Origin of the sequence: Sphingomonas parva (ex Maeng et al. 2020) (assembly GCF_004564275.1) — a bacterium.
GTDB classification, from domain to species: domain Bacteria; phylum Pseudomonadota; class Alphaproteobacteria; order Sphingomonadales; family Sphingomonadaceae; genus Allosphingosinicella; species Allosphingosinicella parva.
In genome coordinates this window covers 1-57,671 of the sequence record NZ_SPDV01000010.1, presented here as the reverse complement: position 1 = coordinate 57,671, position 57,671 = coordinate 1, and the positions used below count along the sequence as shown (strand labels likewise).

38 protein-coding genes and 1 tRNA gene (1 of these 39 running past the window's edge) are annotated in these 57,671 nt (G+C 68.9%); 25 read left to right on the top strand and 14 right to left on the bottom strand.

Features of this window, described 5'->3' with window-relative positions; translation table 11 throughout:
• The 3 genes in view from E2493_RS06910 to E2493_RS06900 are tightly spaced (each overlapping or abutting the next) and all read left to right on the top strand, a layout consistent with a single transcriptional unit that may run on beyond the window.
• A protein-coding gene (locus E2493_RS06910; RefSeq protein ID WP_135085081.1) for a tryptophan halogenase family protein crosses the window boundary here: on the top strand, positions 1-1,271 show its 3' portion. The gene continues 268 nt to the left of window position 1, outside the view; only the last 1,271 of its 1,539 coding nucleotides appear in the window; its start codon lies off the left edge, out of view; its stop codon occupies positions 1,269-1,271.
• A complete protein-coding gene (locus E2493_RS06905; RefSeq protein ID WP_135085079.1) occupies positions 1,268-2,764 on the top strand; it encodes a tryptophan 7-halogenase in 1,497 nt (498 codons plus the stop codon). Before E2493_RS06910 ends, E2493_RS06905 begins: the two co-directional genes overlap by 4 nt.
• Positions 2,761-4,281, top strand: a complete 1,521-nt coding sequence (locus tag E2493_RS06900; RefSeq protein ID WP_135085077.1) for a tryptophan halogenase family protein — start codon at positions 2,761-2,763, stop codon at positions 4,279-4,281. The genes E2493_RS06905 and E2493_RS06900 overlap by 4 nt, the downstream gene beginning before the upstream one ends.
• On the opposite strand, the gene E2493_RS06895 is transcribed toward E2493_RS06900, so the two are convergent.
• The gene (locus E2493_RS06895; protein ID WP_135085075.1) at positions 4,278-5,813 is read right to left on the bottom strand and encodes a tryptophan halogenase family protein; all 1,536 of its coding nucleotides are present in this window, start codon (positions 5,811-5,813) and stop codon (positions 4,278-4,280) included. The two genes, E2493_RS06900 and E2493_RS06895, sit on opposite strands and share 4 nt — an antisense overlap.
• Before the next feature lie 153 nt (positions 5,814-5,966).
• Here E2493_RS06895 and E2493_RS06890 point away from each other — a divergent pair, with 153 nt between their 5' ends.
• Complete coding sequence (locus E2493_RS06890; RefSeq protein WP_135085073.1) at positions 5,967-6,410, top strand: hypothetical protein; 444 nt, start codon at positions 5,967-5,969, stop codon at positions 6,408-6,410.
• Positions 6,411-6,469: 59 nt separating this feature from the next.
• On the opposite strand, the gene E2493_RS06885 is transcribed toward E2493_RS06890, so the two are convergent.
• The 4 genes from E2493_RS06885 to E2493_RS06870 form a co-directional block, all read right to left on the bottom strand.
• The gene (locus E2493_RS06885) at positions 6,470-7,525 is read right to left on the bottom strand and encodes a cupin-like domain-containing protein (RefSeq protein WP_135085071.1); all 1,056 of its coding nucleotides are present in this window, start codon (positions 7,523-7,525) and stop codon (positions 6,470-6,472) included.
• A gap of 68 nt (positions 7,526-7,593) precedes the next feature.
• Entirely contained in the window at positions 7,594-8,745 is a 1,152-nt protein-coding gene (locus E2493_RS06880; protein WP_135085069.1) for an acyltransferase family protein, read from the bottom strand.
• A 17-nt stretch (positions 8,746-8,762) separates the two neighbouring features.
• On the bottom strand, positions 8,763-9,503 hold the full coding sequence (locus E2493_RS06875) for a GntR family transcriptional regulator (protein ID WP_135085067.1): 741 nt from the start codon (positions 9,501-9,503) through the stop codon (positions 8,763-8,765).
• Positions 9,490-10,512 carry a glycosyl hydrolase family 18 protein gene (locus E2493_RS06870; protein WP_225421193.1) on the bottom strand — a complete coding sequence of 341 codons (1,023 nt, stop codon included), beginning with the start codon at positions 10,510-10,512 and terminating at the stop codon, positions 9,490-9,492. Before E2493_RS06870 ends, E2493_RS06875 begins: the two co-directional genes overlap by 14 nt.
• A 249-nt stretch (positions 10,513-10,761) precedes the next feature.
• Between E2493_RS06870 and E2493_RS06865 the strand changes: the two genes are divergently transcribed.
• Positions 10,762-13,335: a family 20 glycosylhydrolase gene (locus E2493_RS06865; protein ID WP_225421192.1), complete on the top strand. Its 2,574-nt coding sequence runs from the start codon at positions 10,762-10,764 to the stop codon at positions 13,333-13,335.
• Between the two features lie 38 nt (positions 13,336-13,373).
• Here E2493_RS06865 and nagE read toward each other — a convergent pair whose 3' ends face one another.
• From nagE to E2493_RS06850, 3 genes are all read right to left on the bottom strand, one after another.
• Complete coding sequence (gene nagE, locus E2493_RS06860) at positions 13,374-15,071, bottom strand: N-acetylglucosamine-specific PTS transporter subunit IIBC (RefSeq protein WP_225421191.1); 1,698 nt, start codon at positions 15,069-15,071, stop codon at positions 13,374-13,376.
• Positions 15,068-17,626 carry a phosphoenolpyruvate--protein phosphotransferase gene (gene ptsP / locus E2493_RS06855; protein WP_135085064.1) on the bottom strand — a complete coding sequence of 853 codons (2,559 nt, stop codon included), beginning with the start codon at positions 17,624-17,626 and terminating at the stop codon, positions 15,068-15,070. The genes nagE and ptsP overlap by 4 nt, the downstream gene beginning before the upstream one ends.
• A 120-nt stretch (positions 17,627-17,746) precedes the next feature.
• Positions 17,747-19,909, bottom strand: coding sequence for an alpha-glucuronidase family glycosyl hydrolase (locus tag E2493_RS06850; RefSeq protein ID WP_135085062.1), 2,163 nt, complete (start codon positions 19,907-19,909; stop codon positions 17,747-17,749).
• 154 nt (positions 19,910-20,063) lie between these two features.
• On the opposite strand from E2493_RS06850, the gene E2493_RS06845 reads away from it, so the two are divergent.
• From E2493_RS06845 to E2493_RS06780, 14 genes are all read left to right on the top strand, one after another.
• The gene (locus E2493_RS06845) at positions 20,064-22,439 is read left to right on the top strand and encodes a glycoside hydrolase family 3 N-terminal domain-containing protein (protein WP_404828299.1); all 2,376 of its coding nucleotides are present in this window, start codon (positions 20,064-20,066) and stop codon (positions 22,437-22,439) included.
• A 5-nt stretch (positions 22,440-22,444) separates the two neighbouring features.
• Positions 22,445-23,644 carry an endo-1,4-beta-xylanase gene (locus E2493_RS06840; protein WP_225421190.1) on the top strand — a complete coding sequence of 400 codons (1,200 nt, stop codon included), beginning with the start codon at positions 22,445-22,447 and terminating at the stop codon, positions 23,642-23,644.
• Between the two features lie 66 nt (positions 23,645-23,710).
• Complete coding sequence (locus E2493_RS06835; RefSeq protein ID WP_135085060.1) at positions 23,711-24,100, top strand: hypothetical protein; 390 nt, start codon at positions 23,711-23,713, stop codon at positions 24,098-24,100.
• A gap of 47 nt (positions 24,101-24,147) precedes the next feature.
• A complete protein-coding gene (locus tag E2493_RS06830) occupies positions 24,148-26,697 on the top strand; it encodes a glycoside hydrolase family 9 protein (RefSeq protein WP_135085058.1) in 2,550 nt (849 codons plus the stop codon).
• Complete coding sequence (locus E2493_RS06825) at positions 26,694-27,821, top strand: aldose epimerase family protein (RefSeq protein WP_135085056.1); 1,128 nt, start codon at positions 26,694-26,696, stop codon at positions 27,819-27,821. Before E2493_RS06830 ends, E2493_RS06825 begins: the two co-directional genes overlap by 4 nt.
• A gap of 10 nt (positions 27,822-27,831) precedes the next feature.
• Positions 27,832-28,842 carry a glycoside hydrolase family 5 protein gene (locus E2493_RS06820; protein WP_135085054.1) on the top strand — a complete coding sequence of 337 codons (1,011 nt, stop codon included), beginning with the start codon at positions 27,832-27,834 and terminating at the stop codon, positions 28,840-28,842.
• Between the two features lie 11 nt (positions 28,843-28,853).
• A complete protein-coding gene (mgrA, locus tag E2493_RS06815) occupies positions 28,854-29,900 on the top strand; it encodes an L-glyceraldehyde 3-phosphate reductase (protein WP_135085052.1) in 1,047 nt (348 codons plus the stop codon).
• A gap of 33 nt (positions 29,901-29,933) precedes the next feature.
• Positions 29,934-30,812 carry an ROK family protein gene (locus E2493_RS06810; RefSeq protein WP_135085050.1) on the top strand — a complete coding sequence of 293 codons (879 nt, stop codon included), beginning with the start codon at positions 29,934-29,936 and terminating at the stop codon, positions 30,810-30,812.
• A gap of 128 nt (positions 30,813-30,940) precedes the next feature.
• Positions 30,941-32,296, top strand: a complete 1,356-nt coding sequence (locus E2493_RS06805; RefSeq protein ID WP_135085048.1) for an MFS transporter — start codon at positions 30,941-30,943, stop codon at positions 32,294-32,296.
• A 93-nt stretch (positions 32,297-32,389) separates the two neighbouring features.
• Positions 32,390-33,328, top strand: a complete 939-nt coding sequence (locus E2493_RS06800; protein WP_135085046.1) for an ATP-grasp domain-containing protein — start codon at positions 32,390-32,392, stop codon at positions 33,326-33,328.
• Entirely contained in the window at positions 33,325-34,359 is a 1,035-nt protein-coding gene (locus E2493_RS06795) for an LLM class flavin-dependent oxidoreductase (protein WP_135085044.1), read from the top strand. Before E2493_RS06800 ends, E2493_RS06795 begins: the two co-directional genes overlap by 4 nt.
• A gap of 254 nt (positions 34,360-34,613) precedes the next feature.
• A complete protein-coding gene (gene argH / locus E2493_RS06790; protein ID WP_135085042.1) occupies positions 34,614-35,978 on the top strand; it encodes an argininosuccinate lyase in 1,365 nt (454 codons plus the stop codon).
• A gap of 222 nt (positions 35,979-36,200) precedes the next feature.
• A complete protein-coding gene (recJ, locus tag E2493_RS06785; protein WP_135085212.1) occupies positions 36,201-37,973 on the top strand; it encodes a single-stranded-DNA-specific exonuclease RecJ in 1,773 nt (590 codons plus the stop codon).
• A gap of 82 nt (positions 37,974-38,055) precedes the next feature.
• Positions 38,056-38,131, top strand: a tRNA-Glu gene (locus E2493_RS06780).
• Between the two features lie 137 nt (positions 38,132-38,268).
• Here the strand turns inward: E2493_RS06780 and E2493_RS06775 are convergent.
• Entirely contained in the window at positions 38,269-39,015 is a 747-nt protein-coding gene (locus E2493_RS06775) for an aspartyl/asparaginyl beta-hydroxylase domain-containing protein (protein WP_135085040.1), read from the bottom strand.
• A gap of 94 nt (positions 39,016-39,109) precedes the next feature.
• Positions 39,110-40,204, bottom strand: coding sequence for a hypothetical protein (locus E2493_RS06770; RefSeq protein ID WP_191992974.1), 1,095 nt, complete (start codon positions 40,202-40,204; stop codon positions 39,110-39,112).
• A 306-nt stretch (positions 40,205-40,510) separates the two neighbouring features.
• Here E2493_RS06770 and E2493_RS06765 point away from each other — a divergent pair, with 306 nt between their 5' ends.
• Together E2493_RS06765 and pbpC are read left to right on the top strand one after the other, a co-directional pair.
• Positions 40,511-46,288 (top strand): Ig-like domain-containing alpha-2-macroglobulin family protein, encoded by a 5,778-nt coding sequence (locus E2493_RS06765; protein ID WP_135085038.1) that lies wholly within the window; start codon positions 40,511-40,513, stop codon positions 46,286-46,288.
• Positions 46,285-48,402 (top strand): penicillin-binding protein 1C, encoded by a 2,118-nt coding sequence (gene pbpC / locus E2493_RS06760; RefSeq protein ID WP_225421189.1) that lies wholly within the window; start codon positions 46,285-46,287, stop codon positions 48,400-48,402. The genes E2493_RS06765 and pbpC overlap by 4 nt, the downstream gene beginning before the upstream one ends.
• A 222-nt stretch (positions 48,403-48,624) precedes the next feature.
• Here the strand turns inward: pbpC and ahpF are convergent, their stop codons facing one another.
• The 3 genes from ahpF to E2493_RS06745 all read right to left on the bottom strand — a co-directional run bounded on the left by ahpF (position 48,625) and on the right by E2493_RS06745 (position 51,431).
• Positions 48,625-50,202, bottom strand: coding sequence for an alkyl hydroperoxide reductase subunit F (gene ahpF, locus E2493_RS06755; RefSeq protein WP_135085036.1), 1,578 nt, complete (start codon positions 50,200-50,202; stop codon positions 48,625-48,627).
• A 138-nt stretch (positions 50,203-50,340) separates the two neighbouring features.
• The gene (gene ahpC / locus E2493_RS06750) at positions 50,341-50,904 is read right to left on the bottom strand and encodes an alkyl hydroperoxide reductase subunit C (RefSeq protein ID WP_135085034.1); all 564 of its coding nucleotides are present in this window, start codon (positions 50,902-50,904) and stop codon (positions 50,341-50,343) included.
• Between the two features lie 206 nt (positions 50,905-51,110).
• Positions 51,111-51,431: a UrcA family protein gene (locus tag E2493_RS06745; RefSeq protein ID WP_167737427.1), complete on the bottom strand. Its 321-nt coding sequence runs from the start codon at positions 51,429-51,431 to the stop codon at positions 51,111-51,113.
• 145 nt (positions 51,432-51,576) lie between these two features.
• Here E2493_RS06745 and E2493_RS06740 point away from each other — a divergent pair, with 145 nt between their 5' ends.
• The 4 genes from E2493_RS06740 (at position 51,577) to E2493_RS06725 (ending at position 55,460) form a co-directional block, all read left to right on the top strand.
• Positions 51,577-52,530 carry a LysR family transcriptional regulator gene (locus tag E2493_RS06740; protein ID WP_135085030.1) on the top strand — a complete coding sequence of 318 codons (954 nt, stop codon included), beginning with the start codon at positions 51,577-51,579 and terminating at the stop codon, positions 52,528-52,530.
• Positions 52,531-52,579: 49 nt separating this feature from the next.
• Positions 52,580-53,119 carry a DUF2939 domain-containing protein gene (locus tag E2493_RS06735; RefSeq protein ID WP_135085028.1) on the top strand — a complete coding sequence of 180 codons (540 nt, stop codon included), beginning with the start codon at positions 52,580-52,582 and terminating at the stop codon, positions 53,117-53,119.
• Between the two features lie 170 nt (positions 53,120-53,289).
• Positions 53,290-54,534, top strand: a complete 1,245-nt coding sequence (locus tag E2493_RS06730) for a cytochrome P450 (protein ID WP_135085026.1) — start codon at positions 53,290-53,292, stop codon at positions 54,532-54,534.
• Positions 54,522-55,460 carry a hypothetical protein gene (locus E2493_RS06725; RefSeq protein ID WP_135085024.1) on the top strand — a complete coding sequence of 313 codons (939 nt, stop codon included), beginning with the start codon at positions 54,522-54,524 and terminating at the stop codon, positions 55,458-55,460. The genes E2493_RS06730 and E2493_RS06725 overlap by 13 nt, the downstream gene beginning before the upstream one ends.
• On the opposite strand, the gene E2493_RS06720 is transcribed toward E2493_RS06725, so the two are convergent.
• Positions 55,461-57,512 carry a TonB-dependent receptor gene (locus tag E2493_RS06720; RefSeq protein WP_225421188.1) on the bottom strand — a complete coding sequence of 684 codons (2,052 nt, stop codon included), beginning with the start codon at positions 57,510-57,512 and terminating at the stop codon, positions 55,461-55,463.
• Positions 57,513-57,671: the final 159 nt, after the last annotated feature.

Here is a 57,671-nt window from a genome sequence, read left to right as displayed (position 1 = left end):
GCGGGAAAGGACGGCGATACGTCCACCCCTTCGGTGATCACGGGCGTCCGGCACTCGGCCTGCCCTTCTACCAGCACTGGCTCCGCGCTGTGCAGGGCGGGGCCGACCTCGATATCGGCGATTTCTCCTATGCCGTGGTCGCGAGCCGGCTCAACCGCTTCGATTTTCCCAATGCGGACCCGCAGCGGATCGATTCCACCTACAGCTACGCCTATCATTTCGATGCCTCGACTTATGCCCGGCTGCTGCGCAGGCTCGCCGAGAGCGCGGGCGTCGTCCGAACCGAAGGCAAGGTCCGCGAGGTGAAGCTCGATCCGCTCAATGGCGAAATTGCCGCGCTCGCGCTCGAATCCGGTGAGGATGTCGCCGGCGACTTCTTCGTCGATTGCTCCGGCTTTCGCTCCCTGCTGCTGGGCCAGACGCTCGGCGCGGAGTGGGAGAGTTGGTCGCAATGGCTGCCCTGCGATCGCGCCTTTGCCGTGCCGAGCGCCCGGGCGACCGATTTCAGCCCCTACACCCGGTCCACCTGCCGCGAGGCGGGATGGCAGTGGCGCATCCCGCTGCAGCATCGCACCGGCAATGGCCATGTCTTCGCATCGCAGTTCATCAGCGAGGACGAGGCTGCGGCCACCCTGATGCAGAACCTCCCCGAAGAGGCGCTGGGCGAGCCGCGGATGCTGCGGTTCGAGGCGGGCCGGCGGCTGAAATCCTGGTCTCGTAACTGCGTGGCTCTCGGGCTCGCCAGCGGCTTCCTGGAGCCGCTGGAATCAACCAGCATCTACCTCATCCAGGTCGCGATCATGCACCTGCTGCCGCTCCTGCCGACGACGCCCGTCGATCCGGCCCTGGCTGATGAGTTCAACCGCCGGATCGAGATCGAATACGAGCGAATCCGTGATTTCCTGATCCTCCATTATCACGCCACGGGCCGCGACGATTCCGAGTTGTGGCGCTATTGTCGCGCGATGCCGATCCCGGAGAGCCTGCAGCGCAAGCTCGCGCTGTTCCAGCACAGCGGATATATCGAGCAGTATCGCGACGGCCTGTTCACCTTGCCGAGTTGGGTCGCGGTCTACGCCGGGCAGGGGGTGATCCCGACCGGCCATCATCCGCTCGCGGAGGGGCTCCCGTACGACCGCCTGATCGCCGATCTCGAGCGGCTGCGCGACGAGGTCCGGCAACGGGCGGAGGCGATGCCCGCCCACGAGGATTTCGTCGGGCGCTACGCGCCGGCGCTCGCCCTCGTGCAGGCCAGTGGAGCACACCCATGAGCCGGCGGGTGTCCAGCGTCCTGGTCGTCGGCCGCGACGCCGCGGCGTTCGTCGCCGCGCTTGCGATCTGCCGTTCCCTCGGGCGAACCGGCGTGCGGGTCCAGCTCCTCGAGCTGCCGTCGCTGCTGAAGCCGGTCGACGTCTACGCGGGTCTGCCGGCCCTTCATGGGCTGAACCGGATGCTCGGGCTGGAGGAGGCGGACGTGCTCGCAGCATGCGCCGGCGTCCCGGTGATGGCGCAACGCTTTTCCAACTGGGGGCGAGGGCGGCGTCCGTTCCTGATCGGTTACGACACGCCGGCGACGAGCGGCGGGAATGCCGGCTTCTTCCAATATTGGCTGAAGGCGAAGGGTGAGGGGCTGAGGGTCGAGCTCGAGGATTTCAGCCTTGCGGCGGCCGCCGCCAAGCAGGGACGCGTCCCGTCCGACCATCTGCCCGCAGGACCCGTATCGGCCGCCCCCGGCTACCATCTCGATGCCTCGAGCTACGTCGCCCTGCTGCGTCGCGCCGCTCTTCAGGAAGGGGTGGAGATCGTCTCCGGCACGATCGGCGCAGTCTCGGCGGGCGATCACGGCATCGAGCAGATCGCCTTGAAGGATGGCCGCCGAATGGGCGCCGATCTCTACGTCGACGCGACCGGCGCTGACGCCACCCTGATCGGTGCACTCGGTTCCGATTTCACTTCTTGGGCGGAGTGGCTGCCCTGCGACCGCATCCTCGCCGCATCGGGCAAGAAGCTTTCACCGCTCCCCGCGTTCAGCGAGATTTCCGCCTTCAAGGGCGGCTGGGTCGGGCTCCATCCCTTGCAGGATCGCACCGCATTGGTCGCCTGCTACGCCAGCAGGGACTGCCCGGATGCGGAGACCAGCGAGCTTCTGCCGATCGTCGCGGGCATCGCGCTCGATCAGGACGCCTTCGTCACCCCCTTCCGGACCGGCATACGGCAGCGCCCTTGGGTCGCGAATTGCGTCGCCCTGGGAGACTCGGCGGTGGCGCTCGAGCCTTTGTCCGCAGTGCAGCTTCATCTGATCCATCTCGCCGTTTCGCACCTGATCACGCTCTTCCCCGCCGACGCCGGCAACATGATGGAAGCAGTGGCCTACACGCGGCTGATGCACTCCCACGCCGTCAACCTGCGGGACTTCCAGGCGGCCCATTACAAGCTCAATCGCCGCTACGACGAGCCGTTCTGGGATCGCGTGCGGCAAGCGGCGGGCCCGGAATCGCTGGAAGAAAAGATCCGCCTGTTCGCGGCACGGGGCATGATCCCCTTGCGGGAGGATGAGACCTTCCAGGAAGAAAGCTGGACCGCGCTGCTCGCGGGGCACGGCGTTGCGCCACGCGGCTATGACCCGCGCGTCGATCTGCTCTCGCAGCAGCAGCATATGGAAACGATCCAGCAGCGCCTGCGCGCGATCGGCGATCAGGTTCGGGCGATGCCGACGGTCGAGGCGTCGCTGGCCGGGGTCGCGGCCAGACAGGACAGCGCATGAACGATCCCCGGATCCGCAGCATCGTCATCGTCGGCGGCGGAACGGCCGGCTGGATGACGGCCGCCGCGCTGGCGAAAGTGGTCGGCACGGAGAACGTCTCGATCACGCTGGTGGAATCGGAGGAGATCGGGACGGTCGGCGTCGGCGAGGCGACGATTCCGCCGATCCTGCTGTTCAACAAGATGCTCGGGATCGACGAGGATACGTTCGTCCGCGAGACCAACGCCACGTTCAAGCTCGGCATCGATTTCGTCGACTGGCGGCGGCCGGGACACCGCTACTTCCATCCGTTCGGCCTGCTCGGCGCCGATCTTCCCGATCGTGTCGGCTTCGTCCATTTCTGGCTGCGCTGGGTGCAGGAGGGGGGCAATCCCGATTTCTCCCGGTTCAGCGCCGAGACCGAAGCAGCGCGGGTCGGCCGCTTCGCGCGAACCCCGCCAACCGGCGGCGCGCTGCCCAACATCAATTACGCCTATCAGTTCGATGCGTCGCTCTACGCGGCCTTCCTGCGCCGCTTTGCGGAGGCACGCGGCGTCGAGCGGATCGAGGGGCGCATCGTCGCTGTGCGGCGCGACGCTGAGACCGGGTTCATCGCCGCGGTCACCCTGCAGGACGGGCGCAGCGTCGCCGGCGAGTTCTTCGTCGATTGCTCGGGCTTCAGGAGCCTGTTGCTCGGTGACAGCCTCGAGGTCCCGTTCGAGGACTGGAGCCGTTGGCTGCCCTGTGATCGCGCGGTGGCGGTGCCGTGCGCGCGCACCAATGATCCTACGCCGTTCACCACCGTCACCGGCCGCGAGGCCGGCTGGCAATGGCGCATCCCGCTCCAGCACCGGACGGGCAACGGCTATGTGTTCGCCAGCGCCTTCATCGGCGAGGAGGAGGCCACCGAGAAGCTGCTGTCGCGCCTCGACGGCGCTGCTCAGGCCGAACCGCGCGTCCTCCGCTTCAAGGCCGGGCGCCGCCGCGTGTGCTTCGAGAAGAACTGCCTGGCGGTAGGGCTCGCTGCCGGCTTCCTCGAGCCGCTGGAATCGACCAGCATCCACCTCATCCAGATCGCGGTGAACAAGCTGCTCGACATGTTCCCGAACCGCGATTTCCACCCGGCGATCCTCTCCCGGTTCAACGACGAGACCAACCAGGTCTACGATTCCATCCGCGACTTCCTGATCGCCCACTACAAGCTGACCGAGCGCGATCAGCCGTTCTGGCGTCATTGTCAGGACATCGAGCCGCCGGACAGCCTTGCCACCAAGCTCGATCTGTTTCGCGGCCGCGCCCAGGTGTTCCCGAGCGGCTTCGACACGTTCCACGAGACGAACTGGTTCGCGATCCTCTACGGCCAGGGCTTCGAGCCGGAGAGCTACCATCCGCTCGCCGACAACATGTCCAGCGACGAGCTGCGGGTGACGCTGGCCCAGATCCGCGCGGCGATCCAGAAACGCGTGGACGGGCTGCCGCCGCACCAGGCGTTCCTCGAGGCCGTCGCCTCGAGGCCGGGCGGGGGGGCGCTGATCTAGAGGCTCTGGCGCACCGCCTGCTGCCCGCCCGCAGCCGCGAGCGCCTGGCCGATGACGCTCTCGTGCGTCGGCAGCTGGCCGGCAATCTTGGCATAGCCCTTCCGGAGCTCCGCCATTGCGGCGACGACCTGGTCGTCCGGCAGCGAATCGGCGAGCGGATCGTGGCCGCTCGGCACGATCCCCTGGCCCAGCATTACCGCCACCCAGCTCGGCAGCTCGAACAGCTCGTCGCTGTAGCGGAAGATGCGGCCCTTGTCGGCGAACAGTTCGATCTTGCGGCGCAGGCTGTCCGGCATCTCGACCGCGCGCACGTCACGCCAGAACGGCTCCGGCCGCCGCGTCGCCTGATAATGGAGGATGATGAAGTCGCGTACCGCCTCGTAGCTCTCGCTCATGAAGCGGTTGTATTCGCGCCGCTCGGCCTCCGCGAAGCCGGTGTCGGGGAACAGCGAGAACAGGCGGTGGATGCCGTACTGAATGAGATAGATGCTGGTCGATTCCAGTGGCTCCAGGAACCCGCTGGACAGGCCGATCGCGACCACATTGGCCTCCCAGGATCGCGCCCGGCGGCCGGCCGTGAAGCGCAGCCGGTTGAAGTTGCCGATCTGCGCCGAATCGAGATGCTCCACCAGGATGCGCTCGGCCTCGTCGTCACCCAGATAGGCGCTGGAATAGACATGGCCGTTGCCGGTCCGGTGCTGCAGCGGGATCCGCCACTGCCAGCCGGCCTTGTGCGCGATGGAGCGGGTGAACGGCGTGATCGGCTCTCGGCGCGCGCTCGGCACCGCGATCGCGCGGTCGCACGGCAGCCAGTGGCTCCAGTCCTCGAACGCAACGCCGAGCGTCTGGCCGAGCAGAAGGCTGCGGAAGCCGGAGCAGTCGATGAACAGCTCGCCCTCGATCCGCTGGCCGTCAGCCAGCGTCACCGCCGTAACGTGGCCGCTCTGCGGATCACGGGCCACGTCGACGATGCGGCCCTCGATCCGCTCGATACCTCCCGCTTCGGCATAACGGCGCAGCATTGCGGCGTAGAGGCCGGCATCGAGATGATAAGCGTAGCCGATGTTGGTGAGCGCGGAGCGGCCGCTCTTGTCCGGATGGGCGAAGCGATGCTCCTGCGCCGCGAGCGCAGAAATGGAATAGGCGGTGATCGGGCCGACCGCGGGATTGCTGCGGTGCTTCAGCCAGAGTTGGTGAAAGTCGACTCCGTTGAGGTTGAGGCCGAGCTTGCCGAACGGATGGAAGTAGCGTTCGCCCTCCGCGCCCCAGCCGACGAAGTCGATGCCGAGCTTGTAGGTGCCCTTGGTCTCGCGCAGGAAATCCGCTTCCGGAATGCCGAGCTGCTGGTTGAACTCGATCATCGGCGGGATCGTGCCCTCGCCGACGCCGACCGTGCCGATCTCGGCCGATTCGATCAGGCGGATGCGGCGCTTGCCGCCGCCGGCCAGGAAGCGCGCGGCCGCCGCCGCGGTCATCCATCCGGCAGTGCCCCCGCCGACGATCACGATGTTGCGGATCGGCTCCCCATTCATCCTGCGCTCATTCCCTCTCTGGCATCGGCTCTGTTCGCGGGTGCTAGCGCATTTGGCGCTGCCGCACAGCAACTATGGCGTCGTGCGCCGCACCGTTGCGCGGTGCCGAGCGGAGCGGCTATTCGGTCGGTCGAAAGGTTCAGGGAGGTTCGGGTGAACACCAAGACGAAGACGTTGATTGCCGCTTTTGCCATGCTTTTCGGCGCCGACGCTGCGCTCGCCCAGGCGATGGGCGGCGGCGGGCCGGCACCGGGGAGCGCGGATTCGAAGGCGGTCGCGCGCGGCAATCAGGAAGTGAACGCCGAGTACAACCGTCAGATCGGCGCCAAGGATCGCAAGGGCGGCCGGCGTCGCGGTCCGGTCGCCGCCACGGTTGAGGATCTGGTCGCGGGTACGATCGTGCATGGCAACGCCGGCGTGACGCTCGGCACGATCGACAGCCTCGACGTGACCGGCGTGATCGTCGCCGCGCCCGGCGGCAAGGTGAAGGTCCCGGTGGACGCCTTCGGCAAGGACAAGAACGGCCTGCTGATCCAGATGGGCAAGACCGAGTTCGACGCGGCCGTCGCGGCGGCGAACGCCTCGCCCAACGGCTGATCGCCGGCACCTGGTCGAACGAGGGCAGCGGCCGTGGCCGCTGCCCTTTTCGTGTCGGCTCAGCCGAGCTGGCTGAGCATCTGGCGGAGGAACTGCTTGAGCATCGCCCGCTGCTGCGGGGTGGACTCGCCGAGCAGCCCGCGCGCCGCCGGTGGGATGTGCTCCGCGGGATTGCCGTTCAGCTGAAAGACGTAATGGTCGATCAGCGCGCGCCAGGCCCGACGTTTCGGCTCGGGCAGGTGGCTAATCGTGAGCAGGCCGTGGGCGAGCGCGTGCAAGGGCGATCCCGCGTCGGCCGGCGCATCGCTCCACCAGTAATTGACGAGGATGTTGAGCGGCCCCGTGGCGCGGACATGATGCCACCACAGGCTGGGGATGAACAGGCCGTCACCGGGTCCCATGTCTGCGACGGTCGCGGTGGCGAGCGCGTCACGGATACGCGGGTAGAGCTCGAAATCGGGCCGGGACAGATCGACCAGGCTGGTCGGCCGTCCCGCCACCGTCCGCTCGAGCGGGCCGACATACAGGTTCGCCACCTGCTCGGGCGGGACCAGGACGAACCGGCGGCGTCCGCGGACGACGCAGGCGATGTTGTCCGCCTCGTCATAATGGGCGGAGACGTTGGTATCGTTGCCGATCCAGATCCGCGGCTCGGCGTCCGCCTTGCCGGCGAGAACGGGCATGGCGTTCTGTTCCTCGAAGCCGGGGAGCAGCTGTCGCACCGCGGTCGAGCCCAGATAGATCGCCTGGCGCTGGCCCTTCTCTGCGACGGCGATGAGCGTCTGGAGGAGGAAGGCGAGCTTGGTGTCGACGATGGTGAAGTTGAAGCCATCCATCGTCGGCCGATAAGAGAAGCGACCCTCGGTCGTTTCCGGCGCCATGAACGCTTTGATCGGCATGCCGCTGTCGAAGCGGGCGAGATAGTCTCGAATCGCCGCGGGCGGCTGGAGGCCGGCCTGGACAGCAGGCCAATCGGCGGAGAGCCCGCGCAGCAGGGTCGGCTCGTAGCGCGAGGCGACGTCCCGCGCGAACCCCTCCGCAGTCAGCCCGCGCGCATCGATTTCGCGCACCGGGGGCAGCGTGTCGATGTCGAAGGTCGGATCCGCTTCAGCCATGCCGCCGCTTAGCCGAGGCGCGCGAAAGTGTCGATGCAAACGGCTCTCGTGCGCCTCGGAGGCGGCGCTCAGATCTTCACGAACCAGCGCTTGCGGCGCAGCGCCTCGACGCAGGCCCAGATGAAGGCGATGTAGAGCAGGATCGGAAGCAGCGAGGCCAGACGATCGCCGATCGCGTCCCGGGTCACCTCGAACGGCACGAGCAGGAGGTCCCAGCCGGGCATGTTCCCGGTCAGCATGTGGATGACATAGGCCGCGATCGCGTTGATCCCGAACGGCAGGGTCGCCGCGAGCACCAGCCGCTTGCCCAGACCGTGCTGGTCCGGTCCGTCGAGCCAGAGGTGAAGCGGCGCGAGCACCAGAGCGGTGATGCCGCAGGTGAGCAGGACGAAGCTGCTCGACCAGATGTCTTTCACCACAGGGAAGACGAGACCCCAGGCGAGGCCGGCCGCGACCATGGTTGCGCCCAGCACCGCCAGGCGGACGGCGCTTGCCTTGCCACGGGCGGAAAGCAGATATTCGCCGATGGCGACGCCGATCAGGCCGTGCGCGATCGCCGGAAGCGTGCCGAGCAGGCCCTCGGGATCATAGCCTTCCGGGCCGGTCACGTAATTGTGGTTGCCGGCGCCGAGCAGCAGGCGGTCGAAAGCGCCGACGAAATTGTGGCCGCGAACCCAGAGGTCGGTCGAGAGGCCGTCCGGTTGCGGCAGCAGCGTCAGGGGCCAGTAAAGGATCAGCAGCGCGGCGATGATCGCCAGCCGCACGCGCGGACCGCAGAGCAGGAAGAGGATCGCACAGGCGCCATAGACTAGGCCGATCCTTTGCAGGACGCCGAACAGCCGCCAGCTGGTCGCGGAGAAATCGGAGAAGTACCACAGGTTCGAGAGCACGAAGCCGAGCACGAACAGGCGGATGGTGCGGCCGAGTATGTGCCTTGCCTGATCGGCATCCAGTCCGCGCTCGGCGGCGCTGCGCATCGCCAGCGGGATGGAGACGCCCACCATCATCAGGAAGCCGGGGAAGACGACGTCGGCCAGCGTCAAGCCCTGCCAGTGCGAGTGGAGCAGGGTGGGGAAGACCTCGGCGCGATCGCCGACGCCGGCGGCGGAGTTCACCAGGATCATGCCGATCACCGTCAGTCCGCGCAGCACGTCGAGCGACAGCAGGCGCCCCCCCGAGCCGCGCGCGACCGCGTCCGTCCGTTGCGATGCCTGATCCATTCCGCCCCCCGTGTCTTTCAAGTGTCGTGCAGTTCCGCGACCACGTCGTACGAATCGCCGCGGTAATGCGATTGGGTGAACTCGGCGGCGCGTCCGTCCGCGAGGAAGCCGATCCGCTCGATGAACAGGCCCGAGGCGCCGGTGGCCACCCCGAGGGCTTCGGCCTGCTCCGCGGTGAAGGCGACGGCGCGCAGCCTCTGCAGCGCGCGCACCGGCCGGTGACCGGTCCTCTCCAGCGCCTCGTAGAGCGAGTCTTGCACTGCGTCGGGACTCTCGAGGCAATAAGCCGGAATGGTCGATTGCTCGAGCGCCATCGATTCCCCGTCCGCGTAGCGGATGCGGCTGAACCGGTAGACCATGGTCCCGGGGGAGAGGCCCAGCGACAGCGCTTCCTCGGGCGTGACCGCACCGGCGGAGCGGCCGACCCAGACGCTGTGCGGGTTGCGGCCGCGGGAGCGCATATCCTCGGAGAAGGAGGACAGCTTGGAAAAGCTCTTCACCACGCGCCGGCCGATCACGAAGGTGCCGGCGCCGCGGCGGCGGCTCAGCAGACCTTCGTCGACCAGCCCGTCGATCGCCTTGCGGACGGTGATGCGGGAGACGTCGAATTCCTCGGCGAGATCGCGTTCCGTCGGGATCGCCTCGCCCTCTCCGACGAGGTCGGTCTTGATCGCGTCCCGCACCAGTTTCTGGAGCTGGAGGTACAGCGGCTGCGGATCGTGCTTCCGCAGGCTTCCGCACGCCTCACTCAGCCGCACCGGTCAGCGCCTTGTTGACCGCTCGGATCAGCTTCTGATCGTCGCTGTCCTGAGAGATTTCCCAGACCATGATGCCGCCGGTGCGCTCACGCGCGAGGCGGCTCTTCTCGATCAGCGTCGGCAGCCCGTTGAAGGTGATGTAGCTGCAACCCGCGCATCGGCTGCCGATCACGTCGGTCAGCGTGGCAGCGCCGGGATAGGCCGCCTCGATCTCGCGGAACGCCCAGTTCGGCTTGTAGCGGCCGTAGCCGTAGCCGTAGAAGGGGACGCCGAGGATCAGTCGCTCCTGCGCTACGCCGCGATCGCGCCACAGCTGGATGTCCTTGCGCGCCTGCGCGACCGTCGAATGCTCGTCGCCCGCCTCGCCCCAGCTTGGGCCGATCGCGTCATAGGTCATGATTGCGACTAGGTCGAAATAGGGGATCGACGAGGTCGGCACCATTCCGCCTTCGTAGGAGGCGGTCGCACAGGTGAGCAATTTTCCGCGGGCCTTCAGCGCACGGCTGAGCTCGGCGACGAACGGCGTGAAGTTGCCGGCCTGATCGATCTTCGTCAGCAGGGCGCCCTCGATGTCGACGTCAATTCCATCGAGACCATATCGTTCGACCGCCTCGATCAGCGATTTCACCACTTTCGCGCGACGCTCGGGGCGGAGCAATGCTTCCCAGTCGCCGGAGCACTCGGGGATCGCGCCGCCCCCAAGCGAGATCAGGATCTTGCTTCCGCCCTGGTGCGCCCTCCCGACGAGGGCCCGCACGGCGTCGCCGCTCAGCATCCTGTCCTCGCCGTCGGCTGCGCAGGTGAAGCGGGCCTTGCCGGCGATGCGCCCATCCTTGTCCGGATTGACGAAGGCGATGTTGAGGTGGGTGTATTGGGAAAGGTCCGATCGCCCGATCGCGGCATCGACGCCGCGAAAGGCGGGGATGTAGCCGATCGTCACAGAGCGGGCGGGCTCGGCCAGGGCTGCTGGGGACGCGAGCGTCGACACCGCGGCCACGGCAAGCGACATGACGACCGACCAGCTCCGCATCCGCAATAATACCTCTTTAATGCCAGCAGCAGGCTAGCACGACGTGGCGCAGACCGCAAAACCCTCTTGGTGGCGCGGAAATCCGGTCAAAGACAAGCCTGATTTCAAGGACTTAGAATTATGCTTCCGGGTCTGCGTTGACCGCTGGGCACCGTCATGACAAATCTAGGCCAACTCGATGTGAGCCGGGCCTTGCCACATGTTGCTCGCACAAAGGGAGAGCGCCGCGTGAAGAACTCTGTCGCCATGTTCGCTTTGGCCGCCGCCCTGGCCGCAGCCGCACCGTCCGCAGCGGCGATCAGCCAGCCGGAGCTCGATACGCTGGCCCGCGATCTTGGCATCCGCTTCACCGTGATCGACAACAATCCCGATGATTGTCCCGGCGGCCAGCCGGGCTGCTTTCTCTCCGAGCTGCAGGTGCGCCTTCCCGAGCGGCTGCCCTCCGATTTCACGGCGGAGGATTTCCGGCTCTACTTCGGCTTCCTCGGATCGCCCCAGAAAGTCGACAGCGACCAGTTCGAGATCGAGCTGGTGAACGGCGATCTCCACGTGCTGAAGGCGCGCAGGGGCGCGCGGCTCGAGGGCGGCAAATCGTACAAGATCAGGATCTGGAGCGGCGGGCATTTCTACTCGAGCTATTATGTCATGCCGAACATGTATCTCGCGCCCGAAGGCCTCACCGCCCGCGTCGTCCGTGCGACGCAGCCGGTGGTCGATCCCGAGACGCAGATCGAGACGGTGCCGTTCGTCGCCGCGATGAGCGACGAGGCGAACCTCGCCACCGGCGCGCCGGGGAACGCCACCCAGTGGCGTACTCCGGAGCGCGCCTTCGCCCTCTACAGCGAGCGTCTCGGCGCGCCGATACCGGCGCCCGAATTCGTCGTCATCCCGACGCCCGCGAAGATCTCGCGTCTCGTCGGTGCGCCGCTCGATCTGCGGCGCGGCGCCAGCCTGCAGGTTTCGGGCGTGGCGCGCGAGGCGCTGCAGCCGGCCCTGAACCAGCTCGTTGCCGCCGGCGTCGGCGGGCTCTCGGCGGGACCGGAGCTGAGCATCACGGTGGCGCCGGGTGCCGGCCTTGTCGCCGAAGGCTATCGCGTGACGACCTCTTCGGCTGGCCGCGGCGCCATCCAGATCCGGGCGGCCGACGCTGCGGGCGCGGCGCACGCCGTCCGCTCGCTCGCGCAACAGGTCGCGCATGAAGGCGGAATGTTGCGGCCGCTGGCCATCGAGGACGCGCCGCGCTTCGCCTTCCGTGGCCTGCACCTCGACGTCGCGCGCAACTTCCACAGCAAGGCCGAGGTGGTGAAGCTGCTCGACCAGATGGCCGCCTACAAGCTCAACCGGCTGCACCTCCATCTCGGCGAGGACGAAGCCTGGCGGCTCGAGATCAAGCAATTGCCCGAACTCACCGAGGTCGGCGGCTATCGCTGCCACGATCCTGCCGAGGATCGCTGCCTGCTGCCGATGTTCGGCGCCGGACCCGATGGATCGGGGGTGCACAACGGCTTCTTCAGCCAGGCCGATTATCTCGACATCCTCGCCGCCGCCAAGGCGCGCAACATCGAGGTCATTCCCTCTTTCGACATGCCGGGGCATAGCCGCGCCGCGATCCGCTCGATGGAAGCGCGCTACCGGCGCCTGATGAAGGACGGGACGAGGGAAGAGGCCGAGCGTTACCGGCTGGTCGAGCCTGCCGACACGACCAAGTACCGCAGCGTCCAGAACTATAACGACAACACGCTGAACGTCTGTCTCGATTCCACCTATCGCTTCCTCGACACCGTCCTCGGCGAAGTCGCGGCGCTGCATGCGGCGGCGGGCACGCCGCTCAAGACCTATCATATCGGCGCGGACGAGACGGCAGGTGCGTGGACGGATTCGCCCGCCTGCAAGCGGGTGATGGCCTCGACCGGCCGCGACGCCAAGTCGCTCGGCGCGATGTTCATCGAGCGGGTGGCCGGTAATTTGTCGCGGCAGGGCATCCTGACCGCCGGATGGAGCGACGGCCTCGGCCACACCGATCCGGCGAAGATGCCCAAGAACGTCCAGTCGAACATCTGGGGCAATCTGTTTGCGGGCGGCGTCGCCGAAGGCCATGACCACGCCAATCGCGGCTGGCGCGCGGTCATCTCGGTGCCCAACGTCACCTATCTCGATTCGCCTTACGCGCCGGATCCGATGGAGCGGGGTCTCGACTGGCCGTCGCGCGATACCGACACCTTCAAGGTGTTCGCGCTGATGCCGGAGAATTTGCCGGCGAACATCTCGGTGATGAAGGATCTCAATGCCCAGCCGGCACAGGTGAGCGACACGACACCGCTGCGCCCGGGCATCGGCATCTATGGTCTCCAGGGCCAGCTCTGGAGCGAGACGGTGCGCAGCGACTCCCAGGTCGAGTACATGCTCTTCCCGCGGCTCATCGCGCTGGCCGAGCGCGGCTGGCACGAGGGCAGCTGGGAGCCGGTCTACAAGCCGGGCGAGAGCTACAAGTTCGGCGACGGCAAGGTCGATCGCGCGGCGCTGCAGCGCGATTACGCCGGCTTCGCGGCGCGCCTAGGGGCGCACCAGCGCCTGCTCGACGCGGCCGGTGTCGACTATCGCCTCGCGCCGCCGGGCGCTCGCCTGGTGGGCGGCACGCTGCACGCGATCCCAGAATTCCCGGGTACGGCCATCGAATACCGGATTGGCGACGGGCAGTGGCAGCCTTATTCGGCTCCGGTGGCGGTGTCCGGCCCGGTGGAGCTCAGGACCCGCACGCCGGACGGCCGTCGGGCCAGCCGCAGCGTCCGGATCGGCGGATAGGATCGAGCCCGCCGCCGGAGGCGGCGGGGAGCCTTGAATCAGGCCTTCGCCAGCCCTCCGGTCCAGCGCGCCGCGTCGGGGCCGAGAATGACGTGGAGCAGCCCGCCCGTGCTGTGGGCGACGCCACGGGCGCCGAGGGCGCGCAACGCTGCCTCGTCTGCCGCGTCGGTCGATCGCAGGGCGACGAGCAGCCGGTTGGCACGGACCTGCAGGCTGCGCACATTGTCCTCGCCGCCGAGCGCTGCATAGAGGCGCCGGGTCGCACCCGCATCGCTGCTGCCCGCCGTATCTCCGTCGCGCAGCGCCTGGCGAAGCTCTCCCGCGACCTGATCGGCAATCGGCCCGAGCACGACCTGGAGCGCTCCGCCGCCCGGCCGGACCACGCCCTTGGCGCCGAGGGCGCGCAGCGCCGCTTCGTCGGCCAGGTTCGGATCGGCGAGCTCGAGCCGGAGGCGCGTCATGCAGGCGTCGACCCGCAGGATGTTGGCGGCGCCGCCGAGAGCGCCGACCAGGCCGCCCGCGCCTCCCGCTCCAGCCGCGGGCGTCGCTGCCACGCTCTCCTCAATCTCGCGGCCCGGCGTGCGCAGGTTGAAGCGAACGATGCAGAAGCGGAAGGTCGCGTAATAGACCGCGGAGTAGGCGAGGCCGACCGGGATGAGCAGCAGCGGCCGGGCGGAAAGGCCGTAGCCGAGCACATAGTCGAACAGGCCGGCCGAGAAGCCGAAGCCGAGCTTCACGCCGAGGGCATCCATCACCACCATCGAGAGGCCGGTCAGCACCGCGTGCACGGCGTAGAGCGCCGGCGCCAGGAACATGAAGGTGAACTCGATCGGCTCGGTGATTCCGGTGAGGAAGGCGGTCAGCGCCAGCGAGGCGAGCATGCCCCCCACGGCCTTGCGCCGCTCGGGCCGCGCGCTGCGGTACATCGCGAGGCAGGCCGCGGGCAGGCCGAACATCATCACCGGGAAGAAGCCGGCCATGAACGCGCCGGCGGTCGGATCGCCCGCATAATAGCGTTTGAGGTCGCCGGTCACGCCGTTGAAATCGCCGATGATGAACCAGGCGATGTTGTTGAGGATGTGGTGGAGGCCGGTGATGATCAGCAGCCGGTTGAGCGTGCCGTAGACGAACAGGCCGAAGCCGCCGGCGTTGACCACCGAGCGGCTGAGCGCGTCGATGCCGGGCTCGATCCAGGGGAAGCCGAGGCCGAACAGCAGGGCGCCGAACAGTCCGGCGCAGCCGGCGACGATCGGCACGAACCGCCGGCCGGCGAAGAAAGCGAGATATTCAGGCAGGCGGACGTTGGCGAAGCGGTTGTAGAGCATGCCGGCGGCCACGCCGGAGAGCACGCCGGCCGGCACGCTGAGCTTGGCCATCTGCTGGCTCTTGTAGGCCGCTGCGGCGAGATCCCGCGCGGCCTGATCGGTAAAGGCGGCGACCGTCTCCGGCGGGACCGCGAGCAGCGCCTTCGCGCCTTCGATCGTGACCAGGAAGCCGACCGCACCGGCGAGACCGGCGGCGCCGTGGTTCTCGCGAGCGAGGCCGACGGCGATGCCGATCGCGAACAACAGGCCGAGATGGGCGAAGATCGCGTCGCCGGCGGCGGCGATGAAGGCGATGTCGAGCAGATCGGGCTGGCCGAGGCGCAGCAGCATGCCGGCCGCCGGCAGCACGGCGATCGGCAGCATCAGGGCGCGGCCGAGCGGCTGCAGTCGATCGATACGAAGCTTGATCATGCCTTCATTCCTGCTTCGGAGGGGGCCAGTGCGTCCTCGACGGAGCGACGGACGGACGCCGCGGAATCCTGATCGAGGGCCCATTGGGCGATCGCCCGACACTCGTCGATCCTGACCGAGCGGAGCCGCGCCTTCACCGCCGGGATCGCGGCCGGGGCGGCCGAGAGCTCGCTGAGCCCGAGCCCGACGAGAAGGACGGCGCCGAGCGGATCGGAAGCGAGGCCGCCGCACGCGCCGACCGGCTTGCCGCGGCGGCGGCCGCCCTCGGCGGCGGCGGCGATCAGCCGCAGCACGGCGGGATGGAAGGCGTCGACCTGTGCCGCAACGGCCGGATTGGTGCGGTCCATCGCGAGCGCATATTGGGTGAGGTCGTTCGTGCCGATTGAGAGGAAGTCGGCTTCCGTCGCGATCTGGTCTGCAAGGATCGCCGCCGCGGGGGTCTCGACCATCACGCCGAGCTCGGCAGCGGCGCCGCCGTTCTCCCCGGCGAGCGCCTCGAGGCGCGCGCGAACCGCCCGCAATTCGTCGAGGCCGCTCACCATCGGCACCATGATCCGGCAGCGCCCGGCTGGGGTGACCCTCAGGATTGCACGAAGCTGCTCGTCGAGCAGCTCGGGACGCCACAGGCTGACGCGCACGCCGCGCAGGCCGAGCGCTGGATTGTCCTCGCGCGGGATCGGCAGATAGGCCAGCGCCTTGTCGCCGCCGACGTCCAGCGTCCGGACGATCAGCGGCCGTCCGTCGAGGCCGTCGGCGATCGCCTGATAGGCGGCGTGCTGCTCGTCCTCGTCCGGAGCGCTGTCGCGATCGAGAAACAGGAATTCGCTGCGCAGCAGCCCGCAGCCCTCGGCGCCGGCCGCGACCGCCGCCGCCGCATCGGTGACGGCGCCGAGATTGGCAAAAATTTCGATCCGGGTGCCGTCGGCTGTGCGGCATTCGGCGAGAGCATCGTCGCGCTCGCTTCGGCGCTGCGCGTGCGATGCGGCGATGCCGGCCCTTGCGATGTCGAGCATCTCGGCCGCCGGATCGACGTGCAGGCGCCCGCTCGTCGCGTCGAGAAGCACGATCGTGCCTTCGGCGACGACCGCGAGGCCGCGGCCCGCCGCGACCATGGTCGGAAGACCGGCGGCGGCGGCCAGCACGGCGACATGCGAAGTCGGTCCGCCGCCTGCGGTGCAGAGGCCGGCGGCTCTGCCGGCGAGCGCGACCACCTGGGAAGGCAGGATCTCGTCGGCGAGCACGATTGCGTTCTCGGGAAGCGACAGCGGCGCGTCGCGCTCGCGGCCCGCGATGCGGGCGAGGACCTGCTGTTCGATGTCGCGGAGATCGTCGATCCGCTCGGCAAGGAGCCGGTTGCCGGTGGCTTTCAGCGCGTCGCCCATTTCGCGCGACGCTGCGCGCCAGGCAAAGCCGGCGCTCTCACCTTCGTCGATCCGCTTAAGGGCCGCTGCGCGCAGGTCCTCGTCGCCGACCAGTTCGAGATGTGCCGTCGCGATGCCCGCGACGGTGGCGTCACGATCGGCGGCGGCACCGGCGAGCGCCGAGCAGACAGCCGCAAGCGCGTCGTCGAGCGCCTGCGCTTCGATTGCCGGGCCGCGGCCTTCGCGCGCAACCTCCTCGATGCGGCCGTCGAGCCGCACGACCGGCCCAACCGCCATGCCCGCCACGGCGCAGACGCCGGCGATCACGCCTGCCGGGGCCGCGGCGGCAGGCGCCACGGTCTTCGGCGCGGCCGCCGCATGGACCTCGACGGCGGGAAGATCGACCTCGATCAGCCGCGCGAGCGCCGCCAGCGCCTCGTCCGCATCGCCTCCCTCGGCGGAAAGCTCGATCGTCTGGCCGTCCCTTACGTCGAGCGCCATCATCGACACGGGGCTGCGGGCACCAGCCTCCCGGTCGCCGACGCGCATCCGGATCTCCGACCGGAACTGCTTGGCCGTGGCCGCGACCCGCGCAGCCGGCCGGGCATGCAGCCCGTTGGGGAGAGCAATGCGTACCTCCCGAACGGCGAACCGGCTGGACGGTCCCGGCACCGCCGTCGCTTCGATCTCGCTACGCAGCCGGACGATGCCGATCGGCGCGTCCGCATCGACGGCGCCCGTTCCCGACGCGGAGAAGAGAAACCGCTCGCCGTTGGTAACGATGATCGGCGTGATCAGGCTGCGCGCCTCGAGCGCCACTGCGTCGAGATCGAACGCAATCAGGAGGTCGCCCCGCCGGACCTCGTCGCCGGCGGCGACCCGTGCGTCGAAGCCGCGGCCGCCGAGCCCCACCGTGTCGAGGCCGATGTGGAGCAGAATCTCGGCGCCGTTTCGGCTCTTAAGGGTCACCGCATGGGAGGTCGGCGCGACGAGGACGACCCGGCCGTCGCACGGCGCCCGCAATTCGCCGGCGAGCGGGTCGATCGCAAGGCCCTCGCCCATCATGCCCTGCGCGAAGACCTCGTCCGGAACCTCGCCGAGCGCGGAAACCCAGCCCGGCAGCGGGGCGTGAAGGACGACGCTTTCGCTCGCCTCAGGGCCTGGTGCGGTTGACGGGGAGGAACTGCTCGCCATTGAACGGACCAATCGAAGACATGTGAGGGCGCGGACTGTCTCTTCTTTCCCCTAAAGCGTCAATGGTCCTCAATAGGTCGCGAGACTCTCCGCATCGGATTGGTACTGAATTGGTGTTGGTCAGCTCGGATTGCCCGGCGCGTGGGGGAAGCTCAGCGCCTTGTAGGCATCCAGGCTCATCGCCGGCTCCGGCGCTCCAGGAGGGAGGGGCAGCCGGTTGATGCTGCGGAAATAGGCGACGCTCGCGTCGCGCCACCAGATCGCCTCCTTCTCCTGGATGCGCAGGAAGGCGGCGACATCGGCGTGCCGGCGCGGATCGACGAACGGGCGCAGGCTCTCCCAGGTGGCGCGCATCCGGCGGACCTCGGCGACGCCGCGGCCGTAGCGCAGCACCAGCTCGTCCCACAGGCTCCGGCCCGAGGCCATGCGGTGATCCCACGGAAGATGGTGGAACCAAAGGAGCAGGTCTTCGGGGACGCGCTTCGGATCGGCGAAGATGCGCGCCACCGACGGGGCGTATTGGCTTACCGCGTCGCTGCCGCTGCGCGTGCGGTCGAAGCCGATCCCCTGGGCGTCGGCGCGATGGTAATAGGTCGGGTTCCAGTCGGGGCGGCCGAGATCGTTGACCCAGGGCCCCGGGCCATAATGGTGGCCCGTCGCCATCAGGTGATGAAGCCCCAGCGGGGTCATGTAATCGACCACCGCCTGATGGGACGCCATCATCACGTCCACGGTCGGGCGGACGAAACCGTCCTCGTTGGAGAAGGTCATCCGCGCCCAGTCCGCCGCGATCGTCCGCGCCGAGGCATCCGGATCCCAGGCGAGACGCCCGAAGGCATACCAGTTCGCCTGGTCGAAATGGGAGCCGGTCCAGTTGCGATCGTTGCCGATGTTGGCGACACCTGCGAGGCCGCTGACAGGGTAATGATGGAGCGATCCGTCGACAACGCGGGCGACGGTGCCGCCGTGGCCGGTGTCGGCGCGCAGCACCTCCTCCCACATCGTGCCGAGATAGGCGAGATGGGTCGCGAACCCGAGATATTCCTTGGTGATCTGGAATTCCATCACCAGCGGCGTCTTCGGCATGGCGCCGAACAACGGGTGGAACGGCTCGCGCGGCTGGAAGTCGATCGCGCCGTTCTTGACCTGGACGATGACGTTGTCGCGGAAGTGTCCGTCGAGCGGCTTGAACTCGGAATAGGCCTGCTTGGCGCGATCCTCGCGATTGTCGGCGGCGTAGACGAACGCGCGCCACATCACCACGCCGCCGTGCGGCTTCACCGCGTCGGCCAGCATGTTGGCGCCGTCGGCGTGGTTGCGCTTATAGTCCTGCGGCCCCGGCTGCCCCTCGGAATTGGCCTTCACCAGGAAGCCGCCGAAATCGGGGATGGTGCGGTAGATCTCATCGGCCTTGGCCCGCCACCAGGCCCGCACCGCCGGATCGAGCGGATCGGCGGTCTTGAGGCCGCCGATCTCGATCGGCGCGCTGAACCGCGCGGTCAGATAGACCCGGATGCCATAGGGGCGGAAGACGCCCGCCAGCGCCTTCACCTTCTCCAGATAGGGCGCGGTCAGCACCTCGGCATTGGCGTTGACGTTGGTGAGGACGGTGCCGTTGATCCCGATCGAGGCGTTGGCGCGGGCATAATCGGTGTAGCGCGGGTCGAGATAGTCGGGGAGCTTGTGCCAGTCCCACAAGGAGAAGCCGGCATAGCCGCGCTCCACCGTGCGATCGAGATTGTCCCAATGATTGAGCAGCCGCAGCTTCGCCTTGGGCGCGTCGACGATGTCGAGACCCTCGGGCGCGGCACCGGTCTGGACCAGGCGGAGCAGTCGAAAGGCGCCGTAGAGCAGCCCGATGTCCTGGTTGGCGGCGATCACGATCACGTCGCGGCCGCCGATCCGCGTGCTGCGGATCACGAAACCTTCCGCGCCGACACGGTCGAGCGGCAGCTTCATCGCCGCAATCGCCGGTGTGCTGGCCGGCGTGCCGAGCAGGATGGCGCCGTCCTTGCCGATCCGGGCGGTGCGGGGCAGGGGGCGTCCGAGCAGCCCGGAAAGGCCGCGCTCGAGCTCGGCGGCGGCGGCTTCGACGGTCGCGCTTCTGCCGGTCGCCACCAGCTCGGTTGCAGCCCGACCATAGCGCGCCTGCAATCCGGCCTCGAGCGGGCGGTAGCGCAGCCAGAGGTCGTAGCCGTCTTCACCGGTCTGGGCGAAGGCGCCGGCCGACAGCAGGAGCAGGAAGGCTGAGACCATCGTGCGAAGGAGGTTTGTCAGGCGCATCGTAAATCCACCCTCTCCTATCCGACGCGCGTTGACAAAGGCGCGCCGAGTCTTTCATGTTAGCGCTATCACATAGCCTCCCGCGAGAAGAGAGGCAAAAGCGCGAACCGGCGCACGGAGAGACGAACTGAAACGCGTTTCGCGCCCCCTGGCCTTGGCGGCCGCCGTTGCCGGCGCGGTGGTGGGAACCCTCGCGGTGCCGCTCACCGCCGGTCTGGCGCGCGCCGAGACGCCCGCCGCGCGGCCCCTCTACAAGGACGCTTCCCAACCGGTGGATCTGCGCGTCGAGGATCTGCTCGCCCGCATGACGCTCGAGGAGAAGGTCGCGCAGCTTCTCACCGTCGGCGCGACCACGCGCGACGTGCTGGGGGAGGGGCAGAGATTCGATCCGGCCAAGGCCGAAGCGGCCTGGCCAGATGGCATCGGCCAGATCGCCCGTCCGTCCGATGCGCGCCGCACGGCCCCTGCCGGCGAGGCGGTGCCGAGCGATCGCCGCTGGCGTACTCCGGCCGAGACCGCGGAGTTCGTCAACGCGGTCCAGCGCCACGCGCTCACCCGCACCCGGCTCGGCATCCCGGTCCTCTTCCACGAGGAGGCGCTCCACGGCTACATGGCCACGGAGGCGACCATGTTCCCCCAGGCGATCGCGCTGGCGAGCAGCTGGGACCCGGAGCTGGTCCGCCGGGTCAACGAGACCATCGCCCGCGAGGTGCGCGTCCGCGGCGTCAGTCTGGTCCTCTCGCCCGTCGTCGACATCGCCCGCGATCCGCGCTGGGGACGGATCGAGGAGACGTTCGGAGAGGATCCCTATCTCGCGGGAGAGCTGGGCGTCGCGGCGGTGCTCGGGCTGCAGGGGGAGGGCCGCACCCTCCGGCCGGGCAAGGTGTTCGCAACGCTGAAGCACATGACCGGGCACGGCCAGCCGCAGGCGGGCAACAATGTCGCCCCCGCGCCGCTCGGCGAGCGCGAGCTGCGCGAATTCTTCTTCCCGCCGTTCGAGCAGGTGGTGACCCGCACCGGGATCGAGGCGGTCATGGCCTCGTATAACGAGATCGACGGCGTGCCCTCCCATGCCAATCGCTGGCTGCTTCAGGACGTGCTGCGCGGCGAATGGGGTTTCCGCGGTGCGGTGGTCAGCGATTATTCCGGCGTCGACGAGCTCGCGACCTTCCACCATGTCGCGCCCGACATCCAAGCGGCGGCAATCCGCGCGATCTCCGCCGGGGTCGATTCCGATCTTCCCGAAGGCCTCTCCTACCGCACTCTGGTTCAGGCCGTGCGCGACGGGCGTGTCTCGGAAGGGACGGTCGACGGCGCGGTGCGCCGGATCCTCTCGCTCAAGTTCCGCGCCGGCCTGTTCGAAAATCCCTATGCCGATCCGAAAGCGGTCGGACGGGTAACGGGCAATGCCGAGGCGCGGACCCTGGCGCTCGAGGCCGCGCGCAAGTCGATCGTCCTCCTCAGGAACGACGGCATCCTCCCTCTCGCGCCGGGCGCCCACCGCAGGATCGCGGTGATCGGCCCGAATGCGGCGGTGACCCGGCTCGGCGGCTATTCGAGCTTCCCCAGGCAGTCGGTCAGCCTGCTGGACGGGATCAAGGCGCGGGTCGGGAGCAAGGCCGAGGTCGTCCACGCCCAAGGGGTCTTCATCACCCGCAGCGAGGATCGTTCGCTGCACGAGGTCGAGCTCGCCGATCCGGTCCGCAACCGCGAGCTGATCGCCGAAGCGGTGGAGACGGCACGGGGCGCCGATCTCGTCATCCTCGCCATCGGCGACACCGAGCAGACCAGCCGGGAAGGGTTCGCGAAGAACCATCTCGGAGACCGCACCAGCCTCGATCTGGTCGGCGAGCAGAACGAGCTCGCCGCCGCGCTGTTCGCGCTCGGCAAGCCGGTGGTCGTCATGGCGCTGAACGGACGCCCACCATCCTGGCCGATGGTGGCGGAGCGGGCCAACGCCCTGGTGGAGAATTGGTACGTCGGCCAGGAGGGCGGGACCGCCATGGCGCAGATCCTGTTCGGCGACGCCAATCCGGGCGGCAAGCTGCCGGTGACCGTCGCCCGCAGCGTCGGACAGGTTCCGCTCTACTACAACCACAAGCCCAGCGTCGGGCGCGGCTATCTGTTCGATACCACCGCGCCGCTTTTCCCGTTCGGCTACGGCCTAAGCTACACGCGTTTCGAGCTCTCCGCCCCGCGCCTGTCGCAGCGGAGGATCCGCTCCGCCGGCACCGTCGATGTCGAGGTCGACGTGGCGAACGTCGGTCCCCGGACCGGCGACGAGGTGGTCCAGATCTACGTGTGCGACGAGGTCGCCACCGTCACGCGCCCGATCAAGGAGCTGAAGGCCTTTCGCCGCGTCACGCTTCAGCCGGGCGAGCGCCGCACCTTGCGCTTCTCCCTCGGGCCGGAGGCCTTTCGGATGTGGAATGCGGACATGCGGCGGCTCGTCGAGCCGGGCGCGTTCGAAATCATGGCCGGGAACAGCTCGGCCGCGCTCAAATCCGCCACTCTCGTGATCGAGGAGTGAGCGCCATGAACCTTTTTTCCGACGAGGTCACCCAGATGAACATGACGCGACGTGACAGCCTTGCTCTCGGTCTGGCGCTGGCGGCGACCGCCTGCGCTCCGACCGGCATGGAAAGCGCCGGATCGCGGGCCACCGCGGAGGGCTCGCTCCACGCGCTCGCGCAGCGCAGCGGTCGCCGCTTCGGCTCCGCGCTCTCATGGGGCGCCGCAGGCGCCGATCGCGGCAGTTTCGCCAATCCCGCCTACGCCGCGATCCTGGAGCGAGAATGCGGCCTTCTCGTGCCCGAGAACGAGCTCAAGTGGCAGTGGACGCGTCCTTCGGCCGGCCAGTTCGACTTCCGGCAGATGGACGCGATCGTCGACTATGCGACGAAGAAGGGCTTCGCGCTGCGCGGTCACACCCTCTTCTGGGCGCCCCAGAAATGGTACCCGAAATGGCTCGTCGGGCACGATTTCGGCAGCCAGCCGTCCAAGGCGGCCGAGGCGATGCTGGTCGAGCACGTCCGCACCGTCTGCCGGCGGTACGGCGATCGAATCTATTCCTACGACGTGGTCAACGAGGCGGTCGAGCCGGAGACCGGTGCGATCCGCGATACCGTCGTGACCCGCGCAATGGGCGGCGAGGCGATGCTCGACGTCATGTTCCACACCGCCAAGGCCGAGGCACCGCACGCTCAGCTGGTCTACAACGACTACATGAGCTGGGAGCGGGGGACCGAGGACGAGACCCACATCGCCGGGGTGCTCAAATTGCTCGAGGGCTTCAGGAAGCGGGGCACGCCGGTCGACGCGCTCGGCGTCCAGTCGCACATCCGCCTGCTCAAGGATCTGCCGGTCGCCGAGATCGTGCGCGAATCCGAGGGACCCTGGCGCCGCTTCCTCGATGAGGTCGTCGGCATGGGCTACGATCTCGTCATCACCGAATTCGACGTCAACGACCGGCGCGCGCCGGACGATGTCGGCATCCGCGATCGCCTGGTGGCCGATTACGCCCGCGCCTATCTCGACGTGATGCTGAGCTACCCTCAGCTCGGCGACATCCTCGCCTGGGGCATGGTTGACAGGTACAGCTGGCTCACCGGTTTCGATCCGCGTGCCGACAAGTCGATCAAGCGCGGCCTTCCCTACGACGTCGATTTCAGGCCGAAGCCGCTTCGCGAGGCCGTTGCGGCCGCATTCGCAGGCGCCTCGAGCCGCCACGGCTGAGGGGCGTAGCGGGGCCTTATCGGCATGCTAAGTCGTTGGTGATGGGGGCGAATGAGGAGAGAGACCATGCGCATGTCCGTCGTCTTCGCAGTACCGCTGATCCTGCTCGGCTGCACGGCCCGGCAGGCAGAGACGCTAGCAACCACCAGCGCCGCCGACGCGCAGCGGATCGATTGCATCGACGCGACGCGGATTGCCGGTCGTCGTGCCCAGGGCAATCGGGCACTCGTTTTCGAGCTGAGCGACGGAACTGTCGTCCGCAACGATCTTCCGGACGCCTGCCAGGGACTTGCCCGCGCCTCCAGCTTCGGCACGCTTGCGATCGATCCGATCGAGAGCCGGATGTGCCGCGGCGATTCCGTGCGGATCTACGATCCGGCGGATCTCCCGGTCGGAGGGATAAAAGCGGTGCCGCGCTGCCGCCTGGGCGCGTTCACCCGCGTCGCTGCTGACTGACGGCAAACGGGCCGAAGAACATAATCAACAGGGAAGGGAAGTCGGGGATGAAGTTCAAGGTGGCGCTGGCGCTCGCATGCTCGACGGCGTGCTGGGGCGGCCTTGCCGATGCGCAGGCGCTGAAGCTGAACGACAAGGGCTATTTCGCCCGCCAGGGCCTGAACGTGATGGTCTTCTCGGATTATTATCCCGAGGGCCATCAGACCGGCGTCACCATCGTCCAGCACGGCATTCGCGTGGCCGCCAACGGCGATCTCCGTCTCGAGGCCTCGCCCGGACAATGGTCCCCGGTGCCGCTGGTCGGCGCGCGGACGGTGGACGCGAAGACGCAGACGGTCACCCAGGCTCTTTCCTATCCGGACCCCGCCAAGAACCGTAAGGGCTTCAACCCGGTTTTCTATCCGGATGTGGAGCTCGGCTACAAAGTCCGAGTGACGCCGCTGGAGGGCAATTCCTTCCGGATCAGCGTCGATCTCGATCGTCCGGTGCCGCGCGAATGGGTTGGCAAGGTCGGCTTCAACCTCGAGCTGTTCCCCACCGATCTGTTCGGCAAGAGCTTCCTGATGGACGGGGCGAGCGGCATCTTCCCGCGCCAGCCGAACGGGCCGGTCGTCCTGAGCAATGGGCCCGCCGTGCCGGTGCCGACGCCGGTCCAGCCCAACGGTCCGGTGCCGTCGCTCAACAACGAGCCGCTGGGGGCGCCGCTCGCCACCGGACGCAAGCTGGTCGTGGCGCCCGACCAGGACCTGCAGCGGATCACCATCGAGAGCCGCAGCGGCACGCTGGAGCTGATCGACGGCCGGCTCAACCACAACAACGGCTGGTTCATCGTTCGCGGCGTGATCCCGGCCGGCGCGACCGCCAATGCGCTCGAATGGGTGGTGACGCCGCATGTCGAGGAGGATTGGCGCTATGCGCCGGTCGTGCAGGTCAGCCAGGTCGGCTATGCGCCGGCGCAGCCGAAGAAGGCGGTGATCGAGCTCGATCCCGCCGACCGGGACGTCAAGCGCGCCCGCCTCTTCCGCCTGACCGAGGACGGGCGCAAGGAAGTGCTCGAGGCGGTGCCGGAGCGCTGGGGCGGCTTCCTGCGCTACGATTATCGCACCTTCGATTTCTCGGCCGTCACCGAGCCCGGCATGTACGTCGTCGGCTATGGCGACACGCTCTCGCACCCGTTCCGGATCGGAGACGACGTCTATTCGCGCCACGTCTGGCAGCCGACGCTGGAATATTTCCTGCCGGCGCAGATGTGCCACATGCGGGTCAACGAGAAATACCGCGTCTGGCACGGCCACGATCATCTCGACGACGCCTTGATGGCGCCGACCGCCCTCAACCATTTCGACGGCTATCTGCAGGGCCCGAAGACGATGACCCGCTTCAAGCCGGGCGAAATCGTGCCGGGCCTGAACGCCGGCGGCTGGCACGACGCGGGCGACTTCGACCTGCGGGTCGAAAGCCAGATCGGCACCGTCTGGCTGCTCGCCAAGATGATCGAGGACTTCGGCCTCGATTACGACGCGACGACGATCGATCAGAAGCAGAAGCTCGTCGAGATCCACCAGCCCGACGGGCAGAGCGACGCGCTCCAGCAGATCGAGCACGGCCTCCTGTCGGTCGTCGGCGGCTATCGGGCCCTCGGCCGCCTCTATCGGGGGATCATCGCGCCGACCCACCGGCAATATGTGATGCTCGGCGACGCGGCCAACCATACCGACAATGTGTTCCGGAAGCCGGTGGAAGGACTCGGCCGCGACAATTCCGGCAATCCGATCCGCGCCGACGATCGCTGGGTCTTCACCGAGGACAATCCCGATCGCGAGCTCTACGTCGCCGCCGGCCTTGCCGCCGCGTCGCGGGTGATGAAGGCGCGGGATTCGAAGCTCGCGGCGGAATCGCTCGCCGCTGCCCGCGCGATCGCAACCGCTGCGCTGCCGCGCGCCAGGAGCGTGTCGAACCGGGTCTTCGCGCTCTCCGAATTGCTCCAGACGACCGGCGAGCGCGCCTATGCCGCGCAATTGGTCGCGATGGAGAAGGACATCCTCGGCAATGTCGAGCAATCCGCCTGGATGCTCGCGCCGGCGCTCGGCCGGATCGACGATTCGGGCTTCAAGGCGCGGCTCGACGAGGCGGTCGGCGCCTACCAGGCGACGGTGAAGCAGAGCGCGCGCACCGACTCGCCTTATGGCGTGCCCTACAAGCCCGACATCTGGGGTGCGGGCTGGACGATCCAGGAGCGGGGCGTTCGCCAATATTTCTTCCACAAGGGCTGGCCCGGGCACACCGATCCGCAGAGCTGGGTCAGCGCGCTGAACTTCGTCCTCGGCGTCCACCCGGGCGAGAACAATATGTCGTTCGCCTCCGGCGTCGGATCGAAGTCGGCGACCGTCGCCTACGGCACCAACCGCGCCGAATGGTCGTACATCCCGGGCGGCGTGATCTCCGGCACCGCCCTGATCCGGCCGGACCTGCCCGAGCTCAAGACCTGGCCGTTCTTCTGGCAGCAGACGGAATATGTGATGGGCGGCGGAGAGACGAACTACATGTTCCTCGCGCTTGCCGCCGACGCCCTCTACGGCCGCGGCCAGGGCAAGTGAACCGCGCCGCGCCGGCGGTATTGCTCGCCGCGGCCGTCGCTTCGCCGGCGGTCGCGGCGAGCGTCACCATCGCGCCCTACGGGACGCTGAAGGACGGCCGCGAGATCGTGCAGGCGACGTTGCGCAACGACCACGGCATGGAAGTGCGGGTGATCAGCTACGGTGCGATCATTACCGACATCGTCGTGCCCGATCGTCAGGGGCGGCGCGCCAATGTCGTGCCCGGTTTCGGCAGCCTCGCCGAATACGAGGCCAAGAACGGCAATTACGGCTTCGGCGCCGCGATCGGCCGCTACGCCGGGCGCATCGCCGGCGCGCGCTTCAGCATCGACGGCCACCCGGTGCGCCTGGTAGCCAACGACGGGCCGAACACCCTCCACGGCGGCCCCGGCGGCTTCGACACCAGGGTCTGGGCCCTGCGGCCGGTGCGAAAGCGGCAGGAGGTCGGCGCCGAGCTTCGCTACACCAGCCCGCCCGGCGAGCAGGGCTTTCCCGGCCGGCTCGACGTCACCATCACCTACACGCTGACGCCGTGGAACGATCTGCGGATCGACTATCGCGCGACGACCGACGCTCCGACGGCGCTCAACCTCACCAACCACAGCTATTTCAATCTCGCCGGAGCGGGATCGGGCAGCGCGCGCGAGCATCTCTTGTGGGTCGCCGCCCGCCGCCTTGTCGAGACTCGGAGGGACGGCATCCCGACCGGCCGGCTCGTCCGGGTCGAAGGCACGCCGTTCGACTTCCGCAAGCCTGCGACGATCGGCTGGCGGATGGACGAGCCGCACGCGCAGCTCGAAGGGCGCGGCGGCTTCAACCACAGTTGGGCGCTCGACAAGGGCATCGGTCCCGGCCTCGCCGCACGGCTCGAGGATCCCGGATCCGGGCGACGCCTGCTGGTCGAGACCACCGAGCCTGCGCTCCACATCTACGCCGCCAACTGGTTCTCCGGCCGCGACGCGGGCGCGCAGGGCACGCCCTATCGCAGGCACGAGGGCATCGCGCTGGAAACCCAGCATTCCCCCGACTCCCCCAACCGTCCGGAATTTCCCTCGACCGTGCTGCGCCCGGGACAAACCTGGCTGAGCAGGACCGTCTTCCGTTTTTCCGCCCCGCGCCGCTAAAGGACCCCGCATGATCCGACTCCTCGCTGGTCTCTGCCTCTTCCTCGCCGCCGCCGCGCCCGCCGCGGCCGAGACTCCGGTCGAGCGGCACGGCCAATTGCGCGTCGAAGGCAATCGGATCGTCGATGCGCGCGGCGAGCCCGTGGTCCTGCGCGGCATGTCGCTGTTCTGGAGCCAATGGGCCCCGCAATTCTACAATCGCGGGGCCGTCGCCTGGCTGCGCGACGACTGGAAGGCCGACGTCGTCCGTGCGGCGATCGCCGTGCACAGCGGCGGTTATATGGAGCATCCCGATCGCGAGACGAAGAAGGCGGAGGCGGTGATCGACGCCGCAATCGCTTCCGGCCTGTACGTGATCGTCGACTGGCACGCCCACCAGCCGGAGCCGGAGGCGGCCGCGCACTTCTTCTCCCACATCGCGCGCAAATACGGCCATCTGCCGAACATCATCTACGAAACCTGGAACGAGCCGCTGGACACCCAGGATTGGTCTCGCGTGATCAAGCCCTATCATCTCGCCGTCATCCCGAAGATCCGGGAAGCCGATCCGGACAATCTGATCGTCGCCGGCACGCAGACCTGGTCGCAGGACGTGGACAAGGCGGCGGTCGATCCTCTGCCGTTCACCAACCTCGCGTACACGCTGCACTTCTACGCCGGCACACATCGCCAGTCGCTGCGCGACAAGGCCGATGACGCGCTCGCCAAGGGCGCCGCTTTGTTCGTCACCGAATGGGGCACTACCCCCGCGAGCGGCGACGGCCCCGTCGACGTCGAGGAGACCCGCAAATGGTGGGACTTCCTCGAAGCCAACAAGCTGAGCTATCTGAACTGGTCGATCACCACCAAGCGCGAGAGCTCCGCGGCTCTGCTTCCCGGCGCGGATGCGCGGGGCGGATGGAAGGAGAACGATCTCACCCCGTCCGGCCGACTGGTTCGCGAGCATCTGCGCGCGATGCACGACCGTGATTCTTCCCCGCCGCAGCCTCGGACACCGATGCCGTGCGGCGGCACCTGCTGAGGATGAAAGATATGCCCTACATTGCCGAACCGAGCCGCTACGAAGGCGCCATGACCTACCGCCGCTGCGGCCGCAGCGGCCTCGATCTGCCCGCGATCTCGCTGGGCCTTTGGCACAATTTCGGCGGGGTCGACGTGTTCGAGACGGGCCGGGCCGTGCTCCGCCGCGCCTTCGATCGCGGCGTCACCCATTTCGATCTCGCCAACAATTACGGGCCGCCCTACGGCTCCGCCGAGGAGAATTTCGGCCGGGTGATGGAGGCCGATTTGCGCCCCTATCGCGACGAGATGATCATCTCGACCAAGGCGGGCTATGATATGTGGCCGGGGCCCTATGGCAACGGCGGCAGCCGCAAGTATCTGCTCGCCAGCCTCGATCAGAGCCTCAAGCGGATGGGGCTCGACTATGTCGACATCTTCTACTCCCACCGTGTCGATCCGACGACGCCGCTCGAGGAGACGATGGGCGCCCTCGTCACCGCCTGGCGCCAGGGCAAGGCGCTCTACGTCGGCATCTCGTCTTACTCGCCCGAGCTCACCCGCGAGGCGCACCGCATCCTCGCCGCCGAGGGCGTGCCGCTGCTCATCCACCAGCCGTCCTATTCGTTGCTCAATCGCTGGATCGAGCACGGCCTGCTCAGCGCGCTCGGCGAGCTCGGCACCGGTTGCATCGCCTTCTCGCCGCTCGCCCAGGGTATGCTGACGAACAAATATCTCGGCGGCGTCCCCGATGATGCCCGCGCGGCGCGCAGCGGATCGCTCTCCACCGGCTGGCTGACGGAGGAGAACCTCGGCCGCATCCGCGCGCTGAACGACATCGCGCAGCGCCGCGGCCAGAGCCTGGCGCAGATGGCGATCGCCTGGGTGCTGCGCGATCCGCGCGTCACCTCGGCGCTGATTGGCGCCCGCAACGTCGCCCAACTCGACGATTCGCTCGCCGCGCTCGGCAACCTCGATTTCTCCGCAGGCGAGATCGCCGAGATCGATCGCTTCGCCGAGGAAGGCGGCATCGACATCTGGAAGGGCTCGTCGAAGCTGAAGCCGGAGGAAGTCGCCTGATCGAGGCGGCACGGTGTTGAGGGGAGGGGAGCGATGAGGCGCTTCGCCGGAATCGAGCTGGGCGGCACGAAATGCGTGGCGACGCTCGCCGAGGGCCCGGAGACGGTGCTCGACCGCAGGACGGTGCCGACCGCGGGCCCCGAAGAGACGCTCGCCGCGCTCGAGGCGATCCTCGCCGGCTGGTGGGCGGACGCGCCGTTCGTCTCGCTCGGCATCGCCAGCTTCGGCCCGGTCGATCTCGATCCTGCCTCGCCGACCTGGGGCCATGTCACCAGCTCGCCCAAGCCCGGCTGGCAGCGCATCGACGTCGCCCCGCGGCTGGCGCGACCGTTCGGCGTGCCGACCGCCTTCGACACCGACGTCAACGGCGCCGCCCGGGCGGAGATGACCTGGGGGGCGGGCCGGGGGATGCGCGACTTCGCTTATGTCACCGTCGGCACCGGGGTCGGGGTGGGCCTCATCGCCAATGGCGAACCGATGCGCGGCTTCCAGCATTGCGAGCTCGGCCACGTCCGCATCGCCCGCCTGCCCGGCGACGATTGGGAGGGCGCCTGTCCCTATCACGGCCCGTGCGTGGAAGGGCTCGTCGCCGGTGGCTCGATCAAGAAGCGTCTCGGCCTCGACGATGCGTCGGCGCTCCCGGCCGATCATCCGGTCTGGGACAGCGTCGCCCACGCCCTTGCCCAGCTCTGCCACACCATCGTCTGCGCCGCGGCGCCAAGGCGGATCGTGATCGGCGGCGGCGTCGTCTCGGGCCAGAAACACCTCCTCCCGCGCATCGAGCCGCTGCTGCGCGAGAGCATCGCCGGCTACATGAGCATCCCGGAGGATGCTCCCTACGTCACCGCGCCCGGCCTCGGCGACGATGCCGGCCCGCTCGGTCCGATCGCGCTGGCATTGGGGGCTGCGTAATCCTCCCTGTCGCCGAAAGGCGATGGGGAGGATTCTTACCTTCCGCTTGCGGAATGACAGCCCTGTCATCTACCAACCGGACGGACCGGAAAGGGGCCGCGTCCGCGGCCGATGAGGAAAATTCTCGAATGGAAAAAACGCAGACAGGCGGGATGCGCGCGGCGTTCATCACCGTGACCACCCTGTTCTTCGCCTGGGGCTTCATCACCTCGATGATCGATCCCCTCGTCGCCGCGGTGAAGGGCATCTTCGATCTCACCGATCTCCAGGCCCAGCTCAGCGCCTCGGCCTTCTTCATCGCTTACGGTATCGTCTCCTTCCCCGCCGCGGCGCTGCTCTCGCGCTTCCGCTCGAGCAAGACGATCATCGGCGCCCTGCTGCTGATGGTCGCCGGCTGCCTGACCATGCTGGTCGCCGCCAATCTCTCGGTCTACACCCTGGTTCTCGCCGGGCTGTTCATCCTCGCCAGCGGCATCACCATCCTCCAGGTCGCGGCCAACCCGCTTGCCGCGGCGCTCGGCGATCCTCGCTACAGCCACCTGCGGCTGACCCTCAGCCAGGCGTTCAACTCGCTCGGCACCTTCCTCGGCCCCTTGCTCGGTGCCCATCTCTTCCTCGCCGGTATCGAGGTGAAGGAAGGCAGCGCGGTGACCGAGGCGGCGCGCTCGAACGCGCTCGCAGGCATCGACTCTGCCTATTTCTGGATTTCCGGCCTGATCGCCGCGCTCGCCCTGTTCTTCTTCTTCTCGCGCCGGCTGGTCGACAATGCGGCCCCCGCCGTCTCCGACGCGGTTGCTCGTCGCGGCGTCGGCGCAATGCTCGCCGAGGCGTTTTCGTCGAAATGGGCGCTGCTCGGCGGCGCGGCCATCTTCCTCTATGTCGGCGCGGAGGTCGCGATCGGCACCCAGATGGCTCTGTTCCTCAACTCTGACGGCATCTGGGGCCAGTCGGACGGTCCGTTCGGCTTCCCGATCCTCAGTGGTCTGATGGGCAGCGACGGCGTGCCCGGCGTCTCGTTGCAGGAAGCCGGCAAGGCGGTCGCCCTTTATTGGGGCGGGGCGATGGTCGGCCGGCTGATCGGCTCGGCCCTGCTCGCCAGGGTGCGCGCGGCGCGGCTGCTCGCCATCTTCACCGCCATCGCCGCCGCGATGTGCCTCTATGTCGCGTTCCTCGGCGGGGTGGAGGCGGGCTACGTCGCCCTTTCGATCGGGTTGTTCAACTCGATCATGTTCCCGGTGATCTTCACGCTGACGCTCGAGCGCTCGACGGCCAGCGAGGAGGCGACCTCCGGCTTCCTGTGCACCGCGATCGTCGGCGGCGCCGCGATCCCGCCGCTGGTCGGCGCGGTGTCGGGCTCGGTCGGCTACACGCTGGCGCTGGTCGTCCCGGCCGCCTGCTACATCCTGCTCTGCCTGTTCGCGCTGGCGGCGGATCGGGTGAAGGTCGCGGCGAGCGCCGATGCGCCGGCGCGGGCAACCCACTGAGGTGGAAAGGGGCCGCGGCCGGCGACCCCTTTTTCCTTTGAAATTCAGGACCGGCGGCCACACATGCGCGGCTCCTCGAATCCGGATTCCCGCATGACCGCCGATCTCGCTATCCTCTACGAGCATCCTTTGTGGTTCGAGCCGCTGTTCGCGGCGCTGGAGCGCCGCGGCGTCTCGTTCGTCAAGATCCCGCTCGGCGACCATCATTTCGATCCGGGCCGCAGCCCGCCGCCGGCGCCGGTAATCCTCAGCCGAGTCGCCATGTCCGGTTTCCTGCGCGAGCCCGAGCACCCGATCTTTTATGCCGAGGCCCTGCTCGACCATTGGCGTCGCCAGGGCGCGACGGTGCTCAACGGCGCCGACCTGCTCGCCATCGACACCTCCAAGGCGCGCCAGCTCTCGCTGATCACCGGTCTCGGTTATGCGATCCCGGAGACGCGGGCGGTGCATCGCGGCCGCGACCTGCTCGCCGCGGCGGAAGGCATGGCCTTTCCCTTGCTGGTTAAGGCCAACATCGGCGGTGCCGGCGCCGGTATCGTCCGCTACGCCAGCCGTGACGAGCTCGCGCAGTCGATCAGCGATCGTACCCTGCCGGAGAGCATCGACATGGTCCTGCTGCTGCAGGATTATGTGCCGCCGCGCGGCGGCACGATCATGCGGATCGAGACGCTCGGCGGCCGTTTTCTCTATGCGCTCGAGGTGGAGAGCAAGGGCGACGCCTTCGATCTCTGCCCGGCCGATGCCTGCCTGGTCCAGCCGGGCCGCGCGGCGATCGGCATGCGCGCGGTCACGCCGCCGGCCGAGCTGATCGAGGCGGCGGAGCGCATCGCCGCCGCCTGCGGCATGGACGTCGGCGGGGTCGAGGTCGTGATCGACGATCGCGACGGGACGCCGCGCTTCTACGACATCAACGGCCTGTCGAACTTCGTCGCCAAGCCTCTCGACGTGCTCGGATGGGATCCGCACGAGCGCCTGGTCGACGCGTTGGAGGCGGCGATCGCCGCCGCCCGTATTCGGAAGGATGCTGCATGAGGTTCGGTTACTGGATGCCCGTGTTCGGCGGCTGGCTGCGCAACATCGAGGACGAAGGAATGGAGGCGAGCTGGGACTATGTCCGTCGGCTCACCCAGCGCAGCGAGCAGACCGGCTGGGACCTGTCGCTGATCGCCGAGCTCAACCTCAACGACATCAAGGGCGTCGAGGAACCGGCGCTCGACGCCTGGTCGACGGCTGCGGCGCTGGCCGCGGTGACGGAGACGATCGAGCTGATGGTCGCGGTGAGGCCGAACTTCCACCAGCCGGCATTGTTCGCAAAGCAGGCGGCGAACATCGACAATATCTCCGGGGGGCGGCTGGCGCTCAACGTCGTCTCCTCCTGGTGGGCGGACGAGGCGACCCAATACGGCCTGCTGTTCGATCAGCATGACGATCGCTACGCCCGCACCCGCGAGTGGCTCGAGGTGCTCGACGGCCTGTGGACTCAGAAGCGCTTCACCTACGAGGGGGAGCGCTACCGGCTGAAGGACGCGATCTGCGAGCCCAAGCCGAAGAAGCAGCCGCGTCCCACGATCTACGCCGGCGGGGAGAGCGAAACGGCGAAGACGATGATCGCGACCCAGTGCGACGCTTACGTCATGCACGGCGATCCGGTCGCGGCGATCCGCCCGAAAATCGAGGATATGGAGGCGCGCCGCGCCCGCGCCGGCGGCGGCGAGATGCAGTTCGGCATGGCCGCCTACGCCATCGTCCGCGACAGCGAGGCCGAGGCGAAGCGCGAGCTTGAGCGGATCACCCAGCTGCCGCCGCAGCCGCCCAAGGGCTTCGACAATTTCGATCAGTGGCTGTCGGGCACCGAGCTCGAGCGCGAGCTCAAGCTCCAGGAATATTCCGTTTCCAACCGCGGTCTTCGGCCCAATCTGGTCGGCACGCCCGAGCAGCTCCAGGAGCGGATCGCCGAATATGAGGAGGCCGGTCTCGACCTGCTCCTCCTCCAGATGAGCCCCCAGGCCGAGGAGATGGACCGCTTCGCCGCTCAGGTCATCCAGCCGATGAAGGCGGCGTAACACCGCGAGGGTCGCAGGAGCACGATCAGTCCAAATTGGTCGCCCCGGCGAAAGCCGGGGCCTCAGGTCGGAAGAGGCGGGGCCTCAAGGGCGCGCTCGATCGGCGTCGGCGCTTACCTTCAATGAGATCCGGGCCTGCCCCGGGATGACGGGTGGGGCTTGCCTGATCTGGTGCTTGCTCCCCGCTTACCGTCCGCTTAATCCCCCGCTCCGAAGGGAGACGAGCCGTTTCGGACCAGAAGGGCAGCAACGTAATGTGGGGCGGCCGCTTCGGCGGGGGGCCGTCGGCGCTGATGCGCGAGATCAACGCGTCGATCGGCTTCGACAAGCGCTTTTGGCGCGAGGACATCGCCGCCTCGAAGGCGCATGTCGCGATGCTCGGCGCGCAGGGCATCGTCTCCGCCGAGGACGCGGCGACGATCGCGGGCGGGCTCGACACGGTCGCCGCCGAATATGAGGCGAACGGCGTCCCCGAGGACATCGCGCTCGAGGACATCCACATGCACGTCGAGGCGCGGCTGGCCGAGTTGATCGGCCCGGTCGCCGGACGTCTCCACACCGCCCGCTCGCGCAACGATCAGGTGGCGACCGACTTCCGCCTCTGGGTGCGTGCCGCGATCGACGAGGTCGACTCCTCGCTCGCCGCCTTCCAGCGGGTGCTGGTCGCCCGCGCCGAGGAGCATGAAGAGACCGTCATGCCCGGCTTCACCCACCTCCAGGCGGCGCAGCCGGTGACGCTCGGCCATCACCTGCTCGCCTATTTCGAGATGCTGCGCCGCGATCGCCTGCGCTTCCGTGACGCCCGCGCCCGGCTCAACGAGAATCCGCTCGGATCGGCCGCGCTGGCCGGCACCTCCTTCCCGCTCGATCGGGAGGCAACCAGCGCCGCGCTCGGCTTCGATCGGCCGACCGCCAACAGCCTCGACGCCGTCTCCGACCGGGATTTCGCGCTCGACTATCTGATGGCGGCGACGAGTTGCGCGCTGCACCTCTCGCGCCTCGCCGAGGAGCTGATCATCTGGGCGAGCCAGCCGTTCGGCTTCGTTCGCCTGCCCGATGCCTTCTCGACCGGCTCGTCGATCATGCCGCAGAAGCGCAACCCGGACGCGGCCGAGCTCGTCCGCGGCCATGCCGGCCGCATCGCCGGAGCGATGACCGCCCTCGTCATCACGATGAAGGGCCTGCCGCTCGCCTATTCGAAGGACATGCAGGACGACAAGCCGCCGGTCTTCGAAGCGCACGACCTGCTCATGCTCTCCTTGCAGGCGCTCGCCGGGATGGTCGAGACCACCGACTTCCGCACCGACCGGATGCGCGCCGCGGCCGAAGCCGGCTTCTCGACCGCCACCGATCTCGCCGACTGGCTGGTCCGCGTCGCCGGCGTGCCGTTCCGCGAGGCCCATCACATCACCGGCCGCGCGGTGAAGCTCGCCGAGGACCGCGGCGTCGGCCTCGCCGAGATCGAGCTCCATGCCTTGCAGGCGATCGACCCGCGGATCGACGAGAGCGTCTATCAGGTGCTCACCGTCGACGCCTCGGTCCGCAGCCGCACCAGCTACGGCGGCACGTCGCCCGAGCGCGTCCGCGAACAGATCGAGAGAGCGAAGGGGCAGATCTAGGGCAGTGCCGCGGCCCCGGGCCCAAACCGTCTCCCCGGCGAAGGCCGGGGTCTCGGGTCGGACGAGGCGCAGACTCAAGGGAGCGCGCCATCTGCCTTGTTGCCCTTCGTGGCCTGAGATCCCGGCTTCCGCCGGGATGACGATCTGGATTGATTTTCCACACCTTTCTCGTCTGCGGGGATTCACCCCGGACTCCGTTTCCGCTACCCTCGCGCCATGCTGATGGCCACAAACCTCGTCTGCGGCGTCTCGCGCTCGATCCTTGGTCAACCGTGGCAGTGGCGCGGCGCGGCGGCGGACGGATTCGATGCCGGCTTCCAGGCCGACGGGCTGATCGACCAGCTGCTCATGGCGCGCGGCGTCGGCCGTCCCGAACTCGACCGGCACCGCCAGCCGACCATACGCGGCTTCATGCCGGACCCGTCGATCTTCCGCGACATGGACGCCGCCGCCGAGCGGCTCGCCGACGCGGTCGAGAAAGGCGAGGCGGTCACGATCTTCGGCGATTACGACGTCGACGGCGCGACGTCGGCGGCCCTGCTCGTCCGCCTGCTGCGCGATCTCGGCGGCAGCCCCCGGGCCTACATCCCGGACCGGCTGATGGAGGGCTACGGCCCGTCGGGCGAGGCGCTGGTACGGCTCGGGCGGGAAGGCGCCGAACTGATCGTCACGGTGGATTGCGGCGCCCAGGCGTTCGAAGCGCTCGACATGGCGCGGGCCGCGGGAGTCGAGGTAATCGTGATCGATCATCACAAATGCGCGAGCCGGCTCCCCGTCGCCCGCGCCCTGGTCAATCCCAATCGTCTCGACGAGGCCGAAGAGGCCGCCGCCCATGGTCATCTCGCCGCGGTCGGAGTCTGCTTCCTGCTCGGTGCCGCGCTGCTGCGCGTGCTGCGCGCCCGCGGCTTCTTCGCGGCACGCCCGGAGCCGAAGTTGATCGAGCTGCTCGATCTGGTCGCCCTCGGCACGGTCGCGGACGTCGCGCAACTGAAGGGCCTGAACCGCGCCTTCGTCACCCAGGGCCTCAAGGTGATGGCGCAGCGCCGGAACGTCGGTCTCTCTGCGCTGATCGAGGCGTCGCGGCTGAAGAAGGCGCCGACCTGCACCGATCTCGGCTTCGCGCTCGGCCCGCGCATCAATGCCGGCGGCCGGGTCGGCAAGTCGGATCTCGGGGTCAGGCTGCTGACCACCGAGGACGAGGAGGAAGCGCGGGGAATCGCCGCCGAGCTCGACCGGCTGAACGAGGAACGGCGTGCGATCGAGACCATGGTCTGCGAAGCGGCCGAACAGCTCTGCGCCGCCAAGGGCAATCGCGCCGTGGTCCTCGTCGCGGGCGAAAGCTGGCACCCCGGCGTGATCGGCATCGTCGCCGGCCGCCTCAAGGAGAAGCTCGGCCGGCCGGCGATCGTCATCGCGATCGACGAGAACGGCGTCGGCAAGGGATCGGGCCGCTCGATCGCCGGCGTCGATCTCGGCGCCGCGGTGCTCGCTGCCAAGGACAGCGGCCTGCTGGTCGCCGGCGGCGGCCACGCGATGGCCTGCGGCGTCACCGTGGCCGCCGATCGGATCGAGGCGCTCGCCGATTTCCTCGAGGAGCGGCTGGCGGCCGACATCGCCCGTGCGGTGGACGGCCGCGCCTTGAAGCTCGACGCGGTGCTCGCTCCGGGCGGCGTCTGCCCCGATCTGTGCGACGCGCTCGACGCCGGCGGCCCCTACGGTGCCGGCTGGCCTGCTCCCCGGGTCGCGGCCGGCCCGGTGCGGATCGTCAAGGCGGACGTGGTCGGCAGCGGTCATCTGCGGCTCGTCGTCTCGGGCGACGACGGTCGCCGCATCAAGGCGATCGCGTTCCGCATGGCGGACACGCCGCTCGGCCAGGCGATGCTCGCCTGTCCGCCGCATCGCAAGCTGTGGATCGCCGGCCGCATCAAGCGCGACGAATGGAGCGACCGGGTCTCGGCGGAGATGCACCTGGAGGACGCCGCCTGGGCCGATTGAGGCAATGGTTGACCGGCGGCGCGTGTCCGGTCTAAGGGCGGCCCGCCGATGCGCCGGACGGAGCTCCTCCGCCCGATAATTTGGCCCCATCGTCTAGCGGTCTAGGACGTCGCCCTTTCACGGCGAAAACACGGGTTCGAGTCCCGTTGGGGTCACCAACAAAAATGGCTGCCGGGGGCAGCCTTTTTTGTTGGTGACGGCGACCGGCAGGGAGCCGCGTCCGACCAGGCTGCCGGGGGCAGCCTTTTTTGTTGGTGACGGCGACCGCAGGGAGCCGCCACGGCGAAGGCTCCCCTCACGCCGGGCGATCCGCCGCCTGCATCGCCTGCTCCCAGGCGCCGAGATTGCGCCGGCCCTCCTGGACGAACGGCGATCTGCGCATTCCGGCGAGGAAGAGGTCGGCGATCAGGCGGCCGGGAAAGCGCAACGGACGCTTCACCTGGATGAGCAGGACGATCCGCGGGGTGTCGCCGTCGTGCCGGACCTCGTGCCGGTAGGTATCGTCGAAGACGAGCCATTCGCCCTCCGCCCAGCCGAGCAGCTGGTCGGCGAGCCGCATTCGGCATGCTCCGTCGGGCGGTACCATCAGACCGAGGTGGCAGGTGACCAGGCCCTTGGTCGGGCCGCGGTGCGGCGCGATCCGGGTTCCCGGCATCAGGATCGAGAAGAAGGCGCTGTTCAGCTCCGGAATGCGCTCGACCAAAGCGGTCGTCCGCGGGCACCGCGCGCAATTGGCTTCGATCCTGTAGCCATAGCCGACGAGGAAGAACGATTTCCAGAGATCGTCCTGGGCGATGCGCCGATGATCGGGCGAGACGAGGCGAAGCGCCGGCACGGAGGCGAGCCTTGGGAGCAGCGTCTCGGCTTCGTCGCGTATCTCACGCCAATGCGCCTTGAGCGCGTCCGTCCAGGGGAAGTCCTTGGCCTGGAGTACCGGAGCGTTGCTGATCCTCGACGAGCGCGCGATCACCCGGTCCAGAGTGGCGCGTGCCTTCTTCGCGGCGCGGTAAACCCACGACCGGCGGGGCAGGGACGGATCCATGCGGCTGCGCCTCCAGGCAGTGCAGCTCGATCTTATGCCTCCGCTCACACCGCTTCCAGCAAGCAGATTAGTCTGACGTGTGGGCCGCGCCTTCTCAAGCCAGCGGCTGCACCGTGATCGGCTCGGGTTCGGCGGTCGGACTGGCCGGCGCCGCCTCGCGCTCCGCGGCGAGCTCGGCAACCCAGCCGACGTGCTTCTTCAGCCAGGTCTTGATCAGGTCCCATTCCTTCTGCTCGATCGCATCGATCGGCTGGAACGGAGTGCCGTCGAAATAGCGCGGCGGCGTGCCCGGTCCGTCGGGGCTGCCGTGGCCGGTGTCGATCGACTTGCGCCAATATTCCGCATGCGCGGCCCATTCGGCGCGGTCGACGAGCGTCGGCGCGTCGAGCCAGACGTTCCAGGTCAGCACGTTGCCGAGTTGCAGCAGGTTGCCGGACGCGAGATTGAAAATCTCCATGACCATCGCGTTGAAGCCGTCGACCTTCTCGTTGTGGCGGGACAGGATCGGCCCGATCTGCACGGCGACGTTGGCGACCGCCCAAGCCTCGGTCGCATGCAGCGCGAAGCCGGGATTCGGGAAGCCGGGATTGATGCCGGAGCGGATCGAGATGATCGGTTGGGAGGGGTCGCCGACCCGGTGCAGCGTCACCTGGATGGCATTGGCCTTGTCGAGCGGGAAGGGGAGACCCTCCGCTTCGAGGATCAGCCGCAACAGTTTATAGACGTATTTGTCTTTCGCGCTCGGGCCGAACCAGATCTTGCCGGTCACGGTCATGTCGGCGGCGACCAGATCGGTGTCGAGGTCGCTCGCATCCTCGTTCACCCATCCCCGATTGCCGGTGACGGTCACCTCGATGTTGAGGTCGCCGAGCGTCGGTGACCATGCCCCCTGCTGCGGGCAGATGATCGAATAGACCCGGCCTGTGACGTCGTAGCCGGCGCGGGAGATGTCCGGTGCGAACATCTGATAGCAGCGCGAGGTCTCGTCGCCGATCACGGTCTGCCAGCTGAATTCCGGCCACAGCACGTCGAGCTGGCGCTGCAGCAGGTTGATGTTGGCCATGTTGTCCAGCATCGGCAGCGAGCTGAGATTGGGATCCGGATAGGCGAAGCTGGGATTGGAGGTGGAGAACCCGCCCTTCCAGCCTGGTGCGGGCGTCTTCGAGGGGATGATCGGGTAGCTTGCCATGTCTACCTCCGCCGGCGCCGATCCCCGCCGCAGGACGGGATTGGCCTGCGCTGGAGGCGTCCCGGAGAGTATGCGGTTCGCGGCCGTGCGAGTCGATCCGGCACGGCCGCTATTCGGTCCATTTCCGCGGTATCCCAGGTGCGCCCATCTCGGCCTGCTGCAGACGCGGATCGGCCGACGGAGCCGAATTCGACGACCGTGTCGCTGCGGGCACACTGCTCAGCTCATCGCTGAAAAAGAACGTTTCGTCGCTGGACGGCGCGAGTGATCTCATGCATTCTCCTGCCCATCCCAGGAGGGTTGCGCATGCGTGGCTGGCTCGCGGTCGGTGCTTTGTTGGCGTTGCTCCCGATCACGGCTTCGGCCGACACGCCGCCCTCGGTGGTCGCTGCCACACCCGGCACGGACGGCAGCGCGATCACCCGCTTCACCTTGCGCTTCTCGGAAGCGATGGTGCCGCTCGGCGAGACTCGCCGCGCGCCGATCGCGATGGAATGCAAGGTCGACGGCAAGGGCCGCTGGGTCGATCCCGCGACCTTCGTCTGGGAGTTCGCCAGGCCGCTGCCCGGGAACATGACCTGCACGGCGACGCTGGACGAGGATCTCGAGACCCTCTCCGGCCGCGCGGTCGGCGGTACCCAGTCGTTCATCATCGACAGCGGCGGGCCCTACCCGCGGGCGATGCTGCCGCGCGGCTCCGGCGCAATCGAGGAGGACCAGGTCTTCCTCGCCGCGCTCAACGCACCCGTGGAGCGCGCCTCGATCGCCGCGCACGCTTATTGCGCGGTCGACGGCATCGGTGAGCGGATCCCGCTCGACGTGCTTCCCGCCGCGACGGTGGAGGCGATCCTTTCCGCCAAAGGCGGTCGCTGGACCCGCGACCAGTTCCTCTCCGAGGCGGGCCTGCCGAGCCCGTTGCCGGAAGGGGAGCGCGAGCGTGCCGCCGCGCTCGCCGATATCGTCGCGCTGAAATGCCGAAGGCCGCTGCCGCCGGGCCGCGACATGGCGATCGTCTGGGGCAAGAACGTGCGCTCTCCGGGCGGCCGAACGGTCGGTGAGGAACGGCGTTTCGACTTCGAGGTCCGCCGCGACTTCACCGCCCGCCTGGTCTGCAACCGGGTCAACGCCACCGCCGGCTGCAATCCGATCGAGCCGATACGCGTCCAGTTCACCGCGCCGGTGCCGCGCGCGCAGGCGCTCGCCCTGCGCCTCGACGTCGGCGCCAGCGCGCCGCTTGCGCCGACCGATACCGGGCGCGAGCAGACCCTCTCCGAAATCGCGTTCAAGCCGCCGCTGCCCCCGGCGATCACCGCTCGCGTGCTGATCCCGGCCGACCTGCGTGACGAAAGCGGGCGGTCGCTCGCCAACGCCAGGCGCTTTCCGCTCGAATTCGCCGTCGCCGCGACTCCGCCGCTGGTGAAGTTCGCGGCCCCGTTCGGAATCCTCGAGGCGAAGGAAGGCGGCGTGCTCCCGGTCACGGTGCGCGGCGTCGAGCCCGACCTTGCCCAGAAGTTGGTCGCGATCGGAGGCGAGACGGCGCGGATCGACGCCGCCGACGGCGAGATCGCCTCCTGGGTCCGCCGCGTCGCCAAGGCACAGGAAGACGACATCCGCGACGAAGGCACGGAGGAGGCGCCCAAACCCGTCAACTACACCGGAACCCGATCGATCCTCGACGGTGCCGAGCAAGGCCGAGACATGCGTCTCGCGCTGCCGGGCCGCGGCCGCGAGTTCGAGGTGATCGGCATTCCGCTCGGCAAGCCCGGCTTCTACGTCGTCGAGCTCGCCAGCCCCGAGCTCGGCCGAGCCCTGCTCGGCAGGCCGGCCACGCGCTACGTCAGCGCCGCGGCCCTGGTCACCGATATGACCGTCCACTTCAAATGGGGTCGCGCCGGATCGCTTGCCTGGGTGACCTCGCTCAGCGAGGGCAAGCCCGTTGCAGGGGCGGCGGTGCAGGTGACCGACAGCTGCACCGGCGCGCAGCTCGCCGCCGGCACCACCGACAAGCAGGGTCGCCTGCCGATCCCGGCTGGACTGCCGCCGCCGTCCAGCGGCAGCCGCTGCGACAATCGCGGCGACGAGGCGCCGCCCCTGATGGTCTCCGCCCGCAAGGCCGGCGACTTTTCCTTCACCATGACGGACTGGAGCAACGGCATCGCGCCGTGGGACTTCGACCTTCCTTACGGCTGGTCCGAGCCCGAGCCGATCTTCCACTCGGTGCTCGATCGGACCCTGCTTCGCGCCGGCGAGACGGTGCACATGAAGCACGTCTATCGCATGCCGACGCCGACCGGCTTCCGCTCGGGAGGAACGCTGGCCGGCACCCTGGTGCTGCAGCATCGCGGCTCGCCGACCAGCTACGAGCTGCCTCTGTCGCTCGACGAGGGCGGCATCGGACTCAGCGAATGGACTCCTCCCAAGGGCAGCCCTGCCGGCGATTACGACATCACGGTCAAGCTGCGCGCGCCGCGCGCGCCGGGAGCGGAGGAAGAGGACCGGCCCGACGAGAGCAGGACGATCTACACCGCCCAATCCTTCCGCGTGGAGGAGTACCGGCTGCCGACGATGCGCGCCGCGGTCAGCGGCCCCAAGGGGCAGCTCGTCCGCCCGAAGCAGGTCCCGCTCGATCTCTATGTCGGCTTCCTCTCGGGCGGCGGCGCCGCCGGGCAGGCGGTGAAGCTGCGCACCGCCTGGGATGCCTTCGCCGACAGCCCCGACGGCTGGGAGGACTGGAGCTTCGGGGGGCGCCGCGTCGTCGAGGGCGTCGTGCCGCTCGACGAGGACGGCAGCGATGGCGGCGAGCCGGAGCTGCCCGACGCATCCACCATTCCGCTCGCCCTCGATGCCAATGGCGCGCTGCGCACCCCGATCGCCGTTCCCGGTCTCGACGACGACGCCCGGCTGATCGTCGAGATGGATTATGCCGACGCCAATGGCGAGACTCTGACGGCCTCGACCCGGATACCGGTCTACGCCTCGTCCGTCCGCCTCGGCATTCAGCCGGACGGCTGGCTGCAGCGGGCCGGCGACATGCGGCTGAAGGTCGTCGCGCTCGGCCTCGACGGGAAACCGATCCGGGGACAGGCGGTGAAGGTCGCGCTCTACACCCGCGAGATCCTGTCGGCGCGCCGCCGGCTGATCGGCGGCTTCTATGCCTATGACAATGTCGTCGAAACGAAGCGGATCGCGGCGGAATGCAGCGGGACGAGCGACCGCAACGGCCTCCTGCTCTGCCGGCTCGATCCGGGCGTCTCGGGCGAGGTGATCGCCATCGCCACGACGGCGGATTCCGCCGGCAACGAGGCCCGGGCGGTGACCTCCATCTACCTGGCGGGCGAGGACGACTGGTGGTTCGGCGGCGACAACGGCGATCGCATGGACGTCATTGCCGACGCCAAGGCGTATCCGGCCGGCGGCAAGGCCCGGGTCCAGGTCCGCATGCCCTTCCGCAAGGCGACCGCCCTGGTGACGGTGGAGCGGGAGGGCGTTCTCTCCTCCTTCGTGACGAAGCTGTCCGGCAAGGAGCCGGTGATCGAGGTGCCGCTCCCCGGCGGCTACGCGCCCGACGTCTACATCTCGGTGATGGCGGTGCGCGGTCGCGTCTCGAGCTGGAGGGTCTGGCTGGCCGAGCTCGCCCAGGAATGGAACATCCCGCTGGTCAAGCAGATCGCCAATCCCACTGCCCTGGTAGATCTTGCCAAGCCGAGCTACCGGATCGGCATCACGCGCGTGAAGGTGGGCTGGGAAGGACATGCGCTCAAGGTCGCGGTCCGCCCCGACAGGGAGCGCTACCAGGTGCGCGACACGGCCCGTGCCGCCGTCCAGGTGCTGGGCCCCGACGGCAAGCCGCCCGTCTCGGCCGAGATCGCCTTCGCCGCGGTCGACGAGGCATTGCTCACCCTCTCTCCCAACCAGAGCTGGCAGCTGCTCGACGGGATGATGGGCGAAAGGCCGCTTTCCGTCGTCACCTCGACCGCTCAGATGCAGGTGGTCGGCAAGCGTCACTACGGCCGCAAGGCGGTCGCGGCCGGCGGCGGGGGCGGCGGCGATCTGACCGATCTTGTCCGCACCGACTTTCGGCCGGTGCTGCTCTGGCGCGGCCGGGTGCAGCTCGATTCCGACGGGAGGGCGTCGATCGACGTGCCGCTCGCCGACACGCTTTCGTCCTATCGCCTGGTGGCAGTGGCCACCGCGGGCGGGGACTTGTTCGGCACCGGCAGCGCCGCGATCCGCACGGTGCAGGATCTCACCCTCTATGCGGGCCTGCCGCCCCTGGTCCGCTCGGGCGACGAGTTCGGCGCCACCTTCACCCTGCGCAACGGGACCGATCGGGCGATGGAAGTCACCGTCTCCGCCGAGGTCGCGGGCGCCCGGCTCGCCAGCGGCGCCCAGACGGTGAACGTCCCCGCGGGCGGCGCGGTGCCGGTGACCTGGCGGCTCACGGCGCCCGACAATGTCGAGCAGCTGCGCTGGACGGTCTCGGCCCGGTCGGCCGACGGCGGCGCCGTCGACCGGCTCCAGGTCGACGAGCAGGTGGTGCCGGCCGTACCGGTGGAAACCTGGGCGGCGACCTTCCTGCGTATCGGCCCCGCGCCGTTCCAGGTGGTGCCGCCGTCCGGCGCGCTTCCCGGCCGCGGCAGCATCGAGGTGGCGCTGAGCGACAGCCCGTCGCCGTCGCTTGCCGGCGTCCGCGCCTATATGAGCGTCTATCCCTACACCTGCTTCGAGCAGCGCCTGTCCCGCGCCATCGCGCTCGACGACGCGGAAATGTGGGCGCGGCAGACCAGCGAGCTTCCGGCCTATATCTCGCGGCGCGGGCTGCTGCGCTACTGGCCCGGCGAGTCGATGCCCGGCTCGATCGCGCTCACCGCCTACGCGATGTCGATCACCGCCGAAGCCGGCTACGATTGGCCGGAGGAGAGCGAGAAGCGGCTGCTCGAGGCGCTGGAGGCGGTCGTCGACGGCCGCCTCACCGACGACGATGAAGGCCCCTCCGACATGCGGCTGCTGCGTCTGCAGGCGCTGGCGGCGCTCGCCCGCAACGGCGCCGCGACCCCGGCGATGGTCGAGCGCTCGGCGATGCCGGTTGCCGACATGCCGACGGCGATGCTCGCCGACTGGCTGGTGACGCTCGATCGGGTGAAGGGCGCCTCCGCCCAGCGCCGTGCGGCCGCGGAAGCGGCGCTGCGCAGCCGCATCGTCTACGAGGGCACGCGGCTCGACATTGTCGACAAGGCCCGTGCGCCTTGGTGGATGATGGTCAGCGACGACGAGATGGCGCTGAAGGCCGTGCTCGCCGCGATCGGCCGCCGCGGCTGGGAAGCGGATGCGCCGCGGATGATGATCGGCGTCGCACTTCGCCAGCAGCGCGGCCATTGGGACACGACTCCGGCCAATGCCTGGGGGAGCGTCGCGGCCCGGCGGTTCGACGCCGCGTATCCGCGCGCCGCCTCCGGCATCACCATCGGGCGGCTCGGCGGCGAGACGCTGACCCGCGGCTGGTCGGTCAGCCGGACGGGCAGGGCGCCGGCGCGCCCCGAGCCGATGGTCTTCGCGCTGCCCTCGCGCGCGACGCCGCTGATCCTTTCGCACAGCACCGCGCCGCCGCCCTGGGCGACGATCGCCGTGCGGGCCGCCGTGCCGCTGACCCAGCCGGCTTTCTCCGGCTACCGCATGACGCGGCAGGTGAGCTTCCTCGAGCGTAAGCGCGGCGACGCGCTCAGCGCCGGCGACGTGCTGAAGGTTCGCATCGAAGTCGAGGCGCCGGTCGACCGCACCTGGGTGGTGGTGGAGGATCCGATCCCCGCCGGCGCCTCGATCGTCAGCGGCGGCGGCGCCCAGTCGGCGCTGCTCGCCGGGCGGGCGAGCGGCGGCAGCGGCGTCTGGCCGAGCTATATCGAGCGTTCGAACGATGCCTGGCGAGCCTATTTCGGCTGGATGCCGCAGGGCCGGACGGCGATCGAATATGTCGTCCGGGTCAATGCCAGCGGCCGTTTCCTGCTTCCGCCCACAAGGGTGGAGGCAATGTACTCGCCGGAGATCCACGCCGCTCTGCCGAACCGGCCGCTGGTAGTGGCGCCGTGATCCTCTGGCTGCGCCGCCGGCCGTTCCTGTGCGGCGCCGCGCTGCTGCTCGGCTTCGGCGGCCTCGAAGCGTGGACGCGACCGCCGGATCTGCCCTCCTACGATCAGGTTCGCGGTGATTGGCGGGCCAGCGAAGCCTGGCTGCGGGCACGGGACGGGCGGCTGCTCGAGACCGTTCGGGTCGATTTCAAGGTTCGCCGGCTCGGCTGGGTGCCGATCGATCGTGTTGCGCCGGCGCTTCGCGAGGCGGTGATCGCGTCGGAGGACCGCCAGTTCGAGCACCACGGCGGGGTCGATTGGCGCGCGTTCGGCGGCTCGGCCTGGACGGCTCTCCACGGCCGGCGGGCGCGCGGCGCCAGCACGATCACCATGCAGCTCGCCGGCTTCCTCGACCCCGGGCTCGGCGGCCCCGGCGCGCGCTCGTTCGCCGACAAGGTCCGGCAGGCGCGCGCCGCCCGCGCGATCGAAGCGCGATGGAGCAAGGACGAGATCCTCGAAGCCTATCTCAACCTCGCCAGCTTCCGCGGCGAGACCCAGGGGATCGGCGCCGTGGCGCGCGCGCTGCTCGGACGCGCGCCCGACGCGCTCGGCCGCGACGACGCCCTCCTCCTCGCCGCCCTGCTGCCGGCGCCCCGCGCCGCGCCGGCCGCCGTCGCGCGCCGCGCCTGTCGCACTGCGGCGATCTCCGATTGCACGAGCCTGATCGCACAGGCCGAGGCGATGACCGGCCCCGGGCGCCGTCTCGCCGACGATCCAGGGCTCGCCCCGCATCTCGCTTACCGTCTGCTCAGGAAGCCGGGAGAGACGTTCAGGACAACCATCGACCCCCAGGTGCAGACGTTTGCGGCGGCCGCGCTGCGGCGCCAGCTGATCGGCCTCGGCAGCGACCGGGCGCGCGACGGTGCGGTGGTCGTCGTCGACAATCGCACCGCCGAGGTGCTCGCCTATGTCGGCGGCGTCGGCGGCGGCTCGACCGCGCCGGCGGTCGACAATGCCAATGCGCCGCGCCAGGCCGGATCGACGCTGAAACCGTTCCTCTACGGCCAGGCGATAGAGCGCGGCTATCTCACCGCCGGGTCGATCCTCGACGACAGTCCGGTCCAGCTCGACACGGCCTCAGGCCTCTACGTGCCGCGCGATTACGATCGCAGCTTCCGGGGCCCCGTGAGCGTCCGCACCGCGCTTGCCGCGTCGCTCAACGTCCCGGCGGTGCGCACCCTGCTCCTCACCGGCGTCGAATCCTTCCGCGACCGATTGTGGGACCTCGGCTATCGCGGCCTCACCGAGGACGGCGATTATTACGGCTACAGCCTTGCGCTCGGATCGGCGGAGGTCACCCTTCTCCAGCAGGCCGCCGCCTATCGGGCACTGGCCGAGGGCGGCCGCTACCGGCCGCTGCGGCTGCGCCTGGGCGAGCCGCCCGCCACCCCGAAACCGGTTGCCGATCCGGTCGCCGCCTGGATCGTCGCCGACATGCTGGCCGATGCCGACGCCCGGGCGGTGACCTTCGGCCTCGACTCCGCCTTGCGCCTGCCCTTCTGGGCGGCGGCGAAGACCGGCACCTCCAAGGCGATGCGGGACAATTGGTGCATCGGCTTCACCGATCGCTTCACCGTCGCCGTGTGGATCGGCAATTCCGAAGGCGATCCGATGGTCCGGGTCTCCGGGACCAGCGGCGCAGCCCCGGTCTGGCGCGAGCTGATGCTGGCGCTGCACCGCAGCCATCCCGGCGTCCCGCCGGAACGGCCCCGCGGGATCGAGCTGCGCGACATCGTCTATGCCGAGGGCGTGGAGGCACCGCGCGCCGAATATTTCCTCGCGGGAACCGGCCAGGCGACGATCGGCAGCGCGCCCGCCGCAGCGCGCCGGCCGCGCATCGCCAATCCGGCGGCGGGCGCCGTCTATGCGCTGGATCCGGACATTCCGCGCCACCTCCAGCGCATCCGCTTCCTCGCTTCGGGCGCGACCGGGGGTGAGCGGCTGACCCTCGACGGCCGCGACATCGGCGCGGCGCGGGAGGGGCGGATGGTGCTGCCGGCCCCGGGCTTCCACCGCCTCGCCCTGGTCTCGGCCGAGGGAAAGGTGCTCGACCGCAGCGTCTTCACCGTTCGGTGAGTCTCATGTTCTCCTAAACCCTAATCGTCACCCCGGCGGAAGCCGGGGTCCCGGCGAGAGTGGGCGAGAGGGGAATGGAGCGCGCCAAAGGCGCCTCCGCTATTGTCGCTTTGAGGCCCAGGCCTCCGCCGCGGCGACGGAACCCGGACGGAAAACCGCCGGAGCGGGTCTCCCCGCGCCGGCGGTCATACGCTTACGCTACCGTACTGGTGACGCCCGCCGTCAGGCGGCGAGCGTGTCCTGCTCCGCAGGGAGCCGGATCAGATAATCGAAGGCGGAGAGCGCCGCCTTCGAACCTTCGCCCATCGCGATGACGATCTGCTTGTAGGGCACGGTCGTGCAGTCGCCGGCGGCGAAGATGCCGCGCTGCGAGGTCTCGCCGCGATGATCGACCTCGATCTCGCCGCGATTGCTGAGCGCGATCGCGTCCTTCAGCCACTCGGTGTTCGGCACCAGGCCGATCTGCACGAAGATACCCTCGAGCGCGATCTCGTGGACGGTGTCGTGGTTCCGGTCCTTGTAGGTGAGGCTGGTCAGCTTCTCCCCGTCGCCACGCACCTCGGTGGTCAGCGCCGAGGTGATCACCTTGACGTTCGGCAGGCTGGCCAGCTTGCGCTGCAGCACCGCGTCGGCGCGAAGTTGGCTGTCGTATTCGATCAGCGTCACATGGGCGACGATGCCGGCGAGATCGATCGCCGCCTCGACGCCGCTGTTGCCGCCGCCGATCACCGCCACGCGCTTGCCCTTGAACAGCGGGCCGTCGCAATGCGGGCAATAAGTGACGCCCTTGTTGCGATATTCGTCCTCGCCGGGGACGTTCATCTGCCGCCAGCGGGCGCCGGTGGAGAGAATGACGGTCCGCGCCTTCAGCGAGGCGCCGCTCGCCAGCTTCACCTCGTGCAGGCCGCCCTCGGTCCGCGCCGGGATCAATGTCTCGGCGCGCTGCAGATTCATGACGTCGACGTCATAGTCCTTGACGTGCTGCTCGAGCTGGGCGGCGAGCTTCGGCCCCTCGGTATGCGGCACCGAGATGAAGTTCTCGATCGCCATCGTGTCGAGCACCTGGCCGCCGAAGCGCTCGGCGGCGATGCCGGTGCGGATCCCCTTGCGGGCGGCGTAGATCGCCGAAGCCGCGCCGGCCGGGCCGCCGCCGACGACGAGCACGTCGAACGGCTCCTTCGCGGCGATCCTGGCGGCGGTTCGCGCCTCGGCGGCAGTGTCGATCCTGGCGACGATCTGCTCGAGCTCCATCCGGCCCTGGCCGAAGGTCTCGCCGTTGAGGAAGATGGTCGGAACGGCCATGACCTTCCGCGCGGAGACCTCGTCCTGGAACAGGGCGCCGTCGATCGCCGTGTGCTTGATCCGCGGATTGAGCACCGCCATCAGGTTCAGCGCCTGCACCACGTCGGGGCAGTTCTGGCACGACAGCGAGAAATAGGTCTCGAACTCGAAATCGCCGTCGAGATTGCGGACCTGCTCGATCAGCTCCTGCGCGGCCTTGGACGGGTGCCCGCCGACCTGCAGCAGGGCGAGCACGAGCGAGGTGAACTCATGACCCATCGGAATGCCGGCGAAGCGCACGGCGATATCGGTGCCCTTGCGGCGGATGAGGAAGCTCGGCTTGCGCGCATCGTCGCCGACGAGGAGGTCGACCTTGTCCGAGAGCGACGCGATCTCTTCCAGCAGGCCCTTGAGCTCGGCCGACTTGGCGCCCTCGTCGAGCGACATGACCAGCTCGATCGGCTCGCGGATGTTGGCCATATAGGCCTGCAGCTGCTGCCTGAGATTGGCGTCCAGCATGGGTAAGCTCCGATTACTGATTGTTCGTGCGAGAGCGTGAGCAGCTCGGCCATCGGCGGCCGGCTGGCGTGGATCACGCTGAGGCAGGGAATGCCGGGGGCGGCGCGGCCGCCCCCGGATGTCCTGAACCTGTGCGGCTTAGATCTTGCCGACGAGGTCGAGCGAGGGCGCGAGCGTCTCGGCGCCTTCTTCCCACTTGGCCGGGCAGACTTCGCCCGGGTGCGAGCGGACGTACTGCGCGGCCTTGACCTTGCGCAGCAGCTCGGCGGCGTTGCGACCGATGCCCTCGGCCGTGATCTCGACGAACTGGATCACGCCGTCCGGATCGATCAGGAAGGTGCCGCGATCGGCCAGACCCTGGCCCTCGCGCATCACGCCGAAATTGTTGGTGATCACGCCGCTGGCGTCGCCCAGCATCGTGTACTTGATCTTGCCGATCGCCGGCGAGGTGTCGGCCCACGCCTTGTGCGAGAAATGGGTGTCGGTCGAGACGCTGTAGATCTCGACGCCCAGCTTCTGGAACTCGGCATAATTGTCGGCCAGGTCCTCGAGCTCGGTCGGGCAGACGAAGGTGAAGTCGGCCGGGTAGAAGAAGAAGACGGCCCAGCTGCCACGCACGTCCTCGTCGCTGATCGTGACGAACTTGCCATCCTTGTACGCCTGGGTGGTGAACGGCTTAAGCGAACTACCGATGATTCCCACGAAGTGATCTCCCTATGGGTTTTGCTGTGAAACGGAGACGCCCATGTGGTAGCTCCGCGCCCGCAGGGGAAGTGGGGAATCTCGCTGGGGGTGATCGATCCGCTCGATCACAGAGGTTGAGTGTAATTTACTTTATCGATTGAACCGTCGTTATGGCAAGGACCGGCTGCAGCCGAGGACCGCAGCCGGTCGGGCGCGCCGTTCCGTCACCGTATCGAGGCGAGATTTGGCTCTTGCCGGGACGAGGCGATCGCCTGCGCGCGCTGCTGGGCGACCGCGGAGTGGGCGTCGGCGCGGCAGCGGCGGATGTTCTGCCGGCCCTTCGGGTCGGCCGCGGACGCGGTCCCGCACAGGCTGCGGACGGCGACGCCGATCCGCCGGTCGAGCTCGGCCGTCCCGGCCGGGCGGCTGAGGTCGAGGTCGGCGTAGGACACCGTCGCCGATTGCTGTGCCTGGGCGGCGGAGCCGGCATTCGGGGCGAGGATCATGAACGCGCCAAGGCTCACGAGCGGAAGAAACCTTCTCATCTCCAGTCTCCATGTCTGTCGGAATGGCCGGCGCCGGCTCGATCCCCTTCTACGCCGATCGGGCGCTGGTGACGAACAACGATGTTGCGCAGTCGTTCTGCAAAAGTGCAGAATGCGCCGGGTCACGAAAGGTGCAGGATAAGCCATGCTCGACTGGAACGACCTGCGTCATTTCCTGGCCGTCGCCGCGACCGGCAGCACGCTCGCGGCGGGCCGGGCGCTGCGCGTCAGCCAGACCACGGTGGCAAGACGGATCGCGGCGCTCGAGGAGGCGCTCGGCCTCGCCCTGTTCGAGCGGCGCCAGGCGGGCTACGCCCTCACGCCCGCCGGGGAGGCGTTGCTCGGCCATGCCCGCGCCGTCGAAGCCGCCGCGACCGCCCTTTCCGATGCCGCCTCGGGCCATGCCCGCGACGCCAGCGGAACGGTGCGCGTCACCATGGAGGAGCTGTTCGCCGTCACCGTGCTTGGCCCGATCCTTCGTGACTTCCACGAAGCCCATCCTGCGATCCGCGTCGAGCTCGACACCAGCGAGGAGGTCCGCGATCTCGCCGGCGGCGCGGCGGACGTCGCGCTGCGTTCGGCCAAGGCGCTGAAGGGCAACGGCCTGGTCGGGCGTCGCATCGCGACCAACAATTGGACGATCTATTGCAGCCGCACCTATGCCGATGCGCACGGCGTGCCGCGAAGCCGGCGCGCGCTGAAGGGTCATCCGCTGATCGGCGGCGGCGGCCGCAACGTCTGGCGCGTCTACCAGGAATGGCTGAAGCAGAACGAGCTCGAGGCGGCGGTCGCCATACAGCACGACAGTGCCACCGGCCTGCTCGCCGCCGTCCGCTCCGGAATCGGCCTTGCGGCCCTGCCGAGCTTTGTCGCCGATCTCGATCCGGACCTGATCTGCTGCCTTCCGCCCGCGCCCGGCATGGAGACGGGGCTGTGGCTGCTCACCCACGAGCGGCTCCGTCATTCGCCGCCGGTCCGCGCGGTGATCGATTTCCTCGCCGATCGCCTGACGCGCCTCGCGCGGGAAGGGGAGGCGCGGCGCAGCTCAGCGCTCGTGCAGCGCGAGGCGGAGCTCGCGACCATGTTCCCGGCCGCTTGACGGCGTCCGCCGAGGCTGATCAGGCTCCGCCTCCGCAGCAGGAGCTTTCATGCGCAAGAACCTCGTCGTCGCAGGCGCCGTCCTGCTTCTCGTCCTCGGCGGCGTCGCCGGCTGGTACGCCTTCTCGCCCGCCTGGACCGTCCAGGCGATGATGGATGCCGCCCGCGACGGCGACGAGGCGGGCTTCTCCCGCTATGTCGATTACCCGTCATTACGCGCCGACATGAAAAGCGAGCTCGCGGCGCGGCTCAACCAGCAGGCGCGGCAGGATCCCAGTCCGCAGGGGAAGCTCGGCCTCGCCGTCGGCATGGCCCTGCTCGAGCCGATGGTCGACCGGCTGGTCTCGCCCAAGGCGATGGAGCAGGCCTTCGCGCAGCTGGCCGCGGAGAAGAAGCGGGAGAGGGCGGGCGCGAAGCGCGGCGCGGGCGCGCGCATGCCCGAAATCCGGCGGGACGGCTTCAGCCGCTTTCATGTCGCCGCACGCGACCGGCCCGAGTCCGGGCTCGTCTTCGAGCGCCAGGGACTCGGCTGGAAGCTGGTCGGGATCGATCTTCCGCAGCGCATGACGGTTGCCGCCGATCGAAGCTGAGCGCCTGTCCTCCGCTTTGGAGGCAACATGCGGCGCGGGGACTTGGCGCGCCGCCGATCTTGAGGCAGATTCCCCCGGTCAGATTGCGAGGACCAGAGACGACGATCATTCCGGAGGCAGTGCCTCGCACATTGTTTGACTGACACATTTCTCAATGGGGGGAGAAACGGGTGGGCCAGTTCCTGAACATGATCGACGCCGCGCCTGCGGCGGAAAAGTGGCCGCTGGTGCGCCGCCTGATGATGCGCGAGCGCGAGACTTTCTTCGCCGAGATGAGGGCGGAGCGGCCGGTGCTCGAGCTTCCGGACAACATCGCCTTCATTACCCGTTACGCCGATTGCACGATGGTCCTGCAGCGCTGGCACGATTTTGGCGTCGATCTGTACAAGCCCAAGCAGGGCGACTATTTCATGGCCCAGGACGACACCGCCGATCACTGGCGGGACAAGTCGATCATGAAGTCGATCCTCGACTTCGAGGACCTGCCGGAGCTGCGCAGCTTCGTCGGCCAGGAGGCGGCGCGGATCCTCCGCGACGCGCGAGGCGCGATAGACGCGCCGCAGCAGCTCACCCGTATGGTGCCGTGCAAGCTCGTCCAGGAGCGGTTCGGCTTCACCGGCAGCGATCCCAGGAAGCTGATCACCTGGTCCTATTGGAACCAGACCGACGCCTTCCACAACCAGCCGTTCGACCGCGACGTGATCAGCGATCCCGATCATGTCGTCGCCGAGCGCAAGAAGGCGGGAATCCATCTCGCGCTCTACCTCGGGCGGGTGATGATCGCCCGCTGGCTCCAGCTCAAGCTCCACCGCAACCGCAACGATTCCGTGACCAGGCTGATGCGCCTCTCGGCCTCGAAGGGGGTCAAGTTCCCGCTGAAGAAGGTGCTGTTCAACGCCGGCGGCCTGCTGATCGGCACGATCGAGACGACGTCGGTGACGGTCAACAACGCGCTCGACGAGCTGCTTCGCCGGCCCGACATGCTCGCCCGGGCCCGCGCGGCGGCCGCCAACCCGGATCATACCGAATTCGACGGCTACGTGGTCGAGGCTTTGCGCTTCAACCCGGCCTTCCCTTATTTCTTCCGCACCTGCCACACGCCGACGCAGCTCGCCGGCGGCACGCCGCATGCGGTGACCGTGCAGCCGGGCACGACCGTCATCGCCTGCACCCACAGCGCGATGTTCGATGGCGAGGCCTATGCCGATGCGACCGTCTTCGATCCCCGCCGCACCATGTACCAGACCTTCACCCTCGGCTACGGCCATCACGAATGCCTCGGTCGGGCGATCGCGACGATCATGATCCCGGAGATCGTGCGCCAGCTGCTGCTGCTGCCGAACCTCAGGGCCGAAGGGTCGGTCGTCTATCAATATGGCGTTCCGGAGCACTTCCCGCTGAGATGGGATGCCTGACGGTGGGCGGCGGCAAGGACCTTGCCGTCCTCGTTCTCCACGGCATCGGCACCTATTCCGGCCAGGGAAGGATGAAGCGCAAGGGCTTCGATCAGCCGCTCCGCGCGGCGCTCGAATCCCGCCTCGGCGCCGATTTCCAGCGGATCGCATGGTGTCCGATCACGTGGAGCGCGCCTGCTCTCGAACGGCGGCAGGACGCGCTGATCCGGGAGCGGGGGACGCCCTTTCCCTGGAGCGGACTGTTCGAGTTCGTGTCGTCCTTCCTCTCCGATGCCACCGCCCACAATCTGCCGCTCTACGGCGAGATGAACGAGAGCTCGTCCTATTTCATCGTCCAGCAGCTGATCCGCGGCGCGTTGGTCGAGCTCGAGGCCCAGCTCGGCCCGGCTGCCGAGAGCATGCCCGTCCTCGCGATCGCCCATTCGATGGGCTGCCATGTCCTTTCCTGCTACGCCTGGGACGCGAGACATGCGCCCGAGCGGATCCTCGGCGGAAACGCTCCGGAGCTCGGCCCGCTCACTCGCTTCCAGGCGCTCGAGACGCTGTCCGGCCTCGTCTTCGTCGGCTGCAACCTGCCGCTGCTGACCACCAACGTCGCACGCCAGCGGCTGCTCCCGCTCCGGCTTCCGCGCCGCCCCGCCGCGCTCGGAGGCGGCAGGGAGTCGCTATGGCTGAACATCTGGGAGAAGAACGACCCGCTCGGCTATCCCCTGTCGAACGAGTACGAGGCCTATTTCTCCGGCGGCTTCGACGCCGAGGAGCTGGCGCGATGGAAGCGCGATCCAGCGAGCGAGCAGCGTCCCCAAGACATCGAGGTGAAGTTCGGCGGCCTCGCCGGCGCGACCCCGCTCGCCCACACGGCTTATTATCATTCCCGCCGCGTGCAGAAGCGGATCACCGACGTGGTGAAGGCGCTTCTCGGCTGATCATCCGTTCCAGCGCAGCCCGATCCACAGCGTCCGCGGAGTCGCGCGCTCGACCACGCCGTCGCCACTGATCCCGGCTTCGATCCGGGCGTCGGTGAGGTTCTCGCCGCGCGCCTCGAGGGAGAGGCGCCTGGAGAGCGGCCAGGACGCCGATGCGTCGAGCGTGAACGCGCCGCGCAGCGTCTGCGCGTTGAGATCGTCCTCGAACTGGCTGCCGACCCAGCGCGCGGTCGCCGCCGCGCGGCCGCCGACACCGCCGTCCCAGGCGAGGGTGGCGGAGAGAGCGTGGCGCGGGGTCTGGGCGGGCCGCAGCCCGTTCAGCGGCGCCGCGGCGGCGTCCGCCCCGACCTTGGCGTCGACCCACGACCAGCCGCCGGCCAGGCTCCAGGCGCCGAGGCGGGCGCTGGCATCGATTTCGATGCCGCGCGCCTCGATCCTGTCGAGGTTCTGCCGCTGCCGATATTCCCCGCCGGCGGCGACGAAACCGACGACGGGGAAGGTGCCGGGACCGCGGCCGAGGGTCACGTTGGCGATCGCGTCCTCGAGGCGGTTGGCGAACGCGGTCGCTGACAGGCGCAGCGCGCCGCTCGGGCGCCAGTCGAGGCCGGCCTCGACGCCCTTCAGCCGTTCGGGCGCGAGCTCGGCATTGGCCGCGGTCGCGTCGGTGCCGGCGCGGAACGGGCGGTAGAGCTCGTTCAGCGTCGGCAGGCGCCAGCCGAGATAGGCGGCGCTCCTCACGGTCACCGTCTCGGCGGGCCGCCAGGCGAGGCCGGCGCGTCCGGTCGGCTCCCAGCCGGAGCGATCGGCGAAGCGCGTGTCGGTGAGCGTCGCACCGCCCGCGAGAACGCGCTCGTGCAGCGCGCCGTCGCTGATCGTCCAGCGGTCGAGTCGGCCGCCGGCGGTGAGCGTGACGGTGTCGGAGCGCCACGCCGCCTCGGCGAAGCCGCCGAGCGTCGCCGTGCGCCCGCCGGCGAGCCGGCCGCGGGTCGCCGCGCCGGCGACGAACGAGTAGAGCTCCCTCGTCTCCCCTTCGGTCTGCCGCCAGTCGCCGCCCAGCCGGAGGTCGATCGCGCCGAGGCGCGGCCGCCACTCGCCGCGGGCGCCGAGACCGGTGGACGGCACCGAATATTGCTCCGACGCGCGGCTCACCGTCGCCCGGCCGGCGCCGACGCTGGCGAAGCTGTTGGTGAAGTCGCGGGTCTGGAGGTAGGCGAGGGCGCTCCAGCGCGGGCCGACCAGCCGCAGCGAGGCGTCGGCCCCCTTGGTGAGGATGTCGCTGAACGCGGTGCCGCGCTCGCGCGCGTCGCTGAAGGCGAGGCCGCTCGCCTGCAGCTCGACGTTCCGGCCGAGCGGCGCGACGCCGCGGACGGCGAGGCTCGCCTGCTCGTAGGGCGAGGCGCGGTCGACCGGGCCGCGGTCCTCGCCAACGACCGGCACGAAGCCGTCGCCGCGCGCATAAGCGCCGGACAGGGTGAGGAAGCCGGCGCAGGCGGCGAGGCCGAGGCCGAGCTGCGCGTCGACGCTGTCCCGGCTGCCGTAGGCGAGGCGCCCGGTCGCGCCGGGCTGCGGATCCGCGCTGGCAAGCTCGATCGTGCCGGCGAGCGCGCCCGGGCCCCAGGCGCCGCTGCCGCCGCCCCGCGTCACCCGAACCTCGCCGAGCCGCTGCGGATCGTAGGCCGGCCAGCTGACCCAGCCGCCGAACGGATCGGTCTGCGGCACGCCGTCGAGGATCAGCAGCGCCCGGCTCGATGCGTTGCCGCCGAGCGCGCGCAGCGTGGCGCCCTGGCTAGTCGGGTTGGCGGTGCGCGCGTCGGAGCGGCGGAAGAGCTGGAAGCCGGGCACGTCGCGCAGCAAGTCCTCGAGCCGGTTCGAGGCCGATCCCTCCAGCCGGGCGCGATCGATGACGATCGTGTCGAAAACCCCCTCGCCCACGGCGGCGCCAAGGCCGCGGCCGGTGACGACGATCTCGTCCTCGACCTGGGCGAGGGCAGCGGTCGAGGAGAGCAGGAGCGGGAAGAGGAGGGCGCGCATCGCGGCGGCCCTTAGCAGCATCGCGATGGCGGCGCGCAAGAAAAAGCCCCCTCCCGTCGCCGGGAGAGGGCTGTCTCCTTCCAGTGCCTTGCGGCGGCCCGGTCAGCGCGCCTCGCGGCGGCCCTGACCCTGGCCGGCGCCCTGGCTGCGGCCGCCGCCGCGGCCGCGACCGCCGCCCGG

What these genes read in the sequence shown, in the direction of transcription:
- E2493_RS06905 (WP_135085079.1), top strand. Translation starts at nt 1,268, where the DNA reads ATGAGCCGGCGGGTGTCCAGCGTCCTGGTCGTCGGCCGCGACGCCGCG.
- E2493_RS06900 (WP_135085077.1), top strand. Translation starts at nt 2,761, where the DNA reads ATGAACGATCCCCGGATCCGCAGCATCGTCATCGTCGGCGGCGGAACG.
- E2493_RS06895 (WP_135085075.1), bottom strand. Translation starts at nt 5,813, where the DNA reads ATGAATGGGGAGCCGATCCGCAACATCGTGATCGTCGGCGGGGGCACT.
- E2493_RS06885 (WP_135085071.1), bottom strand. Translation starts at nt 7,525, where the DNA reads ATGGCTGAAGCGGATCCGACCTTCGACATCGACACGCTGCCCCCGGTG.
- E2493_RS06880 (WP_135085069.1), bottom strand. Translation starts at nt 8,745, where the DNA reads ATGGATCAGGCATCGCAACGGACGGACGCGGTCGCGCGCGGCTCGGGG.
- E2493_RS06870 (WP_225421193.1), bottom strand. Translation starts at nt 10,512, where the DNA reads ATGTCGCTTGCCGTGGCCGCGGTGTCGACGCTCGCGTCCCCAGCAGCC.
- nagE (WP_225421191.1), bottom strand. Translation starts at nt 15,071, where the DNA reads ATGATCAAGCTTCGTATCGATCGACTGCAGCCGCTCGGCCGCGCCCTG.
- ptsP (WP_135085064.1), bottom strand. Translation starts at nt 17,626, where the DNA reads ATGGCGAGCAGTTCCTCCCCGTCAACCGCACCAGGCCCTGAGGCGAGC.
- E2493_RS06850 (WP_135085062.1), bottom strand. Translation starts at nt 19,909, where the DNA reads ATGCGCCTGACAAACCTCCTTCGCACGATGGTCTCAGCCTTCCTGCTC.
- E2493_RS06840 (WP_225421190.1), top strand. Translation starts at nt 22,445, where the DNA reads ATGAACCTTTTTTCCGACGAGGTCACCCAGATGAACATGACGCGACGT.
- E2493_RS06835 (WP_135085060.1), top strand. Translation starts at nt 23,711, where the DNA reads ATGCGCATGTCCGTCGTCTTCGCAGTACCGCTGATCCTGCTCGGCTGC.
- E2493_RS06830 (WP_135085058.1), top strand. Translation starts at nt 24,148, where the DNA reads ATGAAGTTCAAGGTGGCGCTGGCGCTCGCATGCTCGACGGCGTGCTGG.
- E2493_RS06820 (WP_135085054.1), top strand. Translation starts at nt 27,832, where the DNA reads ATGATCCGACTCCTCGCTGGTCTCTGCCTCTTCCTCGCCGCCGCCGCG.
- mgrA (WP_135085052.1), top strand. Translation starts at nt 28,854, where the DNA reads ATGCCCTACATTGCCGAACCGAGCCGCTACGAAGGCGCCATGACCTAC.
- E2493_RS06810 (WP_135085050.1), top strand. Translation starts at nt 29,934, where the DNA reads ATGAGGCGCTTCGCCGGAATCGAGCTGGGCGGCACGAAATGCGTGGCG.
- E2493_RS06805 (WP_135085048.1), top strand. Translation starts at nt 30,941, where the DNA reads ATGGAAAAAACGCAGACAGGCGGGATGCGCGCGGCGTTCATCACCGTG.
- E2493_RS06800 (WP_135085046.1), top strand. Translation starts at nt 32,390, where the DNA reads ATGACCGCCGATCTCGCTATCCTCTACGAGCATCCTTTGTGGTTCGAG.
- E2493_RS06795 (WP_135085044.1), top strand. Translation starts at nt 33,325, where the DNA reads ATGAGGTTCGGTTACTGGATGCCCGTGTTCGGCGGCTGGCTGCGCAAC.
- argH (WP_135085042.1), top strand. Translation starts at nt 34,614, where the DNA reads ATGTGGGGCGGCCGCTTCGGCGGGGGGCCGTCGGCGCTGATGCGCGAG.
- recJ (WP_135085212.1), top strand. Translation starts at nt 36,201, where the DNA reads ATGGCCACAAACCTCGTCTGCGGCGTCTCGCGCTCGATCCTTGGTCAA.
- E2493_RS06775 (WP_135085040.1), bottom strand. Translation starts at nt 39,015, where the DNA reads ATGGATCCGTCCCTGCCCCGCCGGTCGTGGGTTTACCGCGCCGCGAAG.
- E2493_RS06770 (WP_191992974.1), bottom strand. Translation starts at nt 40,204, where the DNA reads ATGGCAAGCTACCCGATCATCCCCTCGAAGACGCCCGCACCAGGCTGG.
- E2493_RS06765 (WP_135085038.1), top strand. Translation starts at nt 40,511, where the DNA reads ATGCGTGGCTGGCTCGCGGTCGGTGCTTTGTTGGCGTTGCTCCCGATC.
- ahpF (WP_135085036.1), bottom strand. Translation starts at nt 50,202, where the DNA reads ATGCTGGACGCCAATCTCAGGCAGCAGCTGCAGGCCTATATGGCCAAC.
- E2493_RS06745 (WP_167737427.1), bottom strand. Translation starts at nt 51,431, where the DNA reads ATGAGAAGGTTTCTTCCGCTCGTGAGCCTTGGCGCGTTCATGATCCTC.
- E2493_RS06740 (WP_135085030.1), top strand. Translation starts at nt 51,577, where the DNA reads ATGCTCGACTGGAACGACCTGCGTCATTTCCTGGCCGTCGCCGCGACC.
- E2493_RS06735 (WP_135085028.1), top strand. Translation starts at nt 52,580, where the DNA reads ATGCGCAAGAACCTCGTCGTCGCAGGCGCCGTCCTGCTTCTCGTCCTC.
- E2493_RS06725 (WP_135085024.1), top strand. Translation starts at nt 54,522, where the DNA reads ATGGGATGCCTGACGGTGGGCGGCGGCAAGGACCTTGCCGTCCTCGTT.
- E2493_RS06720 (WP_225421188.1), bottom strand. Translation starts at nt 57,512, where the DNA reads ATGCTGCTAAGGGCCGCCGCGATGCGCGCCCTCCTCTTCCCGCTCCTG.